Annotated in this window: 51 protein-coding genes, 1 tRNA gene and 3 pseudogenes (2 of these 55 cut by a window edge); 25 read left to right on the top strand and 30 right to left on the bottom strand. The window is 58.1% G+C overall.

Going from position 1 to position 56,118, the window contains the following annotated elements; genetic code table 11:
* Positions 1-511 carry the 3' portion of an anaerobic ribonucleoside-triphosphate reductase activating protein gene (locus LOY56_RS15720; RefSeq protein ID WP_258615403.1) on the top strand. It extends 185 nt beyond the left edge of the window, so 511 of the gene's 696 nt are visible here — the last part of the coding sequence; its start codon lies beyond the left edge, outside the window; the stop codon is at positions 509-511.
* 15 nt (positions 512-526) lie between these two features.
* On the opposite strand, the gene LOY56_RS15715 is transcribed toward LOY56_RS15720, so the two are convergent.
* From LOY56_RS15715 to LOY56_RS15700, 4 genes are read right to left on the bottom strand one after another with little or no spacing between them, the layout of a single operon-like run.
* Positions 527-1,906 carry a 4Fe-4S binding protein gene (locus LOY56_RS15715; RefSeq protein ID WP_258615393.1) on the bottom strand — a complete coding sequence of 460 codons (1,380 nt, stop codon included), beginning with the start codon at positions 1,904-1,906 and terminating at the stop codon, positions 527-529.
* Complete coding sequence (locus LOY56_RS15710) at positions 1,894-2,748, bottom strand: FTR1 family protein (RefSeq protein ID WP_258615392.1); 855 nt, start codon at positions 2,746-2,748, stop codon at positions 1,894-1,896. The genes LOY56_RS15715 and LOY56_RS15710 overlap by 13 nt, the downstream gene beginning before the upstream one ends.
* Positions 2,749-2,767: 19 nt before the next feature.
* Positions 2,768-3,100: a cupredoxin domain-containing protein gene (locus LOY56_RS15705; protein WP_258615388.1), complete on the bottom strand. Its 333-nt coding sequence runs from the start codon at positions 3,098-3,100 to the stop codon at positions 2,768-2,770.
* Entirely contained in the window at positions 3,101-3,631 is a 531-nt protein-coding gene (locus LOY56_RS15700; RefSeq protein WP_258615386.1) for an iron transporter, read from the bottom strand.
* 223 nt (positions 3,632-3,854) lie between these two features.
* Between LOY56_RS15700 and LOY56_RS15695 the strand changes: the two genes are divergently transcribed.
* Complete coding sequence (locus LOY56_RS15695; RefSeq protein ID WP_258615384.1) at positions 3,855-4,079, top strand: DUF3079 domain-containing protein; 225 nt, start codon at positions 3,855-3,857, stop codon at positions 4,077-4,079.
* A gap of 446 nt (positions 4,080-4,525) precedes the next feature.
* Here the strand turns inward: LOY56_RS15695 and LOY56_RS15690 are convergent, their stop codons facing one another.
* The 9 genes from LOY56_RS15690 to LOY56_RS15650 all read right to left on the bottom strand — a co-directional run bounded on the left by LOY56_RS15690 (position 4,526) and on the right by LOY56_RS15650 (position 13,716).
* Complete coding sequence (locus LOY56_RS15690) at positions 4,526-5,221, bottom strand: trans-aconitate 2-methyltransferase (RefSeq protein WP_258622694.1); 696 nt, start codon at positions 5,219-5,221, stop codon at positions 4,526-4,528.
* 742 nt (positions 5,222-5,963) lie between these two features.
* Positions 5,964-6,452, bottom strand: coding sequence for a hypothetical protein (locus tag LOY56_RS15685; RefSeq protein WP_258615383.1), 489 nt, complete (start codon positions 6,450-6,452; stop codon positions 5,964-5,966).
* Between the two features lie 35 nt (positions 6,453-6,487).
* Positions 6,488-6,688: a hypothetical protein gene (locus LOY56_RS15680; RefSeq protein ID WP_258615381.1), complete on the bottom strand. Its 201-nt coding sequence runs from the start codon at positions 6,686-6,688 to the stop codon at positions 6,488-6,490.
* 169 nt (positions 6,689-6,857) lie between these two features.
* Entirely contained in the window at positions 6,858-8,210 is a 1,353-nt protein-coding gene (locus LOY56_RS15675; RefSeq protein WP_258615379.1) for an MFS transporter, read from the bottom strand.
* A 9-nt stretch (positions 8,211-8,219) separates the two neighbouring features.
* A complete protein-coding gene (locus LOY56_RS15670) occupies positions 8,220-8,567 on the bottom strand; it encodes a DMT family protein (RefSeq protein ID WP_258615377.1) in 348 nt (115 codons plus the stop codon).
* Between the two features lie 64 nt (positions 8,568-8,631).
* Positions 8,632-9,318 carry a hypothetical protein gene (locus LOY56_RS15665; RefSeq protein WP_258615375.1) on the bottom strand — a complete coding sequence of 229 codons (687 nt, stop codon included), beginning with the start codon at positions 9,316-9,318 and terminating at the stop codon, positions 8,632-8,634.
* Between the two features lie 169 nt (positions 9,319-9,487).
* The gene (locus LOY56_RS15660; protein WP_258615373.1) at positions 9,488-10,819 is read right to left on the bottom strand and encodes a sigma-54 dependent transcriptional regulator; all 1,332 of its coding nucleotides are present in this window, start codon (positions 10,817-10,819) and stop codon (positions 9,488-9,490) included.
* A complete protein-coding gene (locus LOY56_RS15655; protein ID WP_258615372.1) occupies positions 10,804-11,946 on the bottom strand; it encodes a PAS domain-containing sensor histidine kinase in 1,143 nt (380 codons plus the stop codon). Before LOY56_RS15655 ends, LOY56_RS15660 begins: the two co-directional genes overlap by 16 nt.
* 576 nt (positions 11,947-12,522) lie before the next feature.
* Entirely contained in the window at positions 12,523-13,716 is a 1,194-nt protein-coding gene (locus tag LOY56_RS15650; protein ID WP_258622692.1) for an IS4 family transposase, read from the bottom strand.
* Positions 13,717-14,210: 494 nt separating this feature from the next.
* On the opposite strand from LOY56_RS15650, the pseudogene LOY56_RS15645 reads away from it, so the two are divergent.
* From LOY56_RS15645 to LOY56_RS15630, 4 genes and pseudogenes are all read left to right on the top strand, one after another.
* A pseudogene (locus LOY56_RS15645) lies at positions 14,211-14,318 on the top strand (IS5/IS1182 family transposase); the annotation flags it as partial.
* Positions 14,319-15,212: 894 nt separating this feature from the next.
* Positions 15,213-15,572, top strand: coding sequence for an amidohydrolase family protein (locus tag LOY56_RS15640; protein ID WP_258615369.1), 360 nt, complete (start codon positions 15,213-15,215; stop codon positions 15,570-15,572).
* Positions 15,569-16,198, top strand: coding sequence for a phosphoribosylglycinamide formyltransferase (gene purN, locus LOY56_RS15635; RefSeq protein WP_258615367.1), 630 nt, complete (start codon positions 15,569-15,571; stop codon positions 16,196-16,198). Before LOY56_RS15640 ends, purN begins: the two co-directional genes overlap by 4 nt.
* A complete protein-coding gene (locus LOY56_RS15630) occupies positions 16,179-17,387 on the top strand; it encodes an MFS transporter (RefSeq protein ID WP_258615366.1) in 1,209 nt (402 codons plus the stop codon). The genes purN and LOY56_RS15630 overlap by 20 nt, the downstream gene beginning before the upstream one ends.
* Here the strand turns inward: LOY56_RS15630 and LOY56_RS27050 are convergent.
* From LOY56_RS27050 to LOY56_RS15615, 3 genes are all read right to left on the bottom strand, one after another.
* Entirely contained in the window at positions 17,382-17,702 is a 321-nt protein-coding gene (locus LOY56_RS27050) for a LysR family transcriptional regulator (protein WP_408980340.1), read from the bottom strand. The genes LOY56_RS15630 and LOY56_RS27050 overlap by 6 nt on opposite strands.
* Positions 17,703-17,898: 196 nt before the next feature.
* Entirely contained in the window at positions 17,899-18,477 is a 579-nt protein-coding gene (locus tag LOY56_RS15620; protein ID WP_258615363.1) for an NADPH-dependent FMN reductase, read from the bottom strand.
* A 537-nt stretch (positions 18,478-19,014) separates the two neighbouring features.
* A complete protein-coding gene (locus tag LOY56_RS15615) occupies positions 19,015-19,608 on the bottom strand; it encodes an ATP-dependent Clp protease proteolytic subunit (RefSeq protein ID WP_258615360.1) in 594 nt (197 codons plus the stop codon).
* Between the two features lie 463 nt (positions 19,609-20,071).
* Here LOY56_RS15615 and LOY56_RS15610 point away from each other — a divergent pair, with 463 nt between their 5' ends.
* The 6 genes and pseudogenes from LOY56_RS15610 to LOY56_RS15585 form a co-directional block, all read left to right on the top strand.
* Complete coding sequence (locus LOY56_RS15610) at positions 20,072-20,230, top strand: hypothetical protein (protein ID WP_258615358.1); 159 nt, start codon at positions 20,072-20,074, stop codon at positions 20,228-20,230.
* 13 nt (positions 20,231-20,243) lie between these two features.
* On the top strand, positions 20,244-20,468 hold the full coding sequence (locus LOY56_RS15605) for a hypothetical protein (protein ID WP_258615356.1): 225 nt from the start codon (positions 20,244-20,246) through the stop codon (positions 20,466-20,468).
* A 233-nt stretch (positions 20,469-20,701) separates the two neighbouring features.
* A complete protein-coding gene (locus LOY56_RS15600) occupies positions 20,702-21,007 on the top strand; it encodes a hypothetical protein (RefSeq protein WP_258615353.1) in 306 nt (101 codons plus the stop codon).
* A gap of 131 nt (positions 21,008-21,138) precedes the next feature.
* Positions 21,139-21,402, top strand: a complete 264-nt coding sequence (locus LOY56_RS15595) for a hypothetical protein (RefSeq protein ID WP_258615352.1) — start codon at positions 21,139-21,141, stop codon at positions 21,400-21,402.
* A gap of 106 nt (positions 21,403-21,508) precedes the next feature.
* A complete protein-coding gene (locus LOY56_RS15590) occupies positions 21,509-21,736 on the top strand; it encodes a hypothetical protein (protein WP_258615350.1) in 228 nt (75 codons plus the stop codon).
* Between the two features lie 45 nt (positions 21,737-21,781).
* A pseudogene (locus LOY56_RS15585) lies at positions 21,782-21,898 on the top strand (lysis protein); the annotation flags it as partial.
* Between the two features lie 108 nt (positions 21,899-22,006).
* Here the strand turns inward: LOY56_RS15585 and LOY56_RS15580 are convergent.
* The 3 genes and pseudogenes from LOY56_RS15580 to LOY56_RS15570 all read right to left on the bottom strand — a co-directional run bounded on the left by LOY56_RS15580 (position 22,007) and on the right by LOY56_RS15570 (position 23,761).
* A complete protein-coding gene (locus LOY56_RS15580) occupies positions 22,007-22,390 on the bottom strand; it encodes an aegerolysin family protein (protein WP_258615347.1) in 384 nt (127 codons plus the stop codon).
* Between the two features lie 874 nt (positions 22,391-23,264).
* A pseudogene (locus LOY56_RS15575) lies at positions 23,265-23,470 on the bottom strand (hypothetical protein); the annotation flags it as partial.
* Between the two features lie 203 nt (positions 23,471-23,673).
* Positions 23,674-23,761, bottom strand: a tRNA-Ser gene (locus LOY56_RS15570).
* A gap of 124 nt (positions 23,762-23,885) precedes the next feature.
* Here LOY56_RS15570 and LOY56_RS15565 point away from each other — a divergent pair.
* The gene (locus tag LOY56_RS15565; RefSeq protein WP_223432534.1) at positions 23,886-24,557 is read left to right on the top strand and encodes a Bax inhibitor-1/YccA family protein; all 672 of its coding nucleotides are present in this window, start codon (positions 23,886-23,888) and stop codon (positions 24,555-24,557) included.
* A gap of 87 nt (positions 24,558-24,644) precedes the next feature.
* Here LOY56_RS15565 and LOY56_RS15560 read toward each other — a convergent pair whose 3' ends face one another.
* Positions 24,645-25,082, bottom strand: a complete 438-nt coding sequence (locus LOY56_RS15560) for an Lrp/AsnC family transcriptional regulator (protein ID WP_008006559.1) — start codon at positions 25,080-25,082, stop codon at positions 24,645-24,647.
* 135 nt (positions 25,083-25,217) lie between these two features.
* Here LOY56_RS15560 and LOY56_RS15555 point away from each other — a divergent pair, with 135 nt between their 5' ends.
* Positions 25,218-26,111 carry a DMT family transporter gene (locus LOY56_RS15555; RefSeq protein WP_258622691.1) on the top strand — a complete coding sequence of 298 codons (894 nt, stop codon included), beginning with the start codon at positions 25,218-25,220 and terminating at the stop codon, positions 26,109-26,111.
* A 6-nt stretch (positions 26,112-26,117) separates the two neighbouring features.
* Here the strand turns inward: LOY56_RS15555 and LOY56_RS15550 are convergent, their stop codons facing one another.
* A complete protein-coding gene (locus LOY56_RS15550) occupies positions 26,118-27,743 on the bottom strand; it encodes an NADP-dependent glyceraldehyde-3-phosphate dehydrogenase (RefSeq protein ID WP_258615343.1) in 1,626 nt (541 codons plus the stop codon).
* A 225-nt stretch (positions 27,744-27,968) separates the two neighbouring features.
* Here LOY56_RS15550 and LOY56_RS15545 point away from each other — a divergent pair, with 225 nt between their 5' ends.
* From LOY56_RS15545 to LOY56_RS15520, 6 genes are all read left to right on the top strand, one after another.
* Entirely contained in the window at positions 27,969-28,856 is an 888-nt protein-coding gene (locus tag LOY56_RS15545; RefSeq protein WP_258615340.1) for a Dyp-type peroxidase, read from the top strand.
* A gap of 145 nt (positions 28,857-29,001) precedes the next feature.
* Positions 29,002-29,619 carry a transcriptional repressor LexA gene (gene lexA / locus LOY56_RS15540; RefSeq protein WP_258615339.1) on the top strand — a complete coding sequence of 206 codons (618 nt, stop codon included), beginning with the start codon at positions 29,002-29,004 and terminating at the stop codon, positions 29,617-29,619.
* The gene (gene imuA, locus LOY56_RS15535; RefSeq protein ID WP_258615338.1) at positions 29,619-30,236 is read left to right on the top strand and encodes a translesion DNA synthesis-associated protein ImuA; all 618 of its coding nucleotides are present in this window, start codon (positions 29,619-29,621) and stop codon (positions 30,234-30,236) included. The genes lexA and imuA overlap by 1 nt, the downstream gene beginning before the upstream one ends.
* Positions 30,237-30,243: 7 nt before the next feature.
* Positions 30,244-31,659 (top strand): DNA polymerase Y family protein, encoded by a 1,416-nt coding sequence (locus tag LOY56_RS15530; protein WP_258615337.1) that lies wholly within the window; start codon positions 30,244-30,246, stop codon positions 31,657-31,659.
* Positions 31,635-34,733: an error-prone DNA polymerase gene (locus LOY56_RS15525; protein WP_408980339.1), complete on the top strand. Its 3,099-nt coding sequence runs from the start codon at positions 31,635-31,637 to the stop codon at positions 34,731-34,733. The genes LOY56_RS15530 and LOY56_RS15525 overlap by 25 nt, the downstream gene beginning before the upstream one ends.
* A gap of 209 nt (positions 34,734-34,942) precedes the next feature.
* Positions 34,943-37,054, top strand: coding sequence for a PAS domain-containing sensor histidine kinase (locus LOY56_RS15520; protein WP_258615335.1), 2,112 nt, complete (start codon positions 34,943-34,945; stop codon positions 37,052-37,054).
* Positions 37,055-37,131: 77 nt separating this feature from the next.
* On the opposite strand, the gene LOY56_RS15515 is transcribed toward LOY56_RS15520, so the two are convergent.
* On the bottom strand, positions 37,132-37,653 hold the full coding sequence (locus LOY56_RS15515) for a DUF4142 domain-containing protein (RefSeq protein ID WP_258615333.1): 522 nt from the start codon (positions 37,651-37,653) through the stop codon (positions 37,132-37,134).
* Positions 37,654-37,870: 217 nt separating this feature from the next.
* On the opposite strand from LOY56_RS15515, the gene LOY56_RS15510 reads away from it, so the two are divergent.
* Positions 37,871-38,113: a DUF465 domain-containing protein gene (locus tag LOY56_RS15510; RefSeq protein WP_258615332.1), complete on the top strand. Its 243-nt coding sequence runs from the start codon at positions 37,871-37,873 to the stop codon at positions 38,111-38,113.
* Between the two features lie 110 nt (positions 38,114-38,223).
* The gene (locus LOY56_RS15505; RefSeq protein WP_258615331.1) at positions 38,224-38,484 is read left to right on the top strand and encodes a hypothetical protein; all 261 of its coding nucleotides are present in this window, start codon (positions 38,224-38,226) and stop codon (positions 38,482-38,484) included.
* Between the two features lie 84 nt (positions 38,485-38,568).
* Here LOY56_RS15505 and LOY56_RS15500 read toward each other — a convergent pair whose 3' ends face one another.
* The 4 genes from LOY56_RS15500 to LOY56_RS15485 form a co-directional block, all read right to left on the bottom strand.
* Entirely contained in the window at positions 38,569-39,432 is an 864-nt protein-coding gene (locus tag LOY56_RS15500; RefSeq protein WP_258622685.1) for a LysR family transcriptional regulator, read from the bottom strand.
* A 270-nt stretch (positions 39,433-39,702) separates the two neighbouring features.
* Positions 39,703-41,550: an amidohydrolase gene (locus LOY56_RS15495; RefSeq protein WP_258622683.1), complete on the bottom strand. Its 1,848-nt coding sequence runs from the start codon at positions 41,548-41,550 to the stop codon at positions 39,703-39,705.
* Positions 41,551-41,853: 303 nt separating this feature from the next.
* Positions 41,854-42,168 (bottom strand): SCP2 sterol-binding domain-containing protein, encoded by a 315-nt coding sequence (locus tag LOY56_RS15490; RefSeq protein WP_258615330.1) that lies wholly within the window; start codon positions 42,166-42,168, stop codon positions 41,854-41,856.
* Positions 42,169-42,232: 64 nt separating this feature from the next.
* On the bottom strand, positions 42,233-42,943 hold the full coding sequence (locus LOY56_RS15485; RefSeq protein WP_258615329.1) for a histidine phosphatase family protein: 711 nt from the start codon (positions 42,941-42,943) through the stop codon (positions 42,233-42,235).
* A gap of 202 nt (positions 42,944-43,145) precedes the next feature.
* On the opposite strand from LOY56_RS15485, the gene sohB reads away from it, so the two are divergent.
* Positions 43,146-44,168 carry a protease SohB gene (sohB, locus tag LOY56_RS15480; RefSeq protein WP_258615328.1) on the top strand — a complete coding sequence of 341 codons (1,023 nt, stop codon included), beginning with the start codon at positions 43,146-43,148 and terminating at the stop codon, positions 44,166-44,168.
* Positions 44,169-44,360: 192 nt separating this feature from the next.
* Positions 44,361-48,248, top strand: coding sequence for a dermonecrotic toxin domain-containing protein (locus LOY56_RS15475; RefSeq protein WP_258615326.1), 3,888 nt, complete (start codon positions 44,361-44,363; stop codon positions 48,246-48,248).
* Between the two features lie 49 nt (positions 48,249-48,297).
* Here the strand turns inward: LOY56_RS15475 and LOY56_RS15470 are convergent, their stop codons facing one another.
* Positions 48,298-48,792 carry a DUF934 domain-containing protein gene (locus tag LOY56_RS15470; RefSeq protein WP_258615323.1) on the bottom strand — a complete coding sequence of 165 codons (495 nt, stop codon included), beginning with the start codon at positions 48,790-48,792 and terminating at the stop codon, positions 48,298-48,300.
* Positions 48,776-50,434 (bottom strand): nitrite/sulfite reductase, encoded by a 1,659-nt coding sequence (locus LOY56_RS15465; protein ID WP_258615320.1) that lies wholly within the window; start codon positions 50,432-50,434, stop codon positions 48,776-48,778. Before LOY56_RS15465 ends, LOY56_RS15470 begins: the two co-directional genes overlap by 17 nt.
* A 523-nt stretch (positions 50,435-50,957) precedes the next feature.
* Here LOY56_RS15465 and LOY56_RS15460 point away from each other — a divergent pair.
* Positions 50,958-52,043, top strand: coding sequence for an ABC transporter substrate-binding protein (locus tag LOY56_RS15460; RefSeq protein WP_258615319.1), 1,086 nt, complete (start codon positions 50,958-50,960; stop codon positions 52,041-52,043).
* 6 nt (positions 52,044-52,049) lie between these two features.
* Here the strand turns inward: LOY56_RS15460 and LOY56_RS15455 are convergent, their stop codons facing one another.
* A complete protein-coding gene (locus LOY56_RS15455; RefSeq protein WP_038982938.1) occupies positions 52,050-52,271 on the bottom strand; it encodes a DUF2970 domain-containing protein in 222 nt (73 codons plus the stop codon).
* Between the two features lie 171 nt (positions 52,272-52,442).
* Positions 52,443-56,118: the 3' portion of a methionine synthase gene (gene metH / locus LOY56_RS15450; protein WP_258615318.1), read on the bottom strand. Its footprint extends 35 nt past the window's final position; only the last 3,676 of its 3,711 coding nucleotides appear in the window; its start codon lies beyond the right edge, outside the window; its stop codon occupies positions 52,443-52,445.

Here is a 56,118-nt window from a genome sequence, read left to right as displayed (position 1 = left end):
ACGTCGTCAGGACCTGCTCGATGCCGTGGTGTTCAGCGGCGGTGAGCCCACCTTGCAGGACGGCTTGCTCGGGGCCATGGATGAAGTGCGGGACATGGGCTTTCGCATCGGCTTGCACAGCGCTGGCATCAAGCCTGCGGCGTTCGCCAAGGCATTGACCGGTGCTGATTGGGTCGGTTTCGATGTCAAGGCGTTACCCGAGGATTGCCAGGCCATCACCCGGGTCGAGGGCAGTGGAACCGCCAATTGGCGCAGCCTCGAACATCTGCTGGCCAGTGGTGTCGACTACGAATGTCGCACTACCGTGCATTGGCATCTGTTCGAGCCGGCGCGTCTTCTGATGCTGGCCAAACGCTTGAATGCGCTTGGCGTCAAACGCTTCGCTGTGCAACTGGTTCGCACCGAGCGGATGTTCGATCCACTGCTGCCGAGCGCTCCGGCTCAAGCATTGCTGCCAGAGTTGTGGGAGGCCATGCGCGAGTTGTTTCCAGCCTTTGTGTTGCGGGGGTAACGGGGGCTGGGGCACTCAAGCCCAGCCCCAGAATTGCAACCACCAGCCAAATCCCACCATGCCTTCGGCCAGGAGCAGGCAAGCGATGGCGGACCCGCGTCGCACCCGGGAAAGATTTTCGCGACTCAGCCGTTTCCAGCCCAGTAGCAGGCTCCAGCCCATTGCGGCCAGTAACAGACTGGCCCTGGCGGGTTGCACCCACTCTAGCAGCAGACCTTCATAACGCAGTAATTTGACGGTGGTGGCCGACAGCCCGAGAAACAGTCCGGCACCCCCCAGAGGCGTGAGTGTCAGCGCCAAGGGCTGATACAAAGTGCGATCTTGCGCCAGTCGGGCCGTCAGACGCACAAGCAACATCAACGCCGTGCCGAGCATGATCGAACTCAAACTCAAGTAAGCGACGATGCTGAAACCGTCGAGCCAGCTGAAGCTGTCGTTGAGCTGCGGGTAATGGGTGAGCAGCCACCAGGGAGCGTTGTCCTGCAGGGCCCAGAGTTGGTTGTATTCGACCAGCCACTCGGCCAGGTGTTGTTTGAGGGTGATAAACCATGGGCTGACCGTCCACTGAAACGCGCCCATGGCCAAGCCGATCACGCCGAACAGCAGCAAGCGCGTATCCCAGGGGGACAGCGTCTGTGCCGTCGCGTGAAGAATCTCCTGATTGCTGGAGCGGGCGATCAGTTGAACGGCCCCGCGTTGTCCGCTGCAGCGTCCGCAGGCGTGGCAATCACTGGCGCCTTGCAGGCGGCGGATATCGAGCAGGGGAGCGCAGTTGGGCGGCGGCAGGCGCGGTGCGGCGTTTTCTAGCCAACGTTGTTCATCGACCTGAAAATGCACGGGGGCGAGCCTTGCGAGCAGGGCGAAAACGCCGCTGACCGGGCACAGGTAACGACACCAGACCCGCTTGCCCCGGGCGAACAACAACCCGACGATGACCGCTGCGACGGTCGAACCGCCCAGAATCAACAGCGCGGCCTGGGCGTAGTCATAGACGCTGATCAACTGGCCGTAGAGGGTCGTCAGGCAGAACGCCAATGTGGGCCAGCCACCCCAGCGTATCCAGCGCGGCACACCCAGGCCTTTACCGTAATGGCTGGCCCATTCGCTGAGCGAACCTTCCGGGCACAGAACGCCACACCAGAGTCGGCCGAAGAACACCATCGACAGCAACACGAACGGCCACCAGATTCCCCAGAATAGAAACTGCGCGAGCAAGGTCAGGTTGTCGAGTATCCGCGCCTGGCTATCGGGCAGCGGCAACAGCGCCGGGGTCACCAACAGCACCGCGTAAAACACGACAACAGCCCACTGCATCGCACGGATGACGGGCGCATGGCGACGCATCCCGTCACCCAGTCGTTGGAGCCATTGATTGCGCCGGCTCAAGTTGGGCATGGCAGTTTTTCCGCAGTCCGTTGCCGTAGCCAGCCGCCGACGGCCAGCCAATAACCGATCCACACCAACAAGGTCAGGCCACTGGGGCTTGCCCGATAACCGGCGAAACCTGCAAGAAAGCCACCCAATCCGTGGCTGTCGCTCAGCAACGTGCTGCTGTCCCAAAGCGCTTCGCCAACGAGGCTGTAAACCACGTCCGGCAAATCCAGGGCGAGCAGTTGGCCGCCGATTCGTTCGGTGCCGCTGACCAGCAACGCCGCGCCGAGCATGAGCAAGATGACTTCGCTGATGGCAAAAAATCGTTGCCATGAAATGAATCGGCGACTGCTGTGCAGCAGCGTAATGGTCAGCGCCGACAGCACCAGCCCCAACACGCCGCCGACGGCAAACAAACCGAGCTGCGGACCTCGCAACCGGGCACCGGCGCCATAGAGAAATACCACCGTTTCGCTGCCTTCACGGCTGATCGCGAGCATGGCCAGCAGTAATAAACCTGCGCCACCTTGTCGAGCCAGGTGGCTATCGGCATGTCGTCGCAAATCGTGGTTGAGGCTGCGGCCGTGGCGGCGCATCCAGCCCACCATCTGCACCATCAACAGGCTCGCAACCAACGCGAGTGCGGCCTGGAACCATTCACTGGCCGACCCGCTCATGGCCTCGCCGGCAAACAGAATCAACACCGCCAGCAGGCCCGAGAGCATCAACCCCAGCACCACACCCGCCCAGAGAAATTTGACCAAACGATTATGTTGGCCTTGCTGGCTGGCCCAAACCTGGAGAATACCGATCACCAGCAACGCCTCAACGCTTTCGCGCCAGACGATGAACATTGATTGATTCATGAAAATTCCATGCGCTCAGTTATTTCGCGAGGATGCCGCCCTCGGGCAATTGCGGATTGAACTCGTCGAAAAAGGGGTAGTGACCGGGCCTCAGGGGGTGAATGACCACGAAGGTCGTCACGCCCGGCGACAGGACTTTTTCAACCCGCAACGGCGTGCTCTCGAACTCGGCCGGACCTTGGCCGACGTTCTTCAGAATGATCTTGAAGCGCTGTCCGGCCGGCACCTCCAGCAGGGCCGGCGTGAAGTGGCCATCGCGCAGGCTCAGTTCAAAGCTGGGTAACTGGGCAAAAGCCGTCACCGGCACAACGGCTCCGGCGAGGATCAGCCAGGCAATGCGCAGGCGCTTCATTCAATAGCCGCCTTTTTTACCGATGCCGGCGTAGATGAATTCGTAGTGCAGTTCGCAGCGTTCGAACCAGGGGGCGACACCGGTTTCCTTATCAGTGTGGCGCCCGAGGGAGCCATGACCGCCCGGCGGCAGGACGGTGAAGGTCAGCTGATATTTACCGGGACCCAGCAGCTTCACATTGTCGCCATAGTGCGGACCGTCATTGGCCACCATGGCGTGGAAATCGCCTTTGATCTCGGGGTCGCTGCCTTGTTTTTTCAGGTTGAAAGAGACGTTCAGGTAGGGCACGAAACTGCCTTCCTGAAAGCCCTGCCGATTGTCCGCGGTGGCCCGGATGTCAGCTTCCAGATGGACGTCGGAATCCGCGGTGGCGCGCATCATTCCCGCAGGTGCCATTTCGATTGGCTGCAAATACACCGCCCCGACTTCCAGCCCGGGACACGACTGTGGTTCCCCGATCGGGTATTCCTTGGCGTGAACCAGCGGCGATAGCAAGAGCAGGGCGAGTGATAGCGAAAAAGGGGTACGCATAATAGCTTCCTGAGCACTGACGAGTAGGAGCCCGAGTCTAGGAAGCTTTGCTGCGAACAATAATGATTGTTATCAAGTTTTGAGCAATTAAATCGATGACTCTTTATGTTGAGGCGTGTTCGGGATGGCGCACGGTTAGATGCCGATTCTTGATATTTATCAAGGCGAGTGTTGCGCAAGGGCTGTAGGTTACAAGAACGCCATTCAATGATCGGAGGTCGGCATGGCCAAGAACTTCCCCGTCAACCCCAAGCACCCCGAGCGGATCTGTTGGGGCTGCGACCGGTATTGCTCGGCAAAATCCCTCGCATGCGGCAATGGTTCCGACCGGACAATGCATCCGGCGGAGCTGTTTGGAGAGGATTGGAACCTGTCTGGCGACTGGGGCATTGAGGCGCCCATCATCTCAGGCAAGACGACAGACAAGACGGCGGATGACAGCGCGTAGAAACTTCATCGCGTCTTTCTGTTCTTCGGGTATGCGACTTCCTTGCCTGCCGATGATCGGCAGGCTTCATGGTTGGGTGAGAGAAACGCTTAAAGGAAAAGGTGCTCTGGATAAAGCGTCTCGAACCCCGTTGTTTTTGACGTCGAATCTATGCAAATCCGAGAAACGACAGAATAACCACGACAATCACAACGACCCCGACGATGTAGATGATGTTGTTCATGAAATCCACCTCTCGACCTGAACAGGATTTGCGACAACAGGGTATTGCCAATACAAGGTACTGCACCTTTGGCCGCAATTCCATTAGGCAAAACGCCGGTTTGCATACAGTTCGGCAATGGCACTTATCTGACGTTAGACTTTGCTTATGGCTATCTCTGGGACTCAAAAACCTCGGTACAGCAACTCCGGCAACTATCCCGAGGGGGCGTGAGTTCCGCCTGTCAATCAGCACCCACTGCCGCGAGTACTTTCGCGGGCTCGGCCACCAACAGCAACGACTGCGGCATGGGACTTTGCGGGTGCTGTGGTTCCTGCAGGCCGGCCAGCCGAAAACCGGACATGTCCAGAGCCTTGAGCCAACTGGACAACGTTCGCAAGTACCACGGCATGGGTTGCCACTGCCCCTTGAACCCTGCGAAGGTCTCCTCCCGCCAACCATCCTGATAGTCGCCCGCCGCCGCGGCCCACGGATGCAGAGTCTGGATCACCAGCGCGCCGCCGGGGGCGAGCAGGGCGTTCATGGCGGCGAGCAGCGGGATGATGTCCTGCTGCAACAGGGCGAAGTTGGCGCAGATCAGGTCGTAGTTGCTGCCTATGTCTAACTTCGCCTCCACCAACTCTTCATAGCTCGCCAAATGCACCCGCGAAGAGCCCGCCGCCCGCGCCGCCTCGACCAGCGTCGCATCGCCATCCACACCGACCGCCGTGATGGTCCGTTCAGCCAGCGCACGCAACAGCCAGCCCTCGCCGCAGCCCAGGTCGAGCACATGCTCGGGTTGGCGGCCGAGTACCGCCAGCAGGATTGCCTGGTCGGTGACCTTGCGGCGGCTTTCGATGGTGCCGGTGCGGATGGCCTCGATCCAGGAGTGGGCGTTGTGGTGCCAGCTCTGGAGAAGGGTGGATTCGGGGACGGGCATTTCGATGTCCGGAGTCATGGGGTAGATGGAAGGATAGGACAATGCTGGGGGAGTGGACGTTGTCGATGACGCTTTGCCTGCGTTCGGTCGAAGATGGTTGAAAAACTGGCTGCTGGGCGAAAAGTAATACTTCATCCAGAGGGGGTGAAGTATGGGCTGGGAGATTTTTCCAAACCCCAGAAACGACAAAGCCCTGAGTAATCAGGGCTTTGTTGTATCAGGAGGGCGGAGACGATCGGATTCGAACTCATGGACCTGTTACAGCCGACGGTTTTCAAGTCCGATATTCAAGGCCGCTTAACTGTTCTTGGCGTTTTAGCGCGGGCGAGGAGACACGGACGGGCTCGACCATCTCCCCATATCCGGCGCGTCCATCTCTGCCTGAGTGCAACCCAAGCGCTTCGCTCGTTCTTGGGTCGACCAGATTTCGCCGCCCCAATCTACGGGTCTGCCCTGTAATCTGAGAACGAACTTCTGGCCTTCGATTACGTTGCTCGTTCCCGCGCACTCCCAAACGCGCTGCTTTTCAGAGGTGGGCATGGGCGCATCCAGTGTCGCCTGAGCACCCTCGGAAAGCTGGAGAGGCTTGCCGGCGCAACCGGCAAGGGCAAGCGCGAGTAGTACCGGGGTGAATCGCATTTAAAATCCTTTTAATGTGTTTGTATGCTTTCGAAGCCGTACAACCTCAGGGTTGCTCAGCCTCAGCACTTTCAATGGCATCCAGTGATCGGCGGACAGCTGATCATTTGGCGGGTTGAGATTTTAACTGCTTCATCGACCATCGCACCACATCCCTGCCAGCATCGTCACCAGAGGCCCAAACCGAGGCGGAAACGAACTCCACGACCAGCTCGTCGCCGTCAAAGCGCCCGTTAAAGGTTTGAGTGGCCGTGGCTTGAAGAATGCCCTCACTGCTTCGGTTGACGAAGTACCGCTCGCCCTTTAATCGGTCCCCCTGGCGCGTGTATAGGGTCGGATTGTCTACCCCGGGATGGTCGTGGGTGTAGTAGGCCCATCGCTTCATGACAACGTCCTGAGTTTCCGTGGTTCGCCACCAGATGAAGTGACTATCATCCTTAAAGTAAATATAAACGTGATATCGATAGTGATCGGGATCTTCTTTTTCAGCGTACCAAAGCCCATCGGGCACCTGGTAGCTTGGGGCTGTGGCGCAACCTGAAAGGAGCAAGCCCATAAAGAGCGAGAGAAGTTGCTTTTTCATAAATTCCATTTCAACACCCAGCCTTCAGCCGGGACGTGTACGTTTCAATGAAGAACCCTGCGGCTCTCTCCAATCCTGATCCGATCGAGCGCCCTGTTTAACGCATCCAAGGCATCGAGGAGGGCTTTCGCTTCAGTCTCCCGACCATCGCCCCAGAGGCGTTCAGCCATTTTGTTCAGCGCCTGGATAGAGCGCTCAATGTCAGCAGCCGTCGCTGCTTTGCTTTCCTGGTGTTTCTTTGGCATTGATCAACCCTTCTTCAGGGCGTTGCTTCATCAGCTTCCCGCGAATACAGCGCCCACCATAACATGTGTCCGATGATACTGATCTGCTGCTCCTGCAACCGGTAGCAGCCCTTCACGATGGGCAACTATCGACCCACTGCTTAAACCCGCGCGAGCAGCTTGGGCCACGCTAATTGTTGTCATGGTGATTTCGCTGAGCAAACCGTCGTCGGCTTTGATGTCCCCTCCCAAGGCTCTTCAAATTATCGAGAAGAGCATCCCTGCGCCTTGCGAAAAGAGGGCTCTCCAAGCTATTCGGATGCGCTCGGGAGGAGATGCCAAAGCGATAGGTAAGTAGCCCGATGGCGGCCACGATGCCCAGAGCGACGAAGGCTGTGCTATAGCCGAAACGATGCGCGATCCAACCTGCGAGTGCGTGACTCATGGCCGCGCCTATCCCTTGGATCGCCATCACCGCACCAAGCCCTGCATTGACGTGTCCAGTGCGCCGCAGGATGCAAGCGACAAGCCCAGGCAAGGCGACTCCCAGCAGCCCCGCCCCGATTCCGTCAAGGGCCTGTACCGGAATCAGTGCCCACGGGGATTCCCAGAAACCGGCGATCAGCCCTCGAAAGGGCAAGGCCAACAGGGCGATAATGATCAGCCCCCGATACCCGTGCCGAGAGGCATACCATCCGGCCCAAAGCGCCACAGGAATCATGACTAGCTGCGCCACGATGACGGTCGATGCCGTGAAAATGCTGGGGTCCGCCAGCCCACGCGTGACGATCGACTGCGCAAACAAGGGCAGCATCGCGGCATTGCCCAGGTGGAACAGCAGCATAGTGATCGCGAGCAGGCCCAGCTCGCGCGAGTCCGTCAAAACCCGCAATATGGAAGGCGAGGGACTGCTACCTTGCGCAGGCTGGTTGGAAGTGAGCCCACCCCCACGTGCCCGCTCATGATTGATGTCTTGTGGATGGATCTTCCACAAACAAGCAAGAGCCGCACACGCCATCAGGGCCATCAAAACGAATACAGCTGACAGCCCCCAGCGGTAGCCGGCCAGCCCGGCTAATGCAGCCGCGACTACGTTGCCGGCATGGTTCCAGGCCTCGTTGATGCCGAGCTGCCGAGACAAGTCTCTCTGATCAACGATGCCCAAAGTGATGCCCATGATACCGGCGCCTATCAATGCGCCCACAGAACCGGTCACCACCTGAGAGGCGACAGCGACGCCGAACGACGGCGCCGTCCATAGAGCCGCCGTGGCGAGGGTGAGCACAATAGTGCCACTTGCCAGTAGAAGTCGCTTATGGCGCGAAGCGTCGATCCAGGCCCCCATCGGCGTGGTCGCCAGCATGCCTGCGACGCCGCCGGCGGCCATCACGTAGCCGATGTCATCGGCTCGCCAGCCGTGACTGGCCAGAAGTATACCGAGGAAGGGCCCCAAGCCGTCACGGACGTCGGCCAGGAAGAAGTTCAAGCCGGACAGCCAGCTCCGCGAGCGGGCGTGCCCCCGGGGTATGGAAAGCGTTGCCATCGTCATCTCCTAGTGCAAAGGGCCTTTGAATACGAAGAAGGCGCCCAGGCAGATGAAACCGAAGCCCACCAGATGATTGAGCGTGAGCCGCTCGCCGAGATAGACGACGGAAAAGAAGGCAAAGACAACCAGCGTGATGACCTCCTGCATCGTCTTTAGCTCGGCAGCGCTGTAGATGGAGTGACCTATCCTGTTGGCAGGAACCGCGAAGCAGTACTCTGCCAGGGCGATCAGCCAACTCACCAGGACCACCAGGTAAAGCGGCCGGTCTCCGAACTTGAGGTGGCCATACCAGGCCACCGTCATGAAGGCGTTGGATACGAGAAGCAGGGCGATGGGCAAGATTTTGGGAGGCATGGGGAAATTCCAATCAGCGCAAATGCGACGGCCTGGCCGGGCTCAGGTGCACAGAGGCACATCCTTACGGCGCGCGATCGTAGAGCGGCTGCAGGGTAGACAGAGTGGTGCCCATGCTGACGGCTTCCAAAGCGGTGCCAAACGCATTGCGCGTGCCGAGCCCGGATGCCGCGAACGGCGCGCCCGTTTGTACGGAAAGACGCAGGCTCTCTGGCGGGAAACGAACGATGCTGCCATCGCTCAGGATGACTCCGTTAGCCTCGCCCCGCGGACCAGTGAGCACAGTCTCCACGTGGCCTTCCACCTGCTGGGGCTGCAGACGCTGGGCGCGCAAGTTGGGTGGCAGGACTCGGCCTTCGCCAACCGGCGGCGGCTGGTCGTACACGGTGCGCCCGCTGTCAGCGTGGACGATGGCGTCGGCCTTGACCGTGCCCCGCGCTTCCTCCCGTCCGATGATGCGGACGGCGTCCCCCACCTTGACCGTGGCCGTGAGCGCATCGGCCCTGTGCGGTGGAAACTTGGCAATGGTTCCGTCGCTCAGGCGCAGGCCGTCGACCTCACCGTAGGGATTGATGAGCATCCGCTGGACCTGGCCTTCCACTGCGTACTGGCCCATCAGGCCAGGGGCGTCCACCTCTTGATGCGATGTCGGAGGCAGATGGGTGGGCGGGCCGGGCGGCATGGCATGTGCGCTGAGGCTGCACAGGCCGAATGCCAGCGCAGCAGACGTGGCGATGAAATGCATAGACATTGGAGAAGCTCCTTGGGTTGGGAAAAAACACCCAACCTGAGGTGCAAGCACCATGCCCAATAATATTTACATTTAAATCAATGACTTGTGATCGAGATGGGTGATGTTTCGTCCGATCCCGTGACGCCAGGGTGTCACGGAATCGGACACCGGCTTGCATGCGAAGGCGTTAGCCCAGATCAAACTCGGCCAGCTTGCGATAGAGCTGCTGGCGAGACAGACCGAGACGCCGCGCCGCCTCCGCGCGGTTGCCGGCCGTCGCAGCCAGGGCACGCATGATCATCTCGCGCTCCAGGTGGGCAACGGCTTGTGCCATAGGAGCCTCCCAATCGATGTCCAGGTCCGGGGTGGGCGCAGCCGACGTCTGCAACCCGATGTGTTCGACATCGATGACCGGGCCATGGCTGAGGATGGCCGCGCGCTCCATGGCATTGCGCAGCTCGCGCACGTTGCCGGGCCAGGTGTGGGCCAGCAGCAGCCGAGCTGCCGCCGCGCTCAACCGCTTGGGCGAGTCGCCGCCCAGCAGGCGCAGAAAGTGCTCAGCCAGCAGCAGCACGTCGCCCAAGCGTTCACGCAGCGGCGGCAGCCACAGTGGCACCACCTGCAGGCGGTACCACAGATCTTCCCGGAAGCGCCCCTCCTTTACCGCGGCGGGCAGGTCTCGGTGCGTGGCCACGACGATGCGCACGTCCACGGACTGGACGCGGTTAGCGCCCACGGGGGTGATCTCGCGCTCCTGCAGCACCCGCAGGATTTTCGCCTGTGTGGGCAGCGGCATGTCGCCTATCTCGTCGAGGAACAGGGTGCCGCCATTGGCCTCGCGAAAACGTCCGGTGCGTTCATTGACGGCACCGGTGAACGCGCCTTTGACATGACCGAACAGCTCGCTTTCCATCAATTCGGCCGGGATCGCGGCGCAGTTCACTGCGACGAAGGGGCCGGTGGCTCTACCGCTGTTGCGATGCAAGGCGCGCGCCACCAGTTCCTTGCCCGTGCCCGTCTCACCGAGGATCAAAGCGGTGGCATCGGAGTTCGCGGCCAGCCCGATGCGCTTGAATACCTGGCGCATGGCCTCGCTGCTGCTGACCAGTTCGGTGCCATCCACAGGCTCTCTTGCGGCAGGCGATGCCCCTGGGGGGTGGGCTGCTTGCCGCAAGGCCTGCTCGAGCGTTTCGACCAGGGCGACCCGGGTCACGGGCTTAGTCAGATGGTCGAACGCTCCCAGGCTCATCGCCTCGATGGTGTTGCCGCCACTCGCATAGGCGGTGAGCATGATGCAGGGCACCTGCGAGATGCGCGCCGCACGGCGCAGGAACACCAGGCCATCCTCTCCCGGCAGCCGCAGGTCGACGATGGCCGCATCCACGTCCTCGGTGCGCAGTCTGTGCAGGCCCGCCTCGGTGGTTTCAGTCTGCAGCACCGTATGGCCCAGGTCCTGAAGCACTTCTGCAAGGCTGTCGCGGAACGCGGCGTCATCGTCGACAATCAGGATTCGGGCCACGGTAGCTCCATCTCTATGCGGGTTCCCTTGGCCGACTCGGCGAGACCGACCCGTCCGCCGTGTCCCTGTACGATCTCGCGCACCAGCGCCAGCCCCAGGCCGGTACCTCCTGCGCGAGTGGTGGCGAAAGGCTCGAACAGCGTATCGCGCAAGTCGGCCGGAATGCCGGAACCATCGTCCGCCACCCATAACAGCAAGGCGCCACGGCGCGCGCGATGCGCACCGAGTTCGATTTCACCGCGTTCTCCCGTGTGCGCCATCGCATTGAGCAGCAGGTTGTCAAAGACCCGCGCCATTTGTGTCGGGTCGAACAGCGCAAGCCGCTTCGCGCTATCGACCAGCTCCGGTTCAACTGCCAGTGTGATTCGTACGCCATTCTTTTGCGCCGCTTCGGCGTGGGCATTGCGCCGCTCCTCCAGCCATCCCTGCAGGTCAACCGACTGGCGCTCGGCGCGGAACGGTTGCGTCAGCGCCAGCAGGCTCGACACCAGTGTCTCCAGGCGTGCCGTTTGCGACAGTACAGCCTCCAGGGCGCCAACCACCCGGGCTTCGCGCCGGTCGGCCGGCGCAGCCATCGCGTTTTCCACCTTCATACGCATTGTGCCCAAAGGGTTGCGGATCTCGTGCGCGAGCCCGGCGGAAACGCGCCCCAACGTCGCCAGACGTTCGGACTGGGCCAGTTGCTCTCGCAGATGGGCGGACTGGCGCTGCCAACGCGAAATCATCCAGCCCAGCCATGCGCCGGAGACCACGACCAGCGCCAGTAGCAGGCTCACCGCGAGGATCAAGGTGTTGACCGTTCCAGTGGCCAACAGCGGCACGCGCATCAGGGTCCAGGCGATCAGGCGCCGGTCATTGATCGCCACTGGGCATGCGGCGAACGCCACGGCTTCGCGTAAACCCGGTCGGACATCCACCACGAGGCCTGCGGAATCCTGAGCGCGCTGGGCCGTGGAGGCAATGCGCTCCAACTCGGCACTCGGCGGATCGCGCTTGATTCCCGTGCCATCGTAGGTTGGGAAAGCGTAGGACACCACGCCCGCATCCGCTCGCCAGAAGCCGCCCTCCATGCCCGGCTGATCGCGCAATACCAAATCAAGCACCGCCTGCGCTGCAGCCGGTCTCATGGGATAGGACTGATCGTCCGCAGAGGGGAGCTGCTGGCGAACGCGTGCTGCACCCGCTTGCAGCGCCTGGCAACTGGTCGAGGTGAGTTGGCGCGCATGCGCAATCTGCGGGCCGGTGCCTTGGCGGCTAAGCATCAACAGCAGCCAGCCCAACACAAGAGCAACTGCAGCAATGGAAAGCCACAGGATCAGCAGATCACGTCGAACGGAGGGTTGCAGCGACAGGTCAAGTTTCCTTTGGTGTGAGGCACCACTGGTGAATCGGTGGGCGTTTTGATGGCAACCTTGCCAGATGGGACATTGCCGTGCAAGGAAGCGGTCGGTTAGCTGGCTGTTTCATAACCAAGCGTGACTTGGTTGTGTTGACGACAATGCCAGCCTACGTGTCGTTGTTGAAGTAAACGGGGATGTAGGAAAAGCAGCCATGCAGACAGTCCAGATTCATTCGAGGAAGAGCGGTCAGAACTCACGTTCCAGAGGAGTAGGTATGAACAGGAATGAATAGAGAAATGTTGACTGGGCAGGGATAGGGTGCGACTGGAAATCGTGATCTGTCCCTGAGGGATCCCCACAAATCTACTCCAGAGCCTGCGCCTGTTGATGTACCTCGGCTCGCAACGCGCGCTCAAGTCTTTCCAAGGTTTTTCGAGAGTTTGAGCCGCGTCCGCTGCGCCAGTATTCCAAGCCCAGTCGCCACAGCGACAACACCCGCCGGCGTTTAAGGCTACTGCTTTGAAAACGATGTTCATGACCCGCTTCGCGGGCCTGCAACCCCGTTAAACAAATGATGTAATTGGCCAACGCCGAGATCAGCAAAAGCACTTCGATTCGGCGCGGACAGCGACTCCGGTGGCGAGTCACGCCAACGCCAAAGTGCTCGCTTTTTACATCCCTGAAGCCTTCTTCTATCTGCATACGCTGCTTGTAAATGGCCACGATTCTCGATGGATTCCATTGATCCTCCGGTAGGTTGCTGGCCAATAACCAAGGTTCTCGTTCACGATTGGCCGATTGCCTGCTGAGTTTGTTTTTGGCGATTGAACCGGTGACACGCTGATGTTTGCGACCCTTTGCCGAATGCCTGACGCAGTACAAATGGATGAAGTGCGGAGCGCTTTGGGTCATCTCGATCCGACCCAGTGATTTCGGTGAGGACGACGCCAGGGCGTAGAGGTTTTTAACCGGCAGCCAAGTGTGTGCGTCGTTGCGGTAGAGGTCCCGGTTACGCACTCGCCCCACGTAATACCAGTCTTGCGCCTCGACGGCTTTGATCCATGGCCGGCGAAAACCTGCATCAGCTACAAGGATCGGAACGCAGTTTTTGGGGAGCATTTCGGCCAACGTTTGCAGCAACCGTTTTTGATATTTCGGACAACCCTCGCGCTCATGAACGCTTTCGTAAATCGGGAACGAACGTCCCGCCAAAGGAATGGCTGCACGCAACAAAAAGAACTCTCCAGCCGCATCGATCGGCGACCAATCGACCAGGATCAACGGATGCCTCAGCGACCCCAGCAAGGCTCGCAACATGACCCAGTAAAACAGCGAGCGCTCGGTTTGCAGATGCCGATTACCCAGCAACCGATCGACTCGTTTGATGGCGTGTTTGGGGTAGGCCTTGCCTGACATGAATCGGCCAAGCCCCGTCAGAGTGAGCCGACGTCCTTGGAGTAATGCGCTGACACAACACATCAATGTTTTCAGACGACGAGAATGGACAGTGGGAAGTGCTTGGGCGAGCGCGCTGTGTAAGAATCGGATGGCCTGCATGGGGTCGGTGTCTTGTTTTTGTGTGGTGCAATACAAGTTGCCGACCCATGCAGGTCTCTTCAATTCCCAACTTCTTGATTTATTGTAAGAATAATCGGGGATTTCTCAGGATCTGTCCCTATTTTTTTACACTCAGTCAAACCAACGGGTGCAACCCATGTTGGAGCATCAAAGGTTTTGATTGTCGAGGTGCCGTTTAAAAGCGCCGATTGCAGTACCCATCAGTGGGCCCATCACCGGGTCGGTGGCAATGCCCTCGACGCCATCGCTATTTGTTCAGGCGCAGGATCAGAGGTTCAAGCGCGGGGCGCTTGTCCTTCCATTCCTCTTTCGTTATGCCGAGGAGTATCACGTCAATCCGGCTTCCGTCTTTTAGAATGTTCTTGCGTCGAACACCCTCGAGCTCAAAGCCAAATTTTTTGCATTAATGGAGTTCAGTGAAACAATACCAATGGCCTGCCCATCGCTGATGGCTACGAACACCTCTTGGCGATCCAATGCGAATGATGAAGCGAAAGTCAAAACTGGGCTGGCCGAAGCCATTTGGTCGGCCCAAATACCGGCAACGTAACGTCATCAAGCGCACGTTCGGTTGGCTAAAAGCACACCTCTATGTGGTGAGGGGTAGGCCAAGCGGACCCTCGGTCGTTTCTTTGCTTTCCGTGCCAAGGATGCTTTTTCCTTAAAAAATTTTACAAATCAAGTAATTACAAAATTATCAAGAGAGAATAAAAAATCTGTATTGCGATACATGTCTGTATCATTTATCGTTCTCCAACTTATTTTAGAAAGGATTTTAAATGAGCGCTTTTCTCATGGAAGTTTCCCGCCCCCTCGTCCCCGCACTGCCAAGCAAACCCCTGATGAACAGATTATGGAGCTGATTCAGATGTCTGATTTGGACGGTTTTTTCTCGAAAAATAAGCTCGCGAAGTAACGCTGATAGAGCTTACTACACAGACCATCGAGTTAGCATTTTCGAAAGGATGCGAAGCAAGTAAGACGGCGATTCACTCAATCCTGTTCGAGATGTATCGTCAACACTCGGTCACTCCGATGTCACCAGCATCAATTAATCAATTCAACCGTACTTTGATTCGGATCAAAACCCTCGTCGAGCGTCACTGGATTGAGCAAGAAAAAAATGCAAGTGGCAAGAAATGGTATTGATTATGGGAGGGGTTTTTCCAGCTTTCTGAAGCAGGTCTGGCTGTATCACAGGGCGTCACGGCATGAGTTATTCGACTATCTCGCCTTGGAAGCGAATGAGCAACAGCTTTGCTACTTTTTTAAAAGCAATAGTGCTTTAAATTTGCACTTTTTTAACATCTTAGCTATGGCTCTTCACGGCTCGGAGCTAAGTGCCAGAGGGGAAATCACACAAATCTGTGGGATGAGATCGCGCATGGCCGCGATCACCTGCCACAGGTTAATTTATATAAGAATTTATTGGTGCGACGAGGTATTCCATTACCGGTAAATCACTTTACATCACTGTGTCACTGGTAAGGTTTGGTTGGGCTTATCATCATGGCCCAGATAGCCTGGATAAAAAGCCAAGCGCACGTGAAACTCTAAAAATGCTGACTTCCTCAGGAGCTCGCGCGCTTGGATTGAAGGACGTAGGTGAGTTGCGCGTAGGCTTTCTTGCCGATATTGCCTTCTACGATAGCGCCAACTTTTCTGATCATTACTTGGATAATCCAATTTCTTTTTTGAACATGATCCACAAGGAGGATCCGGTGCGGGTCATGGTGGGTGGTACCGTAATTTTTGAGTTCGGTGAGTTTGTATGCCACTCACTGGTGGACGTGCGATCCACTTTTTCCAAATTCAAGGAGCATGTAGTCGGATGAAAAAAATAGCTTTTTTATTTTCAGGCCGTGGATCATTAATTGACGCGGTAAAAAATGGGATCGAAGAGGCAAAACACGCTGCCAGGCTTGCATTGGTCATCACCAATAATGCTAGTTTCGATGCCGGGGCCGATACCCGATTTTCCGATGTGAAGGTTAATAAAGTAATTCATTCGGATTATCCGAGCCGTGCGGAATTCGAACGGGAAATCGCAATATTGCTGGAGGGCGCACAGATCGATGTGATCGTCTTGGGAGGCTTTCGCAGGATATTTTCGTCTGAGTTTGTTAGTCGGTTTGGCAGTAGAACCATCAATACACATCCATCTATCCTACCGGCTTTTCCGGGCGACAAGGCCCAGCGCCGGGCTCTGGAGGCAGGTGTAAAGATCACGGGGGCCACGGTTCACTTTATCAATGATGAAGTGGACGCAGGACCTATTATTGATCAGGGCACAGTTAGAATAACCTCACAAATGACTGAGGCGATGCTACGCGAGGAAATCATTTGCGTAGAACAGAGTATTATTTGTACAGCTGTTGCGGGCCTCATTGATGAGCAGATTTTTGTTGAGCAGGGCCGAGTCGTGAACAAAGGAGTGCGCAATGGGCTTCCAGAATCGTAATTTCTTGCCCGCAGTGGTCGTCGCTTCAATGCTATTTGTGGCCATCACTAGCCTAGGGATATCTGTGGCTGTACTTCCACCCTATATCAACAAGGTGTTAGGGCTGCCTGGTAGCTATGTCGGTTTGATCGTGGTGATGGAATCAGTCGCGACGTTGTTATCCCGGCCGTACGCAGGCCGATTTTCTGATCGGCATGGTCCAAAGCGAGCAATGGTCACTGGTCTACTGCTCCTCTTCGCTGCCGGTACAATATGCTTCATTCTGATTGGCCAGAGTGTATTGTCTGCTATGCCTGTCTTTGCCCTTGTATGTTTTAGCCGGTTATTAATGGGCGTGGGAGAAAGCTTGGTGTTTACCAGTAGTGGAACTTGGCCAATCGGTTTGATAGGGCGTGAGCATGCTGGGAAAGTTATGTCATGGGTCGGTGTCGGTATGTTCCTCGGACTCGCGATTGGCAATTATATCGGCGCATATTTATTTCGTGAGAACTCTGTATTGCTATCAACGTTGATCATGTCATGCCTCCCGTTTTTTGGTGTCATGGTGGTGTTGTTTGTCGAAGATGCTAAGGTGCCCGGCGAGCCGATGAGTATCTCGACTTGGACGGCAATACGTGAAATATGGCGACCTGGCTCAGGTTTTGCGCTGGGCAACGTTGGTTATGCATCAATAACTTCGTTTTTGTTATTGTTTTTGATGGAGAAAGGATGGCAGACAGATGCGCCGATGATTTTGGCGTTATTTGGTGTGGGTTATGTCGTCGCGCGACTAATGCTTGGAAAAAAGGCGGATGCCTATGGATTAAAAGCCGTATGGATATCCTTGATTATCGAATCACTAGGCCTTTTGCTGGTGGCCACTGCGCCCCAGATTGATGTAGTGATGCTGGGAGCGTTTATGACGGGTCTCGGATTGTCGATGGTCTATCCGTTATTGGCATTACCGGCCATTAAGAGTTTGCCAGACACTAATATCGGGCTAGCGCTTAGTACGTACGAAGCTTGTTTCGATATTGGCATTCTTCTGGCTGGCGGCGTAGGAGGGCTCTGCGTGAGTCACTTCGGATATGCGTCAGTGTTTTATTTTGCGTCAGGTTGCGCTGTTGTTGCCATGTTTAGTTCTTGGCTCGCCTACCGCCAGCTGCAACGCGCGAGCGTTGAGGTGAACCTGATTAAGTTACAGTCATAAGTACGCACCGGGTTCGCCCCAGCGGGCACAGCCCCCCATGTTGAATACTGCGTTGGCTTCGGCTCTACGCTGCGTAGGAACGCGGTCAGCAATAAGGGGCAGTCCACCTAACTGGCCCAAGCCTTGACCGGTGCCTGCCAGCAGAGCGGAACGATCAGCCATGGAGTGGAACCGGTTTCCAGCGCAATCCACACGAAAATCAGCTATTCGGCGAGCCACAGTCGCGTGCTCCACCCCCAGCGAGCGAGCCGCAGTGGCTAAGGAGCCCTCATGAACAAAGGCAAAGAAAAAACGGAGGCTGTCCCAGTCAAGCATATTGGTCATCAGGAGGTAGTTAGCAGTGGCTGAAGCCCAAGATCGGACCGAAGGCCAACATACAGATCGTGGAAGTGACGCAAAGCTGTGCCGCATGTGATTCGGTCACAGCCTGTCGGCGAGTAGTGGATCGACCGTTGCAGCCCATTGGGTCGAAGGTCTATTCAGGCTTCGTTGCCCAACACGATGTGCGGTCTCAAGCAGCCAGCGGATTATCGAGGTACCGTTTAAAAGCGCCGAGCGCAGTACCAATCAGTGGGCCCATCACCGGGTCGGTGGCAATGCTCTCGACGCTCAATCGGCTGGACAGGAGGTTAACAGTCATTGACGCTTCCTCGATGATGCGAGCTGACATCGTATCCAGGACCAGCCGCAATGCGGCTTGCGCGTGATTGGCTCTGGGCGATGCGTTGAAAAGCGCGACGGGCTTGCCCGGAAATTCTTCACTGCTCACGAGCCAATCGAGCATGTTTTTGAATGCGCCGGGAATACCTCGGGCGTATTCGGGACACGAAAACAACAGCCCATCCGCCTGACCGATGATCGAGCGTAACGCTATGACTGGTTCGGGAAGATCTTCGAGTAGATCAGGGTTGAAGTGAGGTAATTCCCCGATGCCCTCATAGTGCGTGACTAGTAGCCCTTCGGGGCATAGACGCTCAGCTGCTCGTAGCAAAATTGAGTTGGAGGAGGCCTGACGCAGACTTCCCGAGACAGCAAGCAAACGCACCATTTCAACACCGTTCGTGATTCGTAAGTCGGTGAAGTTTCGCACGAGCCGGACCTCATGCACCATTGCTGCATAGCAATGCAGCAATGGACATATTCTTCCATCTTGCTGCTACGAACGAATGTATTTACAGGATAAAAAGTGGATGGAGTCAGCTTTAATATAGTCGTGATTGCACTGGCATTGAGGATGCTGTTCTGGTGAGCAGAAAACACGCAAGTCATCCAAATCGGAAGGTGTATTCCCGAAATGCTTAGTGCGCCAGTGTGCGGGGGGGGGGGGCAGGTAACTGCCGTCCCTACCGCGACCATATCGCGTTGTGAGGAGCTCTGTTGGAGCGCACCCAGCGCGAGATATGGGCATTTTATTCACGTAGACCGCGTCTATTCATATTGCCGTTGATGCGGAATTGATCCAACTGCCGACGCAGTGCTGACCCAATGTCAGTCACCCCAAATCCAGCACTGGTAGAAGTTCAAGAATCAGGGGCTTTGGTCAGTGAAGTTTCGGCCCCTGAGTCAATCGTGCGTTGGCAGCAAAATTGCTAGAACACTACTAGGCTCTGCACCATTAGGAGGCTGGTCATGTGATCTCTTTTTCCGACACGATGATCTTATTCACCAGGCCGTATTCCAGCGCTTCCTCAGCATTGAGCCAAAAGTCGCGCTCGGTGTCGGCACTAATTTTTTCTGCCGTTTGCCCAGTCGCGTGGGCGAATATTTTGTCCAGGCGCTTTTTCATCCTGACAATTTCATTCATGTAAATCTCAACGTTGCTAGCTGGCCCTTGAAAGCCACCAGACGGTTGATGCAGCAGGAATCGTGTGTTTGGGAGTGAGTAACGATTTTCTTTTTTGGCTGCCGCGTAAATCAGTGCGCCCGCGCTCGCGACGCTGCCAGAGCCAATCATTACCACCGTCGGGGCAATAAAACGAATGGCGTCGAAGATCATGTCGCCCGATTCAACATGCCCACCCGGCGAGTTGATGAAGACGTAAATCGGATCATCGTTAATGGACGCAAGGATGTGCAGTTGTTGCACAACGTCCTTGGCCATCCGCTCATCCACTACTCCCGTGATGAATACCTTGCGAGCCTTGATCGCATATTCCATCAGTTTGGCGCTGACGGCGCCCTGTTGCTCCTTGTTGTCCTGCTCTTGTTCGTCGGTATTCATAACGTCTCCCAGACCTGTTCAAAGTTCCATTTTAGGCAAGCCATATCCACGGGCGTGCCTTCTTGCCGAAGGGAGCGTAAGCGGTTCCCGAATCGTAAACCGTTGCGACTTTAGGCGTTGGGCTGGACGTAAGTCAAAGCCTTTAGCGGCACTGGGCGAGAGCCTTGGTTGAGCCATCGATCGCCGAGACTCGCCGTTGGATCTTTCGGGTTTCAGGCAAAGTACAACGCAAAAATATATCTCGCCGTCACGATGGGCAGATTGGAAAAATCATGCGAAGCAAGTTTGCAAAGCAAAAAATTGCTTCTACGCTCGGAATGTTCTTACAAAGACGTGGAAAGTTTTTCCTACTCTTCTGACGGATAAAGTCGTACTCAGGATGAGGACGAGCCCAGGTGCCCGGCCGGCATGTTGGCGCACTGCGTGTTTCCACGCCTTGGAGTTTTTTCAAGAGGATACAGGGATGATCCGTACGCCGTTATCGCCTTATCAGCGCGACATTTGGGTTGCCGCTGCTCAGTTCCCAGAAAACAATCAGTACACGCTCTTCTGCTACGACCGACTCATTGGCGGTGAATTACTGGCCGGCAGTGTTTTGAAAGCGCTATGCTGCGGTTTTTAGGAATATGAGAAACATGGATTTTCAGGCCTTCGGGTTTATCTTCCTTGCGAGTGGTGCAAGCCTTCTTCATCTGTGGCTTATCTGCAGGGTCATGGTCAGCAACGTCGGCGGATTGAAAAAAGCCTTGTTATGGGCGGCGCTGTTGCTTGCTCCGATATCTGCTCTTACGGCCGGGCACGGTTGGTATGGAAAGCTCGTATTCCCAGAAGACATTGAGATCAGTACGGACCAAGGCTAGTCCTGGTGCTGGGCGGTCAACTCATCGTTTCGCTGATCCACCGCGTTCAGGCGCTGCTGCAGAGTGTCACGCTCGGCGGTTATCCGGTCGAAATCTGCGACATAGACGTACTCGCCTGCTGTTCCCTTAAATCGATACCTCTTCATGTCGGGTTGCGGTTGGATGATTTTGTTTTCTGTGGGCTTGGGGAAACCGCGGAGCTATAGTTCGCTTTTTTCGAAAGGAGTTCGGGCATGGGTGTTGCGGAGGATAAAGTTGTTGAGGATCTCAAAAAGGGCTACCGGAAGACTTCAAACCGTTATCTAAGGGGTTGCAAGACTCTTCTCTGCATTGCTTTTTTTGCGCCGCTTATTGCGATTTTGGACATTCGCCAAAGCTTCGAAACTATTGAAGTTTGGTTTCGGCAAAGTGGGGCAATAACCATGGTTTATGCTCTTCTGAGCACAACGGTCGCCGATATGGGGCTGAGAAAGCTCCATCGGCCCGGTGAGAGCGGTGACTTATACAAGCTTCAAGTTCTCGATGAGTTTACGAACTAATTTGAAAAAGTCCGTTGGATTGCCTTGGTCTTTACGGTAATTGGCACCCTGATTTGGGGTTGTGGCGATGCCGTTCTCAGGTACATCTTCCAATTGTGGGCGAGCTTCGGATTTCTGGCCATGGGTGATTTATGAAGGACTTTGTTCTATATGCTTCGTTGGCAACTGGTTTGCTTTCAGCCGTGTTCTGGATAATCTCGGCCTATGTGAAAGTAAAACCTGGCCCGGAAGTTCCAGATGAGAACGGCATGTTTGACGCTAGGCTGATTATCGATGGCGCTGACATAGAGCCTACGATGCGTAAGCAGTCGATCTGGAACAGTCGGGCTGCACTTGCGGCAGCTTTAACAGCCGTGCTGCAGGTGGCTTACAACGCTTGGCCGTCAGCAATGTGATGACGCGGCGCCATCGTGATAGCGGCCATATGGCATGTCGGTCTGCTGGCGTGATTCGTTGAAGTGGGGTAGTTGTTCTGCTCAAAAACTGAAATTGGAGCTTGAAATGGCTGGTAAATCGCTCGAGCAGTTTATTGCTTTACCTGAGGCTACTCAGGATGAGGGTGGGTTAGCTTTTGCTGAAGTTCACCTGCACGCCCGAGATGAGAAGTCTCCAGTTATCGTTCGTCGTGTCCTGCTCGACCTGACATATCGATCCCTCGACGAAGCGTGCGGCGCGACAAGGTTTATTGATGATCAACTGGGTGATGTGGCGGTTTTGTACCTCCTTTAAATGAACTGTTTTTCTTTATATATCAATTGCTGGTTTTGGGGGCACCTTGACCCAGCGCATGCTCAACGAATTGTCGGTATCACCGACGACGGTGACCGGGGGCTGATCAGGCTGGCGGCGTGCCAGGCGTACGTGCAGGAGGTGGCGGCTCTAGGTCCATGAGTTACAGCGAGCAGTATCACGAGATCGACTTTCTAAAATTTAGTTTTGAAATAGCCGCTCGAGATTTACTCGGCGGCTATCTGATCAACTAAGGCCCGCTCCGTTATATTATTTTTTTTCTGCCCTGAAGGTCACAGTAGCGTTATCGCCGTCTCCACCACTATATGAAACTTTAACGTTGTCGCTATCGGTCGTGATTGCATACGAATTAGACCCCGCGTATGGGTCGTCCCAGTGGATATTTATATTGCAAACTTCCTCAGTGACAAAATCATAAAAAGCGTAGGAGCAAAGTGCCTCCGTGCCCGTAGCGAACCCATCTGACTCTGTCTTCCAATAGCCTTTGCCGGACACATTAGAGCTCGGCTTCAATATTTTCTGCGGAGGATAGGTATCCCATTCCCCATGATCTAACTTCAGAGAATTTTGAGTTAGACTCAAGGCGGAGTCGAGGTAATTCTCAAAATAAACATCAACGCTTCTTTTAGCCATCGGTATAATTCCTTTTATTGAATTAACATTGCGTCTGCAATAGTTGGTTTTGGTTTTGGTTTTGGTTTTGGTTTTGCTCCGGTTGTGTTATGTGTCTAGTTGTATGCGATTACTCCTTTTTTATAGATTTTGTTAGTTGTTTTTGATGCCCTGTTCAGGCATGATATTTTAAATATTTGCCAGTAGGTGTATCGAACTTTGATTTGTTATCAGGAAGGGGCTTGGTGTCCTGTTTCCAGTTGAGGTGCTTATTATTGATCTCGGCTTGTACTGATTAAAAATGTACTTATGCATCATCAGTTGATCGCGCGCAGCTAGAAAGTCATCGTACGTTTTTGATGAATATACGGTTAGATTTTTGGCATTGGTGGGCAATTTGATGAGCTCCTTATTCCATTAGGAGTGACGACTGAATCTATCCCTTAAAGCTAAGTTAACTACATTTGCTATGGTTTTGTTTAATCCTAACAGAGGCTAGACGACGATCTTTAAAAGTCAAGCAACGTGTAGCGGATATGAGCGGCGTGATGCGCTTATGAGCAACCGAGCTTGTTGGTTGTATAACCCTACTCATTTGCTTCAGACCCCACCCGCTATTCTCCTCCGGCTGGTCTTGAAGGCAAGAACCCATGGTCTAGTATATTTTGTACATGTTTTGTACAGGTATCAGCAGAGTGACGACTCTGGATAAGATCCTTACCTAGCCATCAGAGCTGGTCCTTTTTGAATGGAGCCGTGTGGTGCAAGCGCTGCGGCGGGATGCAGCAAGAGGTAGATAGATCAACGCAATTTCCATTCCCCAACTCGCACGATGTTCGGTGCAACCATGGGTTGGAGGATGTAAAGCCTGCCCTTGATAACCGTGAGCAGGACACTCCGGTGTCATCAGGACCGCAAGTGTACTTGATGATACTCCTCGTTCTTGTCGATCGTGTCTAGGGCGCCCCGCACCTTGTCGGGGACGTCGACCGAGCCGCGTTGTTCGACCCAGTTGGAAAGCTCCATGATTGCGGCTTCGAGGGCGAGTTGGTTTTCGTTGATCTTGTACAGCAGGGAGGGGAGCAGGTCTGAATGTGGCATCGCAAACCCTCTGTTTTGATGACAGCGTAGCATCGCATTACATGAAGGATGTTTAACGATCGGCAGGACGCCGCAGGATGGGAAAAACCGGAAAGTTTTGTAACGGTTACCAAATAGCTTTGTAACACTTCCAAAAAAAAGCCGTCACCCAAACCTCAGAAACGACAAAGCCCTGAATAATCAGGGCTTTGTCGGTACAAATATGGCGGAGGCGATGGGATTCGAACTCATGGACCTGTTACAGTCGACGGTTTTCAAGACCGTTGCCTTAAACCACTCGGCCACACCTCCGTTTGCGTTGCGGGCGCCATAATACCTGAATGAAACACACTGTCAAACTCTCTGCATGGCTTGTTACAGAGCGTCTGTTATGATCTTTGCGACTGAACGTTTCAAACCCAACAGGAGTGTCGCCATGCGCGAACAGGATTACGCAGTTAATAACAGCGTGCAGGCTGAGCAGCTAGAGGTTAGCCGCGTCCTGCGCAACACTTACGGCTTACTCGCTCTCACCCTCGCATTCAGCGGCGTGATGGCGTTTGTCGCGCAGCAGATGCGTGTCGGCTACCCGAATATCTTCGTGGTGCTGATCGGCTTCTACGGCCTTTTCTTTCTCACCAACAAACTCCGTGACTCGGCGTGGGGCCTGGTGTCTGCGTTCGCGCTGACCGGTTTCATGGGTTTCCTGCTTGGCCCGATCCTCAACCGTTACCTGGGCATGCAGGGCGGGGCGGAAGTGGTCAGTTCGGCCTTTGCGATGACCGCGCTGGTGTTCGGCGGCCTGTCGGCGTATGTGCTGATCACTCGTAAGGACATGAGCTTCCTCGGCGGTTTCATCACAGCCGGTTTCTTTGTGCTGCTGGGCGCGACACTGGCGAGCTTGTTCTTCCAGATCAGCGGTCTGCAACTGGCGATCAGCGCAGGTTTCGTGCTGTTCTCGTCGGTGTGCATTCTGTTCCAGACCAGCGCTATCATTCACGGCGGTGAGCGCAACTACATCATGGCGACCATCAGCCTGTATGTCTCGATCTACAACCTGTTCATCAGTTTGTTGCAACTGTTCGGCATCATGAGCCGCGATGATTGATCATCAGCCTTGAGTAAAAAACCCGCTTCGGCGGGTTTTTTATTGTCTGTGATTTGGCACAGCTCGTTGGTTTCAACAAAACAGCACTTAAGCCATCGGTGGCAGCCGGCGCTTGACCGGGGTTTTCTTGACGATGGCGGTGTTGGTTTCTGCGTGGCTGTTGAGGCGGTCGAGGAGGGTGTCCAGTTGTTCCATCGAGCGCACATGCAGGCGGGCGATGAAGCAGTCGTCGCCGGTGACTTTGTCGCACTCGGTGAATTCGGGGATGGCCTGAATCTGTCGCTCCACTTCCTGCAACTGGCCCGGCAGCGGGCGGATGCGGACGATGGCCTGGAGTTGGTAGCCGAAGCATTTGGGGTCGATCTCGACGGTGTAGCCCTTGAGCACGCCACGTTCTTCGAGGCGGCGCAGGCGCTCGGCGACGCTGGGCGAGGACAGGCCGCTGATCTGTGCCAGGGCCTTGAGCGAGCGGCGTGAGTCTTCCATCAGCGCGCTGATCAGCACTTGGTCGATGTCGTCGGTCATGGCAAATCCTCTGTTAGGTAATCGGCTGAATAAGCCTTGATAAAAAAGGCAGAAGCCGAGTTTAGCCTGCTTTTTGCGCTGGAGAAGCTCCCCAGTGGATTGGCATACTTTGGGTTCAAACACAGGAGGTTGATGATGGACAAAACACTACGTCGCGGCTCATTCGAAATGACCGCCGCCATGCTCATTTCCGGGACCATTGGTTGGTTTGTGCTGGTGTCCGGGCAACCGGTGCTGGACGTGGTGTTCTGGCGCTGCGTTTTTGGCGCCGCCACCTTGTTGCTGATCTGCGCGGCGTTTGGCTTTTTGCGTCCTGGCATTCTGACCCGCATCACGTTCTTGCTGGCGGTACTCAGCGGCGTGGCGATTGTCGGCAACTGGGTACTGTTGTTTGCTTCTTACTCCCGCGCTTCCATAGCCATTGGTACGGCGGTCTATAACGTCCAGCCGTTCATGCTGGTGGGGTTAGCCGCGTTGTTCCTCAACGAGAAGATCACCCTGCAGAAACTGTTCTGGCTGGGCATTTCGTTTCTCGGAATGCTGGCGATTGTCAGCGCCCATGGTGAGCAGGGCGAGGGCGGCAACGATTACCTGATGGGGATTGGTCTGGCGCTGGGCGCTGCCTTTCTGTACGCGATTGCCGCGTTGATCATCAAGCGCCTGACCGGCACGCCACCGCATCTGATCGCGTTGATCCAGGTCTGCACCGGCGTTCTGTTGCTCGCGCCGTTTGCGCATTTCTCGGCGATACCGCAAACGCCCAGTGCCTGGGCCAGCCTGGTGACCCTGGGCATCGTGCACACCGGTTTGATGTATGTGTTGCTCTACGGCGCGATTCAAAAACTACCGACAGCGCTGACCGGCGCGCTGTCGTTCATCTACCCGATTGCGGCGATTTTCGTTGACTGGTTCGCCTTCGGCCATCGCCTGGAGCCGCTGCAATGGATGGGTGTCGCCGCGATTCTGTTGGCCGCCGCCGGGATGCAACAGGGTTGGGGCCTGAAGCTTCGGCGGCTGGCGGCGCAGTAACAGACCTCAGAAGATGTAGTCGGTGGTCAGGAAGCTCGAGTTTCGTCCGCTGATGATCTCGCTGATGAGCTCTTTGCTGCTTTCCTGGAATTTGGTCGCCACCAGGGTCCGAATCGAGAACACTCTCAGCGCATCGTGCACCGACAGCGTGCCTTCGGCGGAGTTCTTGCGACCGTTGAACGGATAAGTGTCCGGACCGCGCTGGCACTGGGTGTTGAGGTTGATCCGGCCGACCTGATTGGCGAAGGTGTCCACCAGCCTGCCGACCGCCACCGGGTTGGTGCCGAAGATGCTCAGTTGCTGGCCGAAGTCGGATTCCAGGACGTAATCGATCACGGTGTCCAGATGACGGTAGGGCACGATCGGCACGACCGGGCCGAACTGTTCTTCCTGGTAGACACGCATCTGCGGTGTCACCGGGTACAACACGGCCGGGTAGAAGAACGATGCGCGGGACTCACCACCGTTGGGGTTGACCACGGCTGCACCTTTGCTGACCGCGTCCGCCACCAGCGTGTGCAGATAGTCGACCTTGCCTGATTCCGGCAATGGCGTCAGGGCCACGCCACTGTCCCACGGCATGCCGGGTTTGAGGGCGGCGAGTTTGGTGTTGAATTTCTCGATGAACGCCTCGACCACGTCTTCATGGACGAAGAGGATTTTCAGCGCGGTACAGCGCTGGCCGTTGAACGACAGGGCGCCGGTGACAGCTTCGTTCACAGCATTGTCCAGATCGACCTCCGGCAAAACAATGCCGGGGTTTTTCGCGTCCAGGCCCAGCGCCGCGCGCAGGCGGTGAGGCCTTGGGTGGAGTTTTTTCAGGTCGCTGGCGGCCTTGTTGGTGCCGATGAACGCAAAGATATCGATCTTGCCGCTGGCCATCAGCGCACTGACGGTCTCGCGGCCGCTGCCGTAAATGACGTTGATCACCCCGGCCGGGAAGCTGTCGCGGAACGCTTCGAGCAGCGGGCGAATCAACAGCACACCAAGCTTGGCCGGTTTGAACACCACGGTGTTGCCCATGATCAGCGCGGGAATCAGCGTGGTGAAGGTTTCGTTCAGCGGGTAATTGTAAGGTCCCATGCACAACGCCACGCCCAACGGAACGCGGCGGATCTGGCCGAGGGTGTCCTGTTCCAGTTCGAAGCGGCTGGAGCGGCGGTCGAGTTCCTTGAGGGCGTTGACGGTGTCGACGATGTAGTCGCAGGTGCGGTCGAACTCTTTTTCCGAGTCCTTGAGGTTTTTGCCGATCTCCCACATCAGCAACTTGACCACCGCCTCGCGCTGTTCGCGCATGCGAGCCAGGAAGGTTTCGACGTGCTGGATACGCTCGGCCACGCGCAGGGTCGGCCATAGGCCCTGGCCCCGATCATAGGCGCGGACGGCGGCGTCCAGAGCGGTCAGTGCGGTCTCGGCATCGAGTAGCGGCGTGCTGCCGAGAATGACCTGTTCATCGCCATTCGCCGCCCTCAGGTACACCGGGCTACGGACTTGGGCGAGGGGCCCGGACCAGGTTTTCAGTTCGCCATCGACCAGGTATTCGCGCTGCTCGGTCGGGCCGTTGAGGCGGTATTTTTCCGGGACGTTGTCGGCGGTGGGAAACAGGTTGCCAAGGATTGGTGCTGTGGTCATATCGCTACCCCGTCTGGATTGGGTGATGCACGGATGAATCGTTTTAGCAGGCCTCGGACGCGCTTGTCATGGATCATCTTATGATCTTTTGGCTCGGCGTTGTGAAGTGCCAATCTGTCGGCTCATCCAGTCATGAAAGCCTGTAGCAACTGCGATCTTTTGCCCTGAAAACACACAAATAACGATCCCCCGGTTAAACTTCGTACTCTTTCTGAAGGAGTTCATATGAGTTACTACCAGCCGGGCATTCTCGCCACCCCCGTTCCGCCTCAAGCTCGTCATATGTTCTTCGCCCTTGAATCTGCCGAGGCACTACCGGCTGCGCTGGATAACCTGATGCGCCTGGTGGACGGAAAGTCGGCGGTCGTCGGTTTCGGTGAATCCCTGGTCAAGGCATTGCACGCGCAGATCGACGGGCTACGCGCTTTTCCTGCGCTGGTCGGTGTCGGCGTCGACAACCCGTCGACCCAACACGCGCTCTGGTGCTGGCTGCATGGCGTTGACCGCGGTGAATTGCTCAATCGCAGCCACGCGATCGAAGCTGCATTGGCACCGGCCCTGCGTCTGGTGCAGATGAATGAAACCTTCCGTCACATGACCGGCCACGACCTGACCGGTTACGAAGACGGCACCGAAAACCCTCACGACGAAGCTGCTGTAGCCGCAGCCCTGCTGGGCGAAGGCGCTGAGGGACTGGTCGGTGGCAGCTTCGCCGCGATTCAGCAGTGGCAGCATGATTTGAAAGGCTTTCACGCGATGCCGTCCCAGGAGAAGGACAACATCATGGGGCGGCGCCTGAGCGACAACGAAGAACTCGACGATGCGCCAATCTCCGCTCATGTCAAACGCACCGCCCAGGAAAGCTTCACACCCGAAGCTTTCGTGGTTCGTCGCTCGATGCCGTGGATCGAAGGCGATCGCGCCGGCCTGATGTTCCTGGCCTTCGGTTTTTCCCTCGACGCATTCGAATCCCAGTTGCGGCGCATGAGCGGTCTGGAAGACGGCATCACCGACGGGCTGTATCGCATCAGCCGGCCGATCACCGGCGGCTATTATTGGTGTCCGCCGCTCAAGGACGGTCGCCTCGACCTGCGCGCATTGCGCATCGGCTAAACCCCAAGCGCAGCTGAAAGAACCCGAGCCATCGATGGGCGACCGCCAAAACGGTCGCTTCTATCAAAGACATCGCAGGGTTTCCAGCTTCTCGCGGGCTAAGCTGACTGGCGGTCCTTGTCAGGTAAAACCCAAAAGAGTACAAATGTACTCCATGACAACTTTAACTCCCCGCCGTACCGCTATCCTGACCTTCATCCGCGATCGCATCGCCGAACACGGTCAGCCCCCGAGCCTCGCTGAAATCAGTGAGGCCTTTGGTTTCGCCTCCCGTAGCGTGGCGCGCAAGCACGTGCTGGCGCTGACCGAGGCCGGTTTTATCGAGGTCAATGCGCATCAGGCGCGCGGTATCCGGCTGCTGAATCAACCGTCGCGGCCCGAACTGCTGGATGTTCCGGTACTCGGTCGAGTGGCGGCCGGTGCGCCGATCGGTGCCGATGCCGAGGTCCACAGCCGTTTGCTGCTTGATCCGTCGATCTTCTCGCGGGTGCCGGATTACATGCTGCGGGTCCAGGGCGATTCGATGATCGAGGACGGCATTCTCGACGGCGATCTGGTGGGCGTGCGGCGCAATCCCGAAGCGGTCAACGGCCAGATCGTCGTGGCGCGGCTCGACGGCGAAGTCACCATCAAGCGTTTCGAGCGGGTCGGCGATTCTGTTCGCCTGTTACCGCGTAATCCGGCTTACCAGCCGATCATTGTTCGAGCCGATCAGGATCTGGCCATCGAAGGCGTGTTCTGCGGTCTGGTGAGGCAAGGGTGATGGGCGCCGTCGTTGCGTTGGATATGTTGTTCAATGGCGGCCAAGTCTGGAAGGGCCGGCCTGCGCCACCGGCCGTCAGCCCGCAACCCACGGGGCATGCGGCGCTGGATGCGGCATTGCCCACGGGCGGCTGGCCGGAAGCGGCGCTGACTGAAATTCTGTTGTCCGGGCAAGGCGTGGGTGAGTTGCAACTGGTGTGGCCGGCACTGGCGCGGCTGTCGGCGGCGGGGGAGCGTATCGTGCTGGTGGCGCCGCCTTACGTGCCGTATCCCCAGGCCTGGCAGAACGCCGGGGTCGATCTGCGGCAACTGTCGATCATCCAGGCCAGCGAGCGCGATGCGCTGTGGGCGGCGGAACAATGCCTGCGTTCGGGCAGTTGCGGGGCGGTGTTGTGCTGGCCGCACAAGGCCGATGATCGAGCATTGCGACGTTTGCAGGTGGCGGCGGAAACCGGTCAGACATTGGCGTTCGCCTATCGCTCGATCAGTGAAGCCATCAACCCGTCACCAGCGGCCTTGCGCATCGCCATCGACGCCAAACCTGCGCAGTTGCGGGTGCTCAAGTGCCGGGGCGGGCTGGCCCGTTCGGCGCCGATTGCTTTTGCCGTCGGGCATTGAGGTTGCCATGCGCTGGGTTTGCATTCTCTTCCCGCAATTGGCGCTGGACGCGGTACTGCGTCAGCGCCCCGACCCTGACGAACCGCTGGCGCTGCTGACCGGTCCGGCCCAGCGTCGGGTGCTGCAAGCCGTTAACGGTTCGGCGCGAGCGCTGGGTTTGCGGCCCGGCCAATCGATGAGCGCCGCCCAGGCCCTGAGCAAAAGTTTTGTCACCGCCGAATATGACGCCGCTGAGATCGAACACTGGCAGCAATTCCTGGCCGCCTGGGCCTATCGGTTCAGCGCTCAGGTCAGCGTGCATTACCCGCGCGCCGTGGTGTTTGAAATCGAATCGAGCCTGGGCTTGTTCGGGCCCTGGCCGCAGTTCGAGGCGCGATTGCGGGCCGAACTCGGCGAGCTGGGGTTTCGTCACCGGATTGTCGCCGCGCCCAACCCAGTGGCGGCGCGGGTGCTGGCCAACGTTTATGACGGTCTGGTGGTGCCGGACAATGAAGTCTTGCACCACCACCTGGGGCAGTTGCCCGTCGACCGGATTGCACTGGAGCCAAGCGTTGCCACGGCGTTATCGCGCATGGGGCTGCGCACTTTGAGTCAGGTACAGGCACTGCCACGACATAGCCTGGCCCGGCGTTTCGAGGCTCAGGTACTCAAGCATCTGGACACCCTGTTCGGCGAGCGACGGCTGGCGCTGGCGTTTTACCTGCCGCCGGACCGTTTCGACGTGCGCATCGAACTCAACTTCGATGTGCAATCCCATCAGGCATTGCTGTTTCCGTTGCGCAGGCTGACGGGCGATCTGTCGGTGTTTCTCTGCGGGCGGGACAGCGGTGTGCAGCGCTTCTACCTGCACCTGGAGCACGCCGGGTTGCCAGACACGCTGATCAAGGTCGGCCTGCTCAGCGCCGAGCGCGATCCGGCGATGCTGTTCGAACTGGCCCGGGGGCGGCTGGAACAGGTTCAGGTCGAGGCGCCGGTGCGCGGTTTTCGTCTGCGCGCCGAAGAGCTACCGGCCTTTGTGCCCCAGTACCAGGAACTGTTCGATGATCGTCCGCAGCAATCCTTGCCTTGGGAACAGCTGCGCGAACGCTTGCGCGCACGGCTGGGGGATGACGCGGTGCAGGGCTTGCGGTTCCAGGCCGATCACCGCCCGGAATGCGCGTGGCAGGCCAGTGTCGACAGCCAGACCTGTGGGGTGCTGCCTGCCGTGCAACGCCCGGGCTGGCTACTAACTGAACCGCAGGCAGTACACGAAGGTTCGACGCGCATCCTCATGGGACCGGAACGCATCGAGTCGGGCTGGTGGGACGGCGACGACGTGCGCCGCGATTACTACCTGATCGAAACCCGCTCCGGTCAGCAGGGCTGGGCCTATCGGACGGTGGGTGAAGGCGGTCCGTTGTGGCTGCAAGGCTGGTTCGCATGAATGTCGATTACGCGGAGCTGCACTGCCTGTCGAACTTCAGTTTCCAGCGTGGTGCTTCCAGTGCGCTTGAGCTTTTTCAGCGGGCGAAAAAGCAGGGCTATCAAGCGTTGGCGATCACCGACGAATGCACCCTGGCGGGTATTGTCCGTGCCTGGCAGGCGGCCAAGGCCGTGGAATTGCCGCTAATCATCGGCAGTGAAATACGCATCGAAAACGGTCCGAAACTGGTACTGCTGGTGGAAAACCTCGAGGGTTATCAAACCCTGTGCCGCCTGATTACCCGCGCCAGACGCCGTACGCAGAAAGGCCAGTATCAGGTGCTGCGGGAGGATTTCGGCGAGCCGTTGCCGGGGCTGTTGGCGTTATGGGTACCGGACGCCGTCGATGACTTTGAGCAGGGCCACTGGCTGAAGCAGACCTTCGCCGAGCGCCTCTGGCTGAGTGTTCAGTTACATCGCGGGCAGGACGACACCCGACGACTGGCGGCGTTGCTGACTCTGGCGCGGGAACTGCGGATCCCGGCGGTGGCCAGCGGCGATGTGCATATGCATGCCCGCGGCCGGCGTGCCTTGCAGGACACCATGACCGCGATCCGCTATCACCTGTCGGTGGCTGAGGCCGGGTTGCGTCTGCACCCCAATGGCGAACGGCATTTGCGTGGCCTCGACGCTTTGCGCGATCTCTACCCGCAGGCACTGCTCGACGAAACACTGAGCATCGCCCGGCGCTGCACGTTCGACCTTGGTCAGTTGCGTTATCAGTATCCCCGGGAGCTGGTACCTGAAGGGCATACGGCCACATCCTGGCTGCGAGCCTTGACTGAAAAGGGTATTCGCTGGCGCTGGGAAAAAGGTCCTAAGGCCGAGGTGTTGGCGCAGATCGACAAGGAGCTGGAGCTGATTGCCGAGCTGGAGTACGAAAGTTATTTCCTGACGGTTCATGACATTGTGAATTTCGCCCGCCAGCAACACATTCTCTGTCAGGGGCGTGGTTCTGCGGCCAACTCGGCGGTGTGCTACGTGCTGGGGATCACGGAGATCGATCCAGAGCGGAGCACGCTGCTGTTCGAGCGTTTTCTCTCCAAAGAGCGCAACGAGCCGCCAGACATCGACGTGGATTTTGAACACGAGCGACGTGAAGAAGTCCTGCAATACGTGTTTCAGCGTTATGGTCGCACCCGTGCAGCGCTGACGGCGGTGGTCAGTACCTACCACGGTGCCGGCGCAGTCCGCGATGTGGCCAAGGCACTGGGTTTGCCGCCCGATCAGGTCAACGCCCTGGCCGACTGTTGCGGTCACTGGAGTGATCAGGCGCCGCCCGTCGAGCGCCTGCGTGAAGGAGGTTTCGATCCCGATAGCCCGGTGTTGCGCCGGGTGTTGAGCCTGACGGGGCAGTTGATCGGTTTCCCCCGGCACCTGTCCCAGCACCCAGGCGGTTTCGTGATTTCCGAACAACCCCTGGACAGTCTGGTGCCGGTGGAAAACGCCGCCATGGCCGAGCGCACCATCATCCAGTGGGACAAGGACGATCTGGACGCGGTCGGGTTGCTCAAGGTCGATATCCTCGCGTTGGGCATGCTCAGCGCGATTCGTCGTTGTTTCGATCTGCTGCGTCGACACCGTGGGCGCGACCTGAGCCTGGCGACGGTGCCGGCCGAAGACCCGCAAACCTACGAGATGATTGGTCATGCGGACACCATCGGAGTGTTCCAGATCGAATCCCGGGCACAGATGTCGATGCTGCCCAGGCTCAAGCCCAAGAATTTCTACGATCTGGTGATCGAGGTGGCGATCGTTCGGCCGGGGCCGATTCAGGGCGGAATGGTGCATCCCTATCTGCGGCGGCGTAAGGGCGAAGAAGAGGTGATCTACCCATCGAAAGAACTCGAAGTGGTGCTCAAACGCACCTTGGGCGTGCCGCTGTTCCAGGAACAGGTGATGCAGATTGCGATTGTTGCCGCCGACTACAGCCCCGGCGAGGCCGATCAATTGCGCCGCTCCATGGCCGCCTGGAAACGCCATGGCGGACTGGAACCGCACAAGGAGCGTCTGGCGCAGGGGATGAAGAAAAACGGCTACACGGCGGAGTTCGCCGCGCAGATCTTCGAGCAGATCAAAGGTTTCGGCAATTACGGTTTTCCCGAATCCCACGCCGCCAGTTTCGCCTTGCTGACCTATGCCAGTTGCTGGTTGAAATGCCACGAGCCGGCGGCCTTCGCCTGTGCGCTGATCAATAGTTGGCCCATGGGTTTCTACAGCCCGGATCAGATTCTTCAGGATGCCCGCCGGCATCATTTGCAGATTCGTCCGGTGGACGTGCGGGCCAGTGACTGGGATTGCAGCCTGGAACCGATCACCGGCGCGCAGCCGGCCATTCGCATGGGGTTGCGGATGATCAAAGGCTTTCGCGAGGACGATGCCAGGCGCATTGAATTTGCACGGTCGAAGGGGGCGTTTGCCGACATCGCCGACCTTGGCGAACGGGCGCGACTCGATGCTCGCGCCCAGGAGCAACTGGCCGATGCCGGTGCGTTGCGCGGGCTGGCCGGTGACCGGCATCGGGCGCGCTGGGAGGTGGCGGGGGTGCAGAAACAGCTCGGCTTGTTTGCCGGTTTGCCGAGCCAGGAAGAGCCGGCGGTGTCTCTGCCCAAACCCACCGTGGGCGAAGACCTGCAAGCCGATTACAACAGTGTCGGCACCACCCTCGGGCCGCATCCGCTGGCTTTGCTGCGGGGTGAATTGAAAGCCCGGCGTTGCCGCAGTTCGAAAGAACTTATGGATGTCGAGCACGGCCGGCCGGTCAGCGTCGCCGGGTTGGTGACCGGCCGGCAACGCCCGGGCACCGCCAGCGGCGTGACCTTCGTGACGCTTGAAGACGAGTTCGGCAACGTCAACGTGGTGGTCTGGCGCGACTTGGCCGAACGGCAACGGCAGGTACTGGTCGGCGGACAATTGCTCAAGGTCGATGGGCGTTGGGAAAAGGAAGGCGAGGTGCGGCACCTGATTGCCGGACGCTTGAGCGACTTGAGTTCATTGCTCGACGGCATCCATGTACGCAGCCGGGATTTCCGCTGAACCTGGTGGATACGTCACCTGCGGCAGCTCCTTCGGAGACCGTGTCGGTCACTCGATTGCCGGTCGCTGCAGGGGCCGATCGATAATCAGCTATACCTCTATGAAACCATTGGCGTCGGCGGTGCTCGAAACAAACGGGCACGCACCGTCTCCTCACGCCGTTGCACCGCCTGAAAACATGTCATTCACAGGACATAATAGGCCAGTCGATGCAGTTTCTAGATAATAGCCACGGATGTAACGGTTGGAGCGGCGAAATGGCCGGACGCATTCGCGCGTTCGACTGGAGCCTGACCGAGCTCGGGTGCATCGATACCTGGCCCGCAAGCCTGTGTGGCGCGGTGCAGTTATTGCTCGCCTCACCCCTGCCGATGGTGATGCTATGGGGCCGGCCCGGTTACATGATCTATAACGATGCCTACTCGAGATTTGCCGGTGGACGCCATCCTTATCTGCTGGGCTGCCCGGTAGAGTTGGGCTGGCCAGAGGTTGCAGAATTCAATCGGCATGTGGTGGACACCTGCCTGGCGGGTGGCACTTTGTCCTATCACAACAAAGCATTGGTGTTGTTGCGTGACGGTGTCCCCGAAGACGTCTGGATGGACCTTTACTACAGTCCGGTTGCCAATGATGACGGGTGTCCCGCTGGAGTCATGGCGATGGTGGTTGAAACCACGGATCATGTGATTTCCGAACGCCGTCGTCAGGAAGCCGAAAACGCCTATCGCGCCGACAACGAAAGGGTACGCCTGGCCCTCAATGCCGGGGCTTTGCTCGGTTCGTTCGTCTGGGACATCAAGGCGGACGTGCTGTCTGCCGACGAACGATTCGCTCGCACGTTTTCCTACCCGCCGGACCAGGATCTGGCCAATCTGGCACCGCTCATCGCTGAAATGCAGATACATCCCGACGACCGCAGTTGGGTTCAGGAACGGATCAATCAGTCGGTGGAAACCGGCGTACCCTATAACGCCGAATACCGGGTTCTACGTCCCGATGGCAGTTACCTGTGGGTGCTCGCCAGCGGGTGTTGTGAGTTCAATGAGCAAGGTGAGGCGTTCCGCTTTCCCGGGGTGTTGATTGACATCCACGAACGCAAGACTGCCGAAGAATCGTTGCTCAAGTTCACCCGCAACCTGGAGCAGCGAGTCGCTGACGAAGTCGACGCGCGGCTGACGGCCGAAGAGCAGTTGCGTCAGTCGCAGAAACTCGAAGCCATCGGCGGTCTCACCGGCGGCGTGGCCCATGACTTCAACAACTTGTTGCAGGTGATTGCCGGCAACCTGCATTTGTTGGCACGCCACGAGCCGGACAACGCCAACGTGCAACGCCGGGTCAGTGCGTCAATTGCCGCGGTCGAGCGCGGTGCCAAACTGTCTTCGCAATTGCTCGCGTTCGCCCGTCGTCAGCCTCTGTCCCCGGCGGTCTGCGATCCACGGCAGATCTTCGACGGGCTGGGAGAATTGTTGCAGCGGGCGCTGGGAGAGACTATCCAGATCAAAGTGACGGCGCCTGACAATCCGTGGCATCTCTACGTGGACCGCAATCAGCTGGAAAATGCCATTCTCAACCTCGCGATCAACGCCCGAGATGCCATGAACGGCGAGGGCACCATTGCCCTGAATGCCGAGAACATTGCTCTGGACCACAAATTTTGCACAGGCAAAGGCATCGTTGCCGGTGACTATGTTTGCGTGGCGGTGGCTGACACGGGTGTCGGCATGACGCCTCAAGTGCTCGCACAGGCCTTCGAACCGTTTTTTACCACCAAGGCTGACGGCCAGGGCACCGGCCTGGGTTTGAGCATGGTGTTCGGTTTCGTCAAACAGAGTGGCGGGCATATAGAAATTTCCAGCATCGTGGGGCAAGGCACTCGGGTGCAGCTATATTTTCCGCGCAGCTTGCGCCCGTTACCCGGTGAAACAATGCGCCATGATCCGCTGCATCGGCGCGGGCACGAAACGATTCTGGTGGTCGAGGACAACGAGGCGGTGCGTGGCTCGGTGGTGGACCTGTTGCGCGAAGAGGGCTATCAGGTTCTGACCGCGGCCAATGGTGACCTGGCCATGCAGATGTTGCTTGATGGCGTGGCGGTGGACCTGATCTTCACTGATGTGGTCATGCCCGGTTTGATCAAAAGCTCGGACCTGGCCGCCTGGGCCAAGGTGCAGAACCCTGCGGTGGCGGTGCTTTTTACCTCCGGCCACACCCGGGACATTATTTCGCGCAATCACCAGCTCAGTCCCGACACTTATCTGCTGAGCAAACCTTATAGCCCTGAAGCGCTGTTGAGCATGACCCGCAGCGTGCTGGGTGGTTGAGGCCTGTAGGCCGCTAACTGACTGGCATCAAGGCTTACCCACGAGCGATCACGGGGTAAGCCTTGTTCCTGTGGGGATTATTTATCGGGATGAGCAGCCTGGAGTTTTTTCGCCATACCCAGGTGTTTTTCCAGCGCAGGCAACATTTTTTGCGCGAAGGCCTTAAGCTCGGTGGCGCCTTTGGTTTTGTCGTCCGTCACTGTGTTGGCTTCTTTTTTGAACCGTTTGATGGTTTCTTCGTGAGCCTTCACCTGATTGTCGGCATAGGCTGCGTCAAAGGATTCATCGCGCAGGTCGAGAATTTTTTCCTTGGCCTGTTTGACCATCGTCGTCGTATCCGGCACTTCGATGTCATGCTTTTTCGCCAGTGCGGCCAGTTCATCATTGGCTTTGGAATGATCGGTGATCATCATGTTGGCGAACGCCTTGATGTCGGCCGATGAGCTTTTTTCCAGAGCCAGTTTGCTGATTTCGACTTCGGCGATACCGCCTTCAGTCGCGTCATCGACAAAGTCGTTGGAGGTGGCGGCAAAAGCCGTGCCCATGCTGGTACTCAAGGCTACGGCCAGGGCGAGGTGACGCAGATTGAATCCGTCCATCGGTCATTCTCCACACAGGGTTTATGGGCGATCCAGATGATCGTTAATCAATGGAGGCGAGCGCTTGTGCAAAGGTTTTATCGCGCTTGCGACAGGACGACGAACGGACACCGCTGGTCTGATAGACGGTCGACAGAACACGGTGAGCAAGGCCATTCTGATAGCTGGCGAGCGCAATCGATCGCGTTTGCTACCGATTAACCAACGGAGGTGTTCCATGCCGGTGACTCATGATCTGTATCAGGATCTGAAGCTTTCAAAGGAAGAAATCCAGCAAAAACGCACCAAGGATCCGTTACTGGATTCACTGATCAACAAGTACTCCCAGGCGGACGCGGAGGTGGTGAAGGCTGAGACCGCACAATCAGATGCGCCCAGCGATGACGCAGTGAAGAAGCTCAAAGAGAAGCGCTTGCAGGTCAAGGACAAGATCGTCAAACAACTTCAGGCATCGTCCTGATGTGCCATATCGAGCGACCGACGACCGGTGACTGAAAAATTGGAACGGGGATAAATACCGGCACCTCGAACGATCAGAGCCCGACATTACGGCTTCATGCGAGGTGCCCCATGCCCCATCCAGCCTTTCCCCATAAAGAAAAGTACCCCAGCGAAGAACAGGGTGGCTACGACCCGATCCCGACACGTCCAGAACCCCTGAGTCCTGGACGTACCACCGCCAACCCCGAGGATGAATCGGGCCTTGATGAACTGCCGGACAATGAGGGTGTAACGCCTCTGGAACAGGATGACCTCACTGACATCGACCCGGAGCGAGTGCGCGAAGAGACAGGCAATTCGGTACGTGAGGGTGAGATGGATCCGCGTTGATCGCAATCGCCCGGCAACCCACAGAGGCTGGCCCAACCTTGAGGACACAAGCGCCGTGCACGGGTGCAAGACGCCTGTTTGGCGTCAGGTCAACGGGTTCCAGCGTTGGGACCAGTCGTCGTCCGACTTGATGACTTCGCGCAGCAAATCGAAGGCTCGTTGCAGGGTCGCCGAGTCGCGGTCCCGGGAATAAACCAGGTAAGTCGGATAGCTGAACTCTGGGGCTTTGGGCACTTGTTCCAGTACGCCGGTTTCCAGGTAGCTCTGGACCACGCGAGTACGGAAATAACCGCTACCGCCGTTTTCCAGGATGTATTGCAACGCCAGCGGCCCGAGGTTGAAACTCAGGGCCGCCTTGGCTTTTTCCGGCAAGGCGGCATCGTGCTGACGACGGAAGTCCGGACCCCAGTCGATATACACGTATGGATCGGGCTGTCCGGCCAGGCGTACCTGGATGAGTTTTTCTTCCAGTACCTGCTCCACTTGCAGACGTGGCCAGTACTCGGGTTGATAGACCAGCGCCGCATCCAGCACCCCCAGCTCCAGTTGCCGCAGCAGGTTTTCGCCATCGCGGATTTCCATGCGCAGGGCATGGCTGGGAATTTTCTCGCGCAGCTCGCCGGCCCAGCTGAGCATCAACGGGTTGCACAGACTGACCTCGCCACCGATGTGCAGCACGTCACGGTAACCTTCGGGTAGCGGCAAATCCCGACGGGCTGCTTCCCAGGTTTGCACCAGTTGATTGGCGTAAACCACAAAGGCTTCGCCATTCGGCGTCAGGCGCGCTCCGGCGCGGTTGCGCACGAACAGCGTACTGCCGAGCTGACTTTCGAGTTTTTGCACGCGGGCAGTGATCGCGGTCTGAGTGACATGCAGTTTTTCAGCCGCCGCGGCCAGGCTGCCATGGCGGACGATTTCCAGAAAGGTGCGGGCGAGGTCGAGGTCCATGGGCAGGCCAATGAGGGAGGGTGCGGGCATTGTAAGAGCAGGCGCCGCCAGCGGATACCGTCTGTGGCGAGGGAGCTTGCTCCCGCAGGGGCGCGAAGCGGCCCCAAAACCTGCCACTGCAGTTCTTCAGATGCACTCATCGGATGGTTTACGACTGCTGCGCAGCCGGGCGGGACGGTGCGGCGTTCCGACAAGCTCCCTCGCCACAGATTTCACTGCCCGGCCTAATTACTTAGGATTTAATGTGGATGACGTTTGGAGATATTTTGTTCAGAACGCAAAACACGAACAGCCAAACGCGCCCCAGAACCCTTGAAAGTCACTGACCGGCGCTGACGACAACCGCGCCCGTTCATGGCTGTGGGCATGCACCGCGCAAGCGCCTACACACTGGTGCACTTGCGCGGTCAGTGGCGCCAGTGGTTTCCAGTGTCCCGGTACATTCACCACGGGGGACCATTCGGGGATCACCGGGATGGGCGGCGGTCCCAGTTTTTCGAATTCGACGCTGCCGTAGACGATCTTGCCGTCGACTATGGTCAACACCGACTCGATCCATTTGATGGCCTCATTTTCAATGTGAAAGTAATCCGCCGATAGTGCGATCAGATCCGCCAGTTGCCCGACCTTGATCTGGCCCTTTTTGCCTTGTTCGGAGGAAAACCAGGCGCTGCCGTGGGTGAACAGTTCCAGCGCCGTATCGCGGCTCAAGCCTTGCGGGTACAGCGCCAGCCCGCCGACGGTGCGACCGCTGACCAGCCAGTACATTGAGGTCCAGGGGTTGTAGCTGGACACGCGTGTGGCATCGGTGCCAGCGCCCACCGGCACACCCTCGGCGAGCATGCGCGCGATCGGTGGTGTCGCTTCGGCTGCCTTCGCGCCGTAACGGTCGACAAAGTATTCACCCTGAAATGCCATGCGGTCCTGGATGGCGATGCCGCCACCGAGGGCTTTAACCCGTTCAATGTTCCGTGGGGTGATGGTTTCGGCGTGATCGAAGAACCATGGCAAGCCGTCGAACGGAATATCCTGATTGACCTTCTCGAACACGTCGAGCATGCGGCTGATGGATTCGTTGTAGGTGGCGTGCAAGCGGAAGGGCCAGCGCTGTTCCATCAGATGCCGCACCACCGGCTCCAACTCCTGCTCCATGGTTTGCGGCAGGTCGGGGCGGGGTTCGAGGAAGTCTTCGAAATCCGCTGCGGAGAACACCAGCATTTCCCCGGCGCCGTTGTGCCGCAGGAAGTCATCGCCTTGGCCGTAATGGGAGGTGCTGGTCCAGTTTTTGAAATCGGTCAGCTCCTCCTTGGGTTTTTGGGTGAACAAATTGTAGGCAATGCGCACCGTGAGCTGTTGGTCTTTGGCCAGTTGCTGGATGACTTGATAATCGTCCGGGTAATTCTGATAACCGCCGCCGGCGTCGATGGCACTGGTGACGCCTAGCCGATTGAGTTCGCGCATGAACTGACGGGTCGAGTTGACCTGGTATTCCAACGGCAGCTTCGGCCCCTTGGCCAAGGTCGAGTAAAGGATCATTGCATTGGGGCGGGCGATCAGCATGCCGGTGGGGTCGCCATTGGCATCGCGCTGGATCTCGCCGCCCGGCGGGTTCGGCGTGTCGCGGGTATAACCGACCACTTTTAGCGCGGCACGGTTGAGCAGGGCGCGGTCGTAAAGGTGCAGGACGAACACCGGAGTGTCCGGCGCGGCCTTGTTCAGTTCTTCAATCGTCGGCAGCCGCTTCTCGGCAAACTGGAATTCGTTCCAGCCTCCGACCACTCGCACCCATTGCGGCGTGGGCGTGCGATCGGCCTGATCCTTGAGCATACGCAGGGCATCGGCCAGGGATGGCACACCTTCCCAGCGCAGTTCGAGATTGTAGTTCAGGCCGCCACGGATCAAGTGCAGGTGGGAGTCGTTGAGACCGGGAATCACCGTGCGCCCGTGCAGGTCGATGATTTGGCTGCCGGGGCCTTGCAGCGCCATGGCCTGGGCATCGCTGCCGACCACCACGAAGCGTCCGTCCTTGATCGCGACGGCACTGGCCTGGGGTTTCTTGCGGTCGACGGTGTGCAGGCGTCCGTTGTAAAGAATCAGATCGGCCGGGGCATCGGGCATGGTTTTACTCCCTGCGAATAGTGGGCTGACCCAGGCACCGACGGCGCCTGCCGAAAGACCTTGCAATACACGGCGACGACTGAAGTCATTGTGCTCGTCAGGTGGGCTCACGGCAGCGCTCTCCACAAAGTTCTTCACAAAGAAGCGGGGTCAACAGCCGATGTCTGACGCATGCGGCCAGAAAGAATATAGTCGGCAAATCCGTAGATAACCGTTTTTCGAGGGCGAAAACGACGAATCCCGCCACAAGGGGCGGGATTCGTTTGCAGCCAGACGCGCTCCCGAAAGACGGGCGCGGCGTGCTTAGCCGGGGAACAGCTCGGACAGTTTCATGGCCAGCATCATATCGCCTTCAGCGCGCAGTTTGCCGCCCATGAACGCTTGCATGCCGTCGGTCGAACCGTCGACGATGCCTTGCAGGGTTTCGCCGTCCATTACCAGAGTGACCTGTGCGTCCGGGTTCTCGCCTTCTTGCAGTTCGCAGGTGCCGTCTTTGACGATCAGCGAGAAGTTCTTGGTGTCGTCGATGCGGAAACCGAAGACCAGGTTCAGACCGGCAGCAGCGGCTGGGTTGAACTTGGCTTTCATTGCTTGTACGGCATCAGCTACGGAGGTCATGGTTCGATCCTTTCTTGGGTAATAAGAGCTGGGTGGTTACAACCAGGGTCACAATAATCCGGACTCAACGAAACGTGATGAGTTCCGGGGCCTTCAGCAGTTGCAGGTGTGCATGACTGTTGAAGGAAGCCAGGGCCACCTCGCGACCCCGAAACTTGAGCAGGTTGAGCGAGGTGTTGACGATTTGCCAGTTCAGTTCAAAGGCCTGCTTTGCGGGCATTTGCGTAATGAGATGGAGCAGGGCAGTGATGGTACCGCCAGAGGTAAACACGGCGATTTTCTGGGTGTTGTCGGCGTGTTCGAGCAATCGATGCAGACCGGCCTGCACGCGTTCGACAAAACCCAGCCAGCTCTCAAGGCCCGGTGTGTCATAGGTACCGGCAAGCCAGCGCTCGATGATCAAAGCAAAAATGCGTTGGAACTCGGCACGGTTTTGTGCGGCGTTGCGCAGGATGTCCAGCGCTTGGGGCTCGTCCTCCAACATGGCCGGCAGCAGGGCACGGATCACTGCGTCGGCATCGAATTCGTTGAAGGCGGAATCGATTTCCAGCACCGGCACCGGCACCCCGACGGCGGCGAATTGTTCCAGCGCGCTGTTGGCGGTGTGTTGCTGGCGGCGCAGGTCGCCTGACAGACAGCGATCGAAGTTGACACCGAGTTCAGCCAGGTGCTGGCCGAGGAGTTCTGCCTGGCGAATACCGGTCGGCGACAGGACGTCGTAGTCGTCTGCACCGAAGGAGGCCTGGCCATGTCGAATCAAGTAGATGCTGCCCACGTCCGCGTCATCCCGGTACGTTGAAGGTTTGGCGAGGTTATGAGGATGGCGGGGAGCTGTCAATGAAAAAACATACGCTTGTTTGAAATGCCCGTTACAGGCCTGTTGCCAGAGGTTTCACGGCTGGCCGTGGGGCCGGCGGATGGGTATGCTGGAGCTATCCCGCGCGTGTTTAATCCGCGCATTGATTGAAGGAGTCCCTGTGGAGCTTTTGTTCGAATACGCCATTTTTCTGGCCAAGACCGTGACTCTGGTGATCGCCATTCTGGTGGTCCTGGCCAGTTTTGCGGCATTGCGCAGCAAAGGTCGGCGCAAGTCGGCCGGGCAGCTGCAAGTCAGCAAACTCAATGATTTCTACAAAGGGCTGCGCGAACGCCTGGAGCAAACCTTGCTCGACAAGGATCAGCTCAAGGCCTTGCGCAAATCCCAGGCTAAAACCGATAAAAAGCAAAAGAAGAAACCCGAGGTCAAACCGCGGGTGTTCGTGCTGGATTTCGACGGTGACATCAGGGCGTCGGCCACTGAGAGCCTGCGCCACGAAATTACCGCGCTGCTGACCCTCGCCACGCCGAAGGATGAAGTGGTGCTGCGTCTCGAGAGCGGCGGCGGCATGGTCCACAGTTATGGTCTGGCGTCTTCGCAACTGGCGCGGATTCGTGAAGCCGGCGTGCCGTTGACCGTGTGCATCGACAAAGTCGCGGCCAGTGGCGGCTACATGATGGCGTGCATCGGCGAGAAGATTATCAGTGCGCCGTTCGCGATCCTCGGCTCGATCGGCGTGGTGGCGCAGTTACCCAACGTCAATCGCCTGTTGAAAAAACACGACATCGATTTCGAAGTACTGACAGCCGGTGAGTACAAGCGCACCTTGACGGTGTTCGGTGAAAACACCGAGAAGGGCCGGGAAAAATTCCAGGAAGACCTGGACATCACCCATCAGCTGTTCAAGAACTTCGTTTCCCGCTATCGCCCGCAACTGGCCATCGACGAAGTGGCCACCGGTGAAATCTGGTTAGGCATTGCGGCGCTGGACAAGCAATTGGTGGATGAACTCAAAACCAGCGATGAATACCTCGCCGAACGCGCCAAACAGTCCGAGCTCTATCACTTGCATTACGCCGAACGCAAAAGTCTGCAGGAGCGTATCGGCATGGCCGCCAGCGGTTCGGTCGATCGCCTGTTGCTGGGCTGGTGGAGCCGTTTGACACAGCAGCGGTTCTGGTAACGCTTCAGGTCGCCTTGGGAAAAATGAAGCCGTAGCGCCCGCTACGGCTTCATTTTTTCCGGTAAATTCTCAACCCCCAATTTCTTGTGGCTTTCTGCGAATTCTCCCCCCGACATTGGCGATTTTTCCTGCTGCCGACTCAACGATCGCCCGCTATGTTGTCATTCCTTCAATCCCTGCAACGGAATGCACATGAATGACCACCCGCTTAATGACAACCCTGCACCACATCGTGATCAACCTGTGGCTGGCGCACTGGAAGCCGCGGTCGCTACAGCCTTGCCGCAATCCCCCGAACAATTCGGCGCGCAATTGATCAAGGGCAAGTGGGGGCAGGAAATCGACCCGTACACGACGCTGCTAGTGACGCTCGACTACGGTGCAAGCGCCGACCAGGACGGTATCCTCTATGGACAAGTGAATAATTCACGCACCCTGGTGCAGGCGTTGTTGGCAAATTATCAGACCTTGGGCGATGGTCGCTTCGACGAAAACCTGTTCGGCTTTGTTACGCCTCCCGCCATGGGGCCTGCGTTTCATGTCTTGGATGCGGTAAATAATCCCGCCGCCAAAGATAAGGACTACTACACGGACTATGAAGGTATCTACCGGTGTACTTCACCGCAGGTCTACGGGCCGAGCACGCAAATAGCACTGAGTCCGGCCGACTTCAAGAAATGGGTGTGGGAACTGGATTTGCGCAGCCGCTACCAGACGTATCTCGATCAGGTCTGGCCTTCGGATGAGCGGGTCGTGCGGGCCGAGCCCTGTGCGCTGAGGACCTCGGTGAAGGCGGCATTTGTCATGAGCGCCTGCCTGCAACATCAGGAAGGCAGCCTGAGCCAGGAGGGTTTTGCTCTGGCGATGCAGGCTGCAGGGTTGCCGGCGGAACAGACCTGGTGCGAACTGACGCTCACGCAACTGCAGGCAGCGACCCGTCCCGGCCCGTCGATAGAGGCCAGTCGCCTGACGATTTATCGCTACACCGCGACCGATATCTGGTGTTATCGCCATCGCCCCGACACCCGCGTCCTGCTCTACATCCCGGGCAATTCCTCGCCCTTGCACGAGTTCGCCGATGTCCACAACATGCGTGAGTGGATCGTGGTGCAAGGCAGGGCGGTCGATACGCGACAGGCCCTGGCCGCGCATTTTGCCGAGGACGACCTTGAGGACGGCACCTTCCATGCGGGGGTATCGACAGCACTGGAGGGGATGGCGATTTATCCACGAGAACACAGGCTGAAAAAGAATGCCGGTTTTTTCAACAATGACGGGTATTGGGACCCGCAGGACTACATCGGTTTCGAGCGCTCATCGGCCAGCACCGAGCTGTTTGCGCAATTGGTACTGGCCATGAAGCAAGGGGCCATGGCCAGCGTCAAGACCATCCGTAGCGATGCCCAGGTCAATCGCGACCATCTGAGCACGGTGGTCGAGTCAGTGGCGCATTGGATCAACCAGTTTGGCCCCCTGGCGCTGTTTGTCCCGGGTGGCGAGGGCTTACTGGTGCTAGCCGGCATTATTGACGCCGGTTATGGCCTGGAGCAGGCCGTGGACGGTAAAACCCCGGAAGAGCGCTCCGCAGGCGTAACGCGCATGGTATTCGGTTTGCTTAATGCTCTGCCGCTGGCGGCAGCGGGAGTCGCCTTGAAGGGCGAACGCGCCACCGCCGGGACGCTGGAAAAAACACTGCGTGAACCCGCAAAGCCCGTCACCGAGCCGGCTGATCATCTGTTGCCCGGTATCGCCACCGCTGCGCCGCAACTGCCATCGACGGCAGTCTCACGCCTGGAATTGATGCGCGGTGTCTGCGCGCCCCTTGCCACGTTCAGCGATGAAGTGCTGAGCCAGATTGCCAAGGTCAGTACCGTCGACGACGATCTGCTGAGGCTGATGCAGGCGGGGCGTCCGCCCACTCCCTTGTTGGCCGATACCATCAGCCGCTTCAAGCTCGACCAGGAGCTTGAAGTGGTGGTTGACCCGCAAGCGCGGGCCGAGCTGTTCAGTCGTCGTTATCAGGCGCTGCAGCAGTCGGAGCACGAATGGGTTCGGCTGTTGCAGCGCGAATACCCCGGGTTGCCGAAAAACGTCGTGGAACAGATCCTTGATCGCTCCGGCGTCGACATCGCCCAAGCGGTCGAACCCGCCGAGGCGCTGCCGGTCATCAAGCGCCTGGACAGCAAGGCACGGGAATATCAAGGCCATGTGAGGCTCAACCGTGCCTATGAAAGCCTGTACCTGCGTTCAACCCGCAATCCGGATGCTGACGTCCTCGCCTTGCACTCGCTCAAGCGCCTGTCCGGTTGGCCCGGTCGCCTGCGCATCGAAGTGCTCGAAGGCTCGATCAGCGGGCGGGTGCTGGATCGCTGTGGCCCGCCCGGCGTGCCCGACTGTCGCCGGTTGATCAAGGTGGGCGATCGATATCGATCTGCGGCACTGGCCGATTCTGTCGCAGGCGTCGACCTGCCCGCCGCTGTATTCGATGTGCTGTCCATCGAGGAGCGCAGCACACTGTCGTTGAGCTCGGCGGCTGACCTGCGGCAACGCCTGGGGGAGTGGGCATTGCCCCGCTCCGAACTCATGCTTGGACTGAACCGGATGGATGCGAAGCTGCCTTTCGACAGCTGGGGTTTGCGTGGTGGCGGTTTTCCCGACACCCCGCAGGGGCTGGCGCTGACCCATGCAACGATGCGCCTGAGGGTCAAGGATGTTTATCCGGAGTTCACCGACGCGCAGACCGATGAATTCCTTTTGCGGGCAGGTAGCGGGGCGGACGTGCTGCTGGATCATCTGGATTTGCAGTTGCAGCAGTTGCATTTCAATCTGCAGGAGTGGATCGATATGACCCTGCATGATATCGATGACATGGACCTGGAGTTTCTGCAGCCCGGCGATGCGGAGGCGCAGGACATGACCGCCGCGCAAGTGGAGGCGCACAATGCCCAATTGCTCGAGCACACCTTGGAGTACGAACGTGAAACCCGCAGTGAACTGGCCGACGATCTGATCGCCATCTGGCAGAAACGCTCGCTCCAGGAAACCAGGGTTATGTCCGGCGAGGAGTTTGTCGGCTACAGGCTCGACCTGGATTTCGAGGACTATCATCGGTTGCCGGACATGAGCGTTCGTTTCGATGAAGTCGTCGAGCTGTCGATGAAAGGAATGCACCTGATCGCGCGCGAGAGTCTTGATGCTTTTCTGGAGGGTTTTCCGAATCTGCGGATTCTGAATCTGGAGCGGCTGGACCTGCGTCGGCTCAATATGGACGATGTGCTGGAGAGCGCGCTGCCCACGCCGATCCTGGAAATGAAGCACCTGACAGCGTTGAACCTGAAGTCGACGTTTCTGCAATTGAAGGAGAGCACGGCTTCGCAGTTTCGCAATCTGGCCAGACTGCAGACCCTGGACCTGAGCGACAACCCCCTGGCCACTGCTCCCGTGGTACTGGGGATGAACGACTTGCACGTGCTGAACCTGAAAAACACCGGTATCACCCACTGCCCGATCGGCATCCCCGAGGAGCCACGCATGACCGCGCTGGACCTGCGCGATAATCACATCAGCCGGGTTCCTTACAACGTCCTGGATCAGGCGGTCTCCCGTGACAGGGTCAAGCTGTGGGGCAATCCGCTGACGGACGAGGAAACGTTGCTGCGCCTGGTCGAGCATCGCGAGCGCACCGGCATCAATCTGTGGCTCGACCAGCCTGGGATCGACTATGGCAGCGCGTCATCCTGGCTCGAGGCAGTTGACGAGCCATTGCGCACGACCCGGCGCCAGCTCTGGGAGCGACTGTGGACGAAACCCTCGGGAAATGCTGTTCTGCGGGTAATGGACGGGTTGAGCCTGACCGCGGATTTCCAGGTCGGCTACCGGGAGCTGCAAGCGCGTGTATGGCGACTGTTACATGAAGTTGATGCGTCAGAGGAGTTATGGGGCTGGTTGAGTCATTGTGTCGAAACGACGCTGGCCGATGCACAAAACCCGTTCAGGTTGTTCGGCGTACTGGAGGATCGCGCCCGGCTGCACCACGATTGGATCGCCATGGGGCGGCCGATTCCGTTTCCTGCGCACTAGACGTTTCGAAGGAAAGCCTTGAACCCTGAGAGGGTTCAAGGCGTGACGGTCAGCGGCGACGGAACAGCGGCAGCGGTTCGTCGGTCGCGGCCTGATAGGTCACGGAGAAGTCCTTGAGGCCTTCGAGGGCTTCGTGCGGATCCTTGTCGGGGCGAATGGCGAACGCGTCGAAACCACAGCGGTGCATGTAGAACAACTGGTCACGCAGCACGTCGCCAATGGCTCGCAATTCGCCCTTGAAACCGTAACGGTCGCGCAGCAAGCGGGCGTTGGAGTAGTTGCGGCCATCGGTAAATGCCGGGAAGTTCAGGGCGATGACCTGGAACTGCGCCACGTCCTCACCGATTTCCTCGGCTTCCTCATCGGCATCCAGCCAGATGCCCAGGCCGCCGTCGCGGGCCAGGAGCATACGGCCATGTTCGCGCCACAGCTGCAACGGGACGATGTAGTCGTCGCAATTGGTGATCTCGTCGATATTGAAGTCCTTGGGCAGCAGGTGCCAGGTCTCGTCGACGACTTCGTTGTTCTTAATGATTCGCTGCATAGACACGCTCCTTGAAGAGGTCGATGCCGATACGCTGATAGGTGTCGATGAAGCGCTCGTCTTCGGTACGTTGTTCGATGTACACGTCGATCAGCTTCTCGATCACATCAGGCATGGCTTCCTGGGCGAAAGACGGGCCGAGGATCTTGCCCAGGCTCGCGTCGCGACTGGCGCTGCCACCCAGGGACACCTGATAGAACTCTTCGCCTTTCTTGTCCACCCCGAGAATGCCGATGTGGCCAACGTGGTGGTGACCACAGGCGTTCATGCAGCCAGAGATGTTCAGGTCCAGCTCGCCAATGTCGAACAGGTAGTCCAGGTCGTCGAAGCGGCGCTGGATCGATTCGGCGATCGGGATCGATTTGGCGTTGGCCAGGGAGCAGAAGTCACCGCCTGGGCAGCAGATGATGTCAGTCAGCAAGCCGATGTTCGGCGTGGCGAAACCTTGCTCACGCAACTCGCTCCACAGGGCGAATAATTGGCTCTGCTCGACATCGGCCAGAATAATGTTCTGCTCGTGGGAAGTGCGTAGCTGACCGAAGCTGTAACGATCGGCGAGGTCGGCAACGGCATCGAGCTGCTTGTCGGTGATGTCGCCCGGCGCAACGCCAGTTGGCTTCAGAGACAACGTCACGGCCACGTACCCCGGCTTTTTGTGCGCGAGGGTGTTGCGGGTGCGCCAGCGGGCGAAGCCCGGGTGCTGTTTGTCGAGCTCGATCAGCTCGGCCGCCTGGTTGTCCAGAGCCTTGTAGGCCGGATCGACGAAGTGTTTGGCCACGCGATGCACTTCGGCGTCGGTCAATGTGGTCTGGCCACCGCGAAGATGTTCCATTTCCGCGTCGACTTTTTGCGCGAAGACTTCAGGCGTCAGGGCCTTGACCAGAATCTTGATCCGCGCCTTGTACTTGTTGTCGCGACGGCCATAGCGGTTGTAGACCCGCAGGATGGCGTCGAGGTAGCTCAACAGATCCTGCCATGGCAGAAATTCGTTGATGAACGCGCCCACCACTGGCGTACGGCCCAGGCCGCCACCGACCAGCACACGGAAACCCAGTTCGCCCGCGGCGTTGTGCACCGGCTCAAGGCCGATGTCATGGACTTCGATGGCCGCACGGTCGGACGTCGAACCGTTGATGGCGATTTTGAATTTACGTGGCAGGTAGGCGAATTCCGGGTGGAACGTGGTCCACTGACGGACGATTTCGCACCATGGACGCGGATCGATCAACTCATCGGCCGCGACACCGGCGAACTGGTCGGTAGTGACGTTGCGCAGGCAATTGCCGCTGGTCTGGATCGCATGCATCTGCACGGTCGCCAGTTCAGCCAGGATGTCCGGGATGTCTTCCAGGGCGGGCCAGTTGAACTGCACGTTCTGCCGGGTACTGATGTGGGCGTAGCCCTTGTCATAGTCGCGGGCAACTTTGGCCATCATTCGCGTCTGGCGCGAAGTCAGTTGGCCATAAGGCACCGCCACCCGCAGCATCGGCGCGAAGCGCTGGATATAAAGGCCATTTTGCAGGCGCAGGGGGCGGAATTCTTCTTCGCTCAGCTCGCCTGCCAGATAGCGTCGGGTCTGATCACGGAACTGCTTGACGCGGTCCTCGATGATCCGCTGATCGTACTCGTCGTATACGTACATATAAGTCCTGTTCTCAGGCTTGGGCCGGTCGGATCCAGTTGCGTTTTTCGCTTGCTGAAGTCTCCGATACTGCCTCGGCAATTCTGCGCGCACGGCCGCGCACTCCCAACGGAGCGGAGGCAAGATACCAGTTTGCAGTTATGCGCAAAAGTGATGTTTGAGTATATGTAAAGAACCAAAACGACTAATGAAGCGCATAGAACTAAAACCCACATTTGTGGTGCGGCCAATCATCGTCTTTACTGTGCTCGAGTCTTTATGCAATCACCGATAAAACCGACAAGAGGCGATGCGATGAGCAACCCAACCAAAGCAGGGAAAAGCGATAGCACGGTCGATGCTTGGGCGATTTTGTTCTTGATCATCCTGGTGGTGGGCACCGCGGTGTTCTGGGTCAGCCATCAATAAACGACCCGTTCGGGCCTGGCGCCGACGATTGTCGGACAAAAGCCGGAGTAAGCGCCGTTTCAAGGGATTTCGCCGGCTATAATGCGCGGCGGATTTTCAGGGCTCGGACGATTTAATGTTGAAGTTCTTCTACGGTGTAGTGCTGACGCTTGGCGTGGTCCTGGGACCGGGTGCCCAAGCGGCGTCCGTGTTGTTCCTCAATCCTGGGAACAGCCAAGAGACATTCTGGGTCAGTTACTCGCAGTTCATGCAGACCGCAGCCAAGGACCTGGGCATGGATTTGCGCATCCGCTATTCCGAACGAAACGCCGAGACCACGCTCAAGCAGGCTCGCGAAGCCCTGCAAGGGCCGGATCGGCCGGATTATCTGGTGTTCGTCAACGAGCTGTACGTTGCGCCCGAAATCCTGCGCCTGGCTCGAGGCAGCGGTGTGAAGCTGTTTATGGTCAACAACGGCCTGACCCCAGACCAGAATCGTCTGCTAGGCGCCCAGCCGGACAAATATCCCGATTGGCTGGGAAGTCTGGTGCCCAACAATGAGGAGGGCGGCTACCTGATGCTCAAGGAGCTGATTCGCCTGCATCGCCCGGTCGCGCCCGGTCAGGTCATTGACCTCGTGGCCTTCTCCGGCCTGAAGCTCACGCCAGCCTCGCAACTGCGTGAAAAGGGCATGATGCGGGCACTGGCCGAACACCCTGAAGTGCGGTTGCGTCAGGTCGTGTATGGCGGCTGGTCGCGTCAGCGAGCCTACGAGCAGGCCAGATTGTTGTTCAAGCGCTACCCGCAAACATCGCTGGTCTGGTCGGCCAACGATGAAATGGCCTTCGGCGCCATGCAAGCGTACGCCGAAATGGGAGGTCAGCCGGGCAAGGACGTACTGTTCAGCGCCGTCAACAATTCACCGGGCGCGTTACAGGCGCTGCTGGATGGCCTATTGAGCGTGCTGTTGGGCGGGCACTTCACTCTGGGAGGGTGGGCTCTGGTGCAACTGCATGACTATGATCAGGGCGTGGATGTCAGCCAGTATGGTGGGCGCGACCGGCAGATTCCCTTGTTGCAGCTGATTGATCGAGCACAAGCCAAGCGATTGCTGGCCTTGAGTACCACTCAGGATTACGGCGTGGATTTTCAAAAACTCTCGGCCAAAGGGCGGCCGACGTCGTATCGCTATCCGTTCAGCTTACAAACCCTGATGCACTGAGCCGGTTCAGATGCCCGCCAGGTGCACCACCAGTTTGACGATGCCAAACAGCGTCAACGCGAACACTGCCGTGAATAGAATCCCCAAAATCACGAAATGACTCGGCTTGCCGTGAGTGAAATCACGAGCCCGGTTCTTCCCGCTCTGCACCCCGAATGCCGCTGCCATCACGCTGTGCAGCATCTGCCAGAAGGTCGGCGGTTTGTTGTTGTCGACTGGATCGTCCATAACTCCCCCGTCACGCATGCATGTAAAGCAAGCATAGACAATCCACGCAGTCCTGTAGGAGCAAGCGGTGCGGCGATCCGACTTGCCCGCGAAGAACGATAACGCGGTCTCACTGGGAAATCGCATCATCGTTCTTCGCGGGCAAGCCACGCTTTCACAGGGGAGTGAGGGTTAGTTGTCGTAACCCAGGTTAGGCGCCAGCCAGCGCTCGGTCACGCTCAGCTCTTGGCCTTTGCGCGAGGTGTAGCTTTGCACCTGGTCTTTATCGATCTTGCCCACGGCAAAGTATTGCGCCTGCGGATGAGCGAAGTACCAGCCGCTGACCGCAGCCGCCGGGAACATCGCGTAGTGCTCGGTGAGGAACACGCCGCTACGACCGGCCTTGAGTTCTTCCGCTTCCGGGTCCAGCAGCTTGAACAGCGTGGCTTTCTCGGTGTGATCCGGGCACGCCGGGTAGCCCGGAGCCGGGCGGATGCCGGTGTATTGCTCTTTGATCAGCGCCTCGTTGTCCAGCGTCTCGTCCTTGGCGTAACCCCAGTAGTCTTTACGCACCTGTTGGTGCAGCCATTCGGCACAGGCCTCGGCCAAGCGGTCGGCCAGGGCCTTGACCATGATCGAGTTGTAGTCGTCGCCGGCATCCTGATAGGCCTTGGCCACTTCTTCGGCGCCGATCCCGGCGGTGGTGATGAAACCACCCACGTAGTCGGTCACGCCGCTGTCTTTGGGTGCAACGAAGTCGGCCAGGGAAAAGTTCGGTTTGCCGTCGGTTTTGATGATCTGCTGGCGCAAGTGATGCAGCTTGGCCAATGGCTTGCCGTCATCGCCGTAGACTTCGATGTCATCGTCGCGCACCTGATTGGCCGGCCAGAAGCCGAATACCGCACGGGCACTGATGAGTTTTTCGTCGATCAGCTTGGCGAGCATTTCCTGGGCATCGGCGTACAGCGCGGTGGCGGCTTCACCGACCACTTCGTCTTTGAGGATGCGCGGAAACTTGCCGGCCAGGTCCCAGGAGATGAAGAACGGCGTCCAGTCGATGTATTCGGCCAGCACCTTCAGGTCGATGTTGTCCAGCACCTTGGCGCCGGTGAACGTCGGTTTGACCGGTTCGTAGCTGCCCCAGTCGAACTGCGGCTTCTTGGCGATGGCCACCGGGTAGCTCAGGCGTTCGGTACGGGCGCTGCGGTTGGCGGTGCGCTCGCGAACGTCGATGTATTCCAGGCGGGTCTTCTCGACGAAACCGGCTTTCAATTCCTTGGACAGCAACTGGGTCGCCACGCCCACGGCGCGGGAGGCGTCGGTGACGTAGATCACCGCGTCGTTGCTGTACTTGGGCTCGATCTTCACCGCCGTGTGCGCCTTGGAGGTGGTCGCGCCACCGATCATCAGCGGCAGATGGAAGTCCTGTCGCTGCATCTCGCGGGCCACGTGAACCATTTCGTCCAGTGAAGGCGTGATCAAACCGGACAGGCCGATGATGTCGCATTTCTGTTCTTTGGCGACTTGCAGGATCTTCTCCGCCGGCACCATCACGCCGAGGTCGACGATGTCGTAGCCGTTGCAGCCCAGCACCACGCCGACGATGTTCTTGCCTATGTCGTGCACGTCGCCCTTGACCGTGGCCATGAGGATCTTGCCCTTGGCTTCCGGTTTGTCGCCTTTTTCCAGTTCGATGAACGGGATCAAGTGGGCCACGGCCTGTTTCATCACGCGGGCGGATTTCACCACTTGCGGCAGAAACATTTTACCGGCGCCGAACAGGTCGCCGACGATGTTCATGCCAGCCATCAACGGGCCTTCGATGACTTCGATCGGGCGCGAGAAGGACAGGCGCGATTCTTCGGTGTCTTCCACGATGTGCGTAGTGATGCCCTTGACCAGCGCATGCTCCAGACGCTTGTTGACGTCCCAGTTGCGCCACTCTTCGGTCTCGGCTTCCTTGACGCTGCCGTCGCCCTTGTACTTGTCGGCGATGGCGAGGAGGGCGTCGGTGCCGTCCGGGGTACGGTTGAGGATCACGTCCTCGACGGCGTCGCGCAGCTCGGCCGGGATCTGGTCATAGATCTCCAGTTGGCCGGCGTTGACGATGCCCATGGTCAGGCCGTTGCGGATCGCATACAGCAGGAACACCGAGTGAATCGCCTCGCGCACCGGGTTGTTGCCACGGAACGAGAACGACACGTTCGACACACCGCCGGAGGTCAGGGCGTACGGCAGTTCATCGCGGATGTAGGCACAGGCGTTGATGAAGTCCACAGCGTAATTGTTGTGTTCTTCAATGCCGGTGGCCACGGCGAAGATGTTCGGGTCGAAGATGATGTCTTCCGGCGGGAAGCCGACGTCGTTGACCAGAATGTCATAGGAGCGTTTGCAGATTTCTTTCTTGCGCGCTTCGGTGTCGGCCTGGCCAGCTTCGTCGAAGGCCATCACGACCACAGCGGCGCCGTAGCGTTTGCACAGTTTGGCGTGATGAATGAACTGCTCGACGCCTTCTTTCATGCTGATCGAGTTGACGATGCCCTTGCCCTGGATGCATTTGAGGCCGGCTTCGATCACTTCCCACTTGGAGGAGTCGATCATGATCGGGACGCGGGAGATGTCCGGTTCGCCGGCAATCAGATTGAGGAAGGTCACCATGGCCTTCTTCGAATCGAGCATCCCTTCGTCCATGTTGATGTCGATCACCTGGGCGCCGGCTTCGACCTGCTGCAGGGCGACTTCCAGGGCTTCGGTGTAGTTGTCTTCACGGATCAGCCGGGCGAATTTGGCGGAACCGGTAATGTTGGTCCGCTCGCCGACGTTGACGAACAACGAGCTGCGATCAATGGTGAACGGTTCCAGGCCCGAGAGGCGGCAGGCCTTGGGAATGTCCGGAATCTCGCGCGGCGCATAACCGGCCACCGCTTTGGCGATGGCTTCGATGTGGCCCGGCGTGGTGCCGCAGCAGCCGCCGACGATGTTCAGGAAGCCGCTTTGGGCGAACTCTTCGATGACCTTGGCGGTTTCCGATGGCAGTTCGTCGTACTCGCCGAATTCGTTCGGCAGGCCTGCGTTCGGGTGCGCCGACACGTAGGTGCTGGCCTTGTTCGACAGTTCTTCCAGGTACGGGCGCAGTTCACTGGCGCCCAGGGCGCAGTTCAGGCCGACGGAAATCGGCTTGGCGTGAGCCACCGAGTTCCAGAACGCTTCGGTGGTCTGGCCGGAGAGGGTGCGGCCAGAGGCGTCGGTGATGGTGCCGGAAATCATGATTGGCAACTCGACGCCCAACTCTTCGTAAACACCCTGCACAGCAAAGATCGCCGCTTTGGCGTTGAGGGTGTCGAAAATGGTTTCGATCAGGATCAGGTCGGCGCCGCCTTCGATCAGGCCTTTGGTGGCCTCGGTGTAGTTTTCCACCAGTTCATCGAAGGTCACGTTGCGGTAGCCGGGGTTGTTCACGTCAGGCGACAGCGAGCAGGTGCGACTTGTAGGACCGAGCACGCCGGCGACGAAGCGTGGTCGGTCCGGGGTTTCCAGGGTTTTGGCGTCCGCCACCTTGCGCGCCAGGCGTGCGCCTTCTACGTTGAGTTCGTACGCCAGGCCCTGCATGCTGTAGTCGGCCTGGGACACCTGGGTGGCGTTGAAAGTGTTGGTTTCCAGAATGTCGGCGCCGGCATCCAGGTAGGCTTTTTCAATAGCGCCAATCACGTCCGGACGCGTCAACACCAACAGGTCGTTGTTGCCTTTGACATCGCTCGGCCAGTCGGCGAAGCGTTTGCCACGGTAATCCTGCTCCTCGAGCTTGTAGCTCTGGATCATCGTACCCATGCCGCCATCGAGAATCAGGATGCGCTCTTTGAGGGCGTGC

It is taken from the genome of Pseudomonas sp. B21-048, from assembly GCF_024748615.1.
Classification (GTDB): Bacteria; Pseudomonadota; Gammaproteobacteria; order Pseudomonadales; family Pseudomonadaceae; genus Aquipseudomonas.
Note: the sequence above shows the minus strand (reverse complement) of the source record. Positions and strands in the feature narration are given on the sequence as shown.

What these genes read in the sequence shown, in the direction of transcription:
- LOY56_RS15715 (WP_258615393.1), bottom strand. Translation starts at nt 1,906, where the DNA reads ATGCCCAACTTGAGCCGGCGCAATCAATGGCTCCAACGACTGGGTGAC.
- LOY56_RS15710 (WP_258615392.1), bottom strand. Translation starts at nt 2,748, where the DNA reads ATGAATCAATCAATGTTCATCGTCTGGCGCGAAAGCGTTGAGGCGTTG.
- LOY56_RS15705 (WP_258615388.1), bottom strand. Translation starts at nt 3,100, where the DNA reads ATGAAGCGCCTGCGCATTGCCTGGCTGATCCTCGCCGGAGCCGTTGTG.
- LOY56_RS15700 (WP_258615386.1), bottom strand. Translation starts at nt 3,631, where the DNA reads ATGCGTACCCCTTTTTCGCTATCACTCGCCCTGCTCTTGCTATCGCCG.
- LOY56_RS15695 (WP_258615384.1), top strand. Translation starts at nt 3,855, where the DNA reads ATGGCCAAGAACTTCCCCGTCAACCCCAAGCACCCCGAGCGGATCTGT.
- LOY56_RS15690 (WP_258622694.1), bottom strand. Translation starts at nt 5,221, where the DNA reads ATGCCCGTCCCCGAATCCACCCTTCTCCAGAGCTGGCACCACAACGCC.
- LOY56_RS15685 (WP_258615383.1), bottom strand. Translation starts at nt 6,452, where the DNA reads ATGGAATTTATGAAAAAGCAACTTCTCTCGCTCTTTATGGGCTTGCTC.
- LOY56_RS15680 (WP_258615381.1), bottom strand. Translation starts at nt 6,688, where the DNA reads ATGCCAAAGAAACACCAGGAAAGCAAAGCAGCGACGGCTGCTGACATT.
- LOY56_RS15675 (WP_258615379.1), bottom strand. Translation starts at nt 8,210, where the DNA reads ATGGCAACGCTTTCCATACCCCGGGGGCACGCCCGCTCGCGGAGCTGG.
- LOY56_RS15670 (WP_258615377.1), bottom strand. Translation starts at nt 8,567, where the DNA reads ATGCCTCCCAAAATCTTGCCCATCGCCCTGCTTCTCGTATCCAACGCC.
- LOY56_RS15665 (WP_258615375.1), bottom strand. Translation starts at nt 9,318, where the DNA reads ATGTCTATGCATTTCATCGCCACGTCTGCTGCGCTGGCATTCGGCCTG.
- LOY56_RS15655 (WP_258615372.1), bottom strand. Translation starts at nt 11,946, where the DNA reads ATGAGACCGGCTGCAGCGCAGGCGGTGCTTGATTTGGTATTGCGCGAT.
- LOY56_RS15650 (WP_258622692.1), bottom strand. Translation starts at nt 13,716, where the DNA reads ATGCAGGCCATCCGATTCTTACACAGCGCGCTCGCCCAAGCACTTCCC.
- purN (WP_258615367.1), top strand. Translation starts at nt 15,569, where the DNA reads ATGAAAAAAATAGCTTTTTTATTTTCAGGCCGTGGATCATTAATTGAC.
- LOY56_RS15630 (WP_258615366.1), top strand. Translation starts at nt 16,179, where the DNA reads ATGGGCTTCCAGAATCGTAATTTCTTGCCCGCAGTGGTCGTCGCTTCA.
- LOY56_RS27050 (WP_408980340.1), bottom strand. Translation starts at nt 17,702, where the DNA reads ATGCTTGACTGGGACAGCCTCCGTTTTTTCTTTGCCTTTGTTCATGAG.
- LOY56_RS15615 (WP_258615360.1), bottom strand. Translation starts at nt 19,608, where the DNA reads ATGAATACCGACGAACAAGAGCAGGACAACAAGGAGCAACAGGGCGCC.
- LOY56_RS15610 (WP_258615358.1), top strand. Translation starts at nt 20,072, where the DNA reads ATGATCCGTACGCCGTTATCGCCTTATCAGCGCGACATTTGGGTTGCC.
- LOY56_RS15605 (WP_258615356.1), top strand. Translation starts at nt 20,244, where the DNA reads ATGGATTTTCAGGCCTTCGGGTTTATCTTCCTTGCGAGTGGTGCAAGC.
- LOY56_RS15600 (WP_258615353.1), top strand. Translation starts at nt 20,702, where the DNA reads ATGGGTGTTGCGGAGGATAAAGTTGTTGAGGATCTCAAAAAGGGCTAC.
- LOY56_RS15595 (WP_258615352.1), top strand. Translation starts at nt 21,139, where the DNA reads ATGAAGGACTTTGTTCTATATGCTTCGTTGGCAACTGGTTTGCTTTCA.
- LOY56_RS15590 (WP_258615350.1), top strand. Translation starts at nt 21,509, where the DNA reads ATGGCTGGTAAATCGCTCGAGCAGTTTATTGCTTTACCTGAGGCTACT.
- LOY56_RS15580 (WP_258615347.1), bottom strand. Translation starts at nt 22,390, where the DNA reads ATGGCTAAAAGAAGCGTTGATGTTTATTTTGAGAATTACCTCGACTCC.
- LOY56_RS15565 (WP_223432534.1), top strand. Translation starts at nt 23,886, where the DNA reads ATGCGCGAACAGGATTACGCAGTTAATAACAGCGTGCAGGCTGAGCAG.
- LOY56_RS15560 (WP_008006559.1), bottom strand. Translation starts at nt 25,082, where the DNA reads ATGACCGACGACATCGACCAAGTGCTGATCAGCGCGCTGATGGAAGAC.
- LOY56_RS15555 (WP_258622691.1), top strand. Translation starts at nt 25,218, where the DNA reads ATGGACAAAACACTACGTCGCGGCTCATTCGAAATGACCGCCGCCATG.
- LOY56_RS15550 (WP_258615343.1), bottom strand. Translation starts at nt 27,743, where the DNA reads ATGACCACAGCACCAATCCTTGGCAACCTGTTTCCCACCGCCGACAAC.
- LOY56_RS15545 (WP_258615340.1), top strand. Translation starts at nt 27,969, where the DNA reads ATGAGTTACTACCAGCCGGGCATTCTCGCCACCCCCGTTCCGCCTCAA.
- lexA (WP_258615339.1), top strand. Translation starts at nt 29,002, where the DNA reads ATGTACTCCATGACAACTTTAACTCCCCGCCGTACCGCTATCCTGACC.
- imuA (WP_258615338.1), top strand. Translation starts at nt 29,619, where the DNA reads ATGGGCGCCGTCGTTGCGTTGGATATGTTGTTCAATGGCGGCCAAGTC.
- LOY56_RS15530 (WP_258615337.1), top strand. Translation starts at nt 30,244, where the DNA reads ATGCGCTGGGTTTGCATTCTCTTCCCGCAATTGGCGCTGGACGCGGTA.
- LOY56_RS15520 (WP_258615335.1), top strand. Translation starts at nt 34,943, where the DNA reads ATGCAGTTTCTAGATAATAGCCACGGATGTAACGGTTGGAGCGGCGAA.
- LOY56_RS15515 (WP_258615333.1), bottom strand. Translation starts at nt 37,653, where the DNA reads ATGGACGGATTCAATCTGCGTCACCTCGCCCTGGCCGTAGCCTTGAGT.
- LOY56_RS15510 (WP_258615332.1), top strand. Translation starts at nt 37,871, where the DNA reads ATGCCGGTGACTCATGATCTGTATCAGGATCTGAAGCTTTCAAAGGAA.
- LOY56_RS15505 (WP_258615331.1), top strand. Translation starts at nt 38,224, where the DNA reads ATGCCCCATCCAGCCTTTCCCCATAAAGAAAAGTACCCCAGCGAAGAA.
- LOY56_RS15500 (WP_258622685.1), bottom strand. Translation starts at nt 39,432, where the DNA reads ATGGACCTCGACCTCGCCCGCACCTTTCTGGAAATCGTCCGCCATGGC.
- LOY56_RS15495 (WP_258622683.1), bottom strand. Translation starts at nt 41,550, where the DNA reads ATGCCCGATGCCCCGGCCGATCTGATTCTTTACAACGGACGCCTGCAC.
- LOY56_RS15490 (WP_258615330.1), bottom strand. Translation starts at nt 42,168, where the DNA reads ATGACCTCCGTAGCTGATGCCGTACAAGCAATGAAAGCCAAGTTCAAC.
- LOY56_RS15475 (WP_258615326.1), top strand. Translation starts at nt 44,361, where the DNA reads ATGAATGACCACCCGCTTAATGACAACCCTGCACCACATCGTGATCAA.
- LOY56_RS15470 (WP_258615323.1), bottom strand. Translation starts at nt 48,792, where the DNA reads ATGCAGCGAATCATTAAGAACAACGAAGTCGTCGACGAGACCTGGCAC.
- LOY56_RS15465 (WP_258615320.1), bottom strand. Translation starts at nt 50,434, where the DNA reads ATGTACGTATACGACGAGTACGATCAGCGGATCATCGAGGACCGCGTC.
- LOY56_RS15460 (WP_258615319.1), top strand. Translation starts at nt 50,958, where the DNA reads ATGTTGAAGTTCTTCTACGGTGTAGTGCTGACGCTTGGCGTGGTCCTG.
- LOY56_RS15455 (WP_038982938.1), bottom strand. Translation starts at nt 52,271, where the DNA reads ATGGACGATCCAGTCGACAACAACAAACCGCCGACCTTCTGGCAGATG.